The 57,671-nt window shown below is 53.9% G+C and carries 59 protein-coding genes, 3 tRNA genes and 2 riboswitches (1 of these 64 running past the window's edge); of the genes, 59 read left to right on the top strand and 3 right to left on the bottom strand.

The window, feature by feature from the left end; translation table 11 throughout:
• From serS to map, 6 genes are all read left to right on the top strand, one after another.
• On the top strand, window positions 1-172 hold the end of the coding sequence (gene serS, locus NLX71_RS18895) for a serine--tRNA ligase (protein ID WP_254365346.1). The gene continues 1,109 nt to the left of window position 1, outside the view; 172 of the gene's 1,281 nt are visible here — the last part of the coding sequence; its start codon lies off the left edge, out of view; the stop codon is at window positions 170-172.
• A 47-nt stretch (window positions 173-219) separates the two neighbouring features.
• Window positions 220-309 (top strand) — tRNA-Ser (locus NLX71_RS18890).
• A gap of 276 nt (window positions 310-585) precedes the next feature.
• On the top strand, window positions 586-933 hold the full coding sequence (locus NLX71_RS18885) for a hypothetical protein (RefSeq protein WP_254365345.1): 348 nt from the start codon (window positions 586-588) through the stop codon (window positions 931-933).
• An 18-nt stretch (window positions 934-951) separates the two neighbouring features.
• The gene (locus NLX71_RS18880) at window positions 952-1,131 is read left to right on the top strand and encodes a hypothetical protein (protein ID WP_010500478.1); all 180 of its coding nucleotides are present in this window, start codon (window positions 952-954) and stop codon (window positions 1,129-1,131) included.
• A gap of 17 nt (window positions 1,132-1,148) precedes the next feature.
• Window positions 1,149-1,292 carry a small acid-soluble spore protein P gene (locus NLX71_RS18875; RefSeq protein WP_254365344.1) on the top strand — a complete coding sequence of 48 codons (144 nt, stop codon included), beginning with the start codon at window positions 1,149-1,151 and terminating at the stop codon, window positions 1,290-1,292.
• 514 nt (window positions 1,293-1,806) lie between these two features.
• The gene (map, locus tag NLX71_RS18870) at window positions 1,807-2,550 is read left to right on the top strand and encodes a type I methionyl aminopeptidase (RefSeq protein ID WP_254365343.1); all 744 of its coding nucleotides are present in this window, start codon (window positions 1,807-1,809) and stop codon (window positions 2,548-2,550) included.
• 332 nt (window positions 2,551-2,882) lie between these two features.
• Here the strand turns inward: map and NLX71_RS18865 are convergent.
• Window positions 2,883-2,955, bottom strand: a tRNA-Arg gene (locus tag NLX71_RS18865).
• Between the two features lie 312 nt (window positions 2,956-3,267).
• On the opposite strand from NLX71_RS18865, the gene NLX71_RS18860 reads away from it, so the two are divergent.
• Window positions 3,268-4,050, top strand: coding sequence for a hypothetical protein (locus NLX71_RS18860; protein ID WP_254365342.1), 783 nt, complete (start codon window positions 3,268-3,270; stop codon window positions 4,048-4,050).
• A gap of 234 nt (window positions 4,051-4,284) precedes the next feature.
• On the opposite strand, the gene NLX71_RS18855 is transcribed toward NLX71_RS18860, so the two are convergent.
• Window positions 4,285-4,358, bottom strand: a tRNA-Pro gene (locus NLX71_RS18855).
• A 117-nt stretch (window positions 4,359-4,475) separates the two neighbouring features.
• Window positions 4,476-4,949, bottom strand: coding sequence for a tRNA adenosine(34) deaminase TadA (gene tadA / locus NLX71_RS18850; protein WP_302058328.1), 474 nt, complete (start codon window positions 4,947-4,949; stop codon window positions 4,476-4,478).
• Between the two features lie 337 nt (window positions 4,950-5,286).
• A riboswitch (cyclic di-GMP riboswitch) is annotated at window positions 5,287-5,374 on the top strand.
• A gap of 98 nt (window positions 5,375-5,472) precedes the next feature.
• On the opposite strand from tadA, the gene NLX71_RS18845 reads away from it, so the two are divergent.
• The 52 genes from NLX71_RS18845 (at window position 5,473) to NLX71_RS18595 (ending at window position 57,638) form a co-directional block, all read left to right on the top strand.
• Window positions 5,473-6,159: a flagellar brake protein gene (locus NLX71_RS18845; RefSeq protein WP_254365341.1), complete on the top strand. Its 687-nt coding sequence runs from the start codon at window positions 5,473-5,475 to the stop codon at window positions 6,157-6,159.
• Between the two features lie 91 nt (window positions 6,160-6,250).
• Window positions 6,251-6,970, top strand: coding sequence for a peptidoglycan recognition protein family protein (locus NLX71_RS18840; RefSeq protein ID WP_254365340.1), 720 nt, complete (start codon window positions 6,251-6,253; stop codon window positions 6,968-6,970).
• A gap of 165 nt (window positions 6,971-7,135) precedes the next feature.
• Complete coding sequence (gene ychF, locus NLX71_RS18835) at window positions 7,136-8,236, top strand: redox-regulated ATPase YchF (RefSeq protein ID WP_254365339.1); 1,101 nt, start codon at window positions 7,136-7,138, stop codon at window positions 8,234-8,236.
• A 176-nt stretch (window positions 8,237-8,412) separates the two neighbouring features.
• Window positions 8,413-9,492 carry a peptide chain release factor 1 gene (prfA, locus tag NLX71_RS18830; protein WP_254365338.1) on the top strand — a complete coding sequence of 360 codons (1,080 nt, stop codon included), beginning with the start codon at window positions 8,413-8,415 and terminating at the stop codon, window positions 9,490-9,492.
• On the top strand, window positions 9,485-10,402 hold the full coding sequence (prmC, locus tag NLX71_RS18825; RefSeq protein ID WP_254365337.1) for a peptide chain release factor N(5)-glutamine methyltransferase: 918 nt from the start codon (window positions 9,485-9,487) through the stop codon (window positions 10,400-10,402). Before prfA ends, prmC begins: the two co-directional genes overlap by 8 nt.
• Before the next feature lie 142 nt (window positions 10,403-10,544).
• A complete protein-coding gene (spoIIR, locus tag NLX71_RS18820) occupies window positions 10,545-11,378 on the top strand; it encodes a stage II sporulation protein R (RefSeq protein WP_254365336.1) in 834 nt (277 codons plus the stop codon).
• A 48-nt stretch (window positions 11,379-11,426) separates the two neighbouring features.
• On the top strand, window positions 11,427-12,488 hold the full coding sequence (locus tag NLX71_RS18815) for an L-threonylcarbamoyladenylate synthase (RefSeq protein WP_254365335.1): 1,062 nt from the start codon (window positions 11,427-11,429) through the stop codon (window positions 12,486-12,488).
• A 154-nt stretch (window positions 12,489-12,642) separates the two neighbouring features.
• On the top strand, window positions 12,643-13,206 hold the full coding sequence (locus tag NLX71_RS18810; protein WP_254365334.1) for a manganese efflux pump MntP: 564 nt from the start codon (window positions 12,643-12,645) through the stop codon (window positions 13,204-13,206).
• A 101-nt stretch (window positions 13,207-13,307) separates the two neighbouring features.
• Window positions 13,308-13,892, top strand: a complete 585-nt coding sequence (locus tag NLX71_RS18805) for a low molecular weight protein arginine phosphatase (RefSeq protein ID WP_254365333.1) — start codon at window positions 13,308-13,310, stop codon at window positions 13,890-13,892.
• An 81-nt stretch (window positions 13,893-13,973) separates the two neighbouring features.
• A riboswitch (ZMP/ZTP riboswitch) is annotated at window positions 13,974-14,054 on the top strand.
• Window positions 14,055-14,153: 99 nt separating this feature from the next.
• Window positions 14,154-14,612, top strand: coding sequence for a ribose 5-phosphate isomerase B (gene rpiB / locus NLX71_RS18800; RefSeq protein ID WP_254365332.1), 459 nt, complete (start codon window positions 14,154-14,156; stop codon window positions 14,610-14,612).
• 34 nt (window positions 14,613-14,646) lie between these two features.
• Complete coding sequence (locus tag NLX71_RS18795) at window positions 14,647-15,264, top strand: TIGR01440 family protein (protein WP_254365331.1); 618 nt, start codon at window positions 14,647-14,649, stop codon at window positions 15,262-15,264.
• 51 nt (window positions 15,265-15,315) lie between these two features.
• Window positions 15,316-16,563, top strand: coding sequence for a serine hydroxymethyltransferase (gene glyA, locus NLX71_RS18790; RefSeq protein ID WP_254365330.1), 1,248 nt, complete (start codon window positions 15,316-15,318; stop codon window positions 16,561-16,563).
• A gap of 270 nt (window positions 16,564-16,833) precedes the next feature.
• Complete coding sequence (gene upp / locus NLX71_RS18785; protein ID WP_254365329.1) at window positions 16,834-17,463, top strand: uracil phosphoribosyltransferase; 630 nt, start codon at window positions 16,834-16,836, stop codon at window positions 17,461-17,463.
• Between the two features lie 25 nt (window positions 17,464-17,488).
• On the top strand, window positions 17,489-18,631 hold the full coding sequence (wecB, locus tag NLX71_RS18780; protein WP_254365328.1) for a non-hydrolyzing UDP-N-acetylglucosamine 2-epimerase: 1,143 nt from the start codon (window positions 17,489-17,491) through the stop codon (window positions 18,629-18,631).
• 173 nt (window positions 18,632-18,804) lie between these two features.
• Window positions 18,805-19,041 (top strand): AtpZ/AtpI family protein, encoded by a 237-nt coding sequence (locus tag NLX71_RS18775; RefSeq protein WP_254365327.1) that lies wholly within the window; start codon window positions 18,805-18,807, stop codon window positions 19,039-19,041.
• Window positions 19,042-19,407 carry an ATP synthase subunit I gene (locus NLX71_RS18770; RefSeq protein WP_254365326.1) on the top strand — a complete coding sequence of 122 codons (366 nt, stop codon included), beginning with the start codon at window positions 19,042-19,044 and terminating at the stop codon, window positions 19,405-19,407.
• Between the two features lie 26 nt (window positions 19,408-19,433).
• Window positions 19,434-20,204 (top strand): F0F1 ATP synthase subunit A, encoded by a 771-nt coding sequence (gene atpB / locus NLX71_RS18765; protein ID WP_254365325.1) that lies wholly within the window; start codon window positions 19,434-19,436, stop codon window positions 20,202-20,204.
• A gap of 85 nt (window positions 20,205-20,289) precedes the next feature.
• Window positions 20,290-20,511 (top strand): F0F1 ATP synthase subunit C, encoded by a 222-nt coding sequence (gene atpE / locus NLX71_RS18760; protein ID WP_090672233.1) that lies wholly within the window; start codon window positions 20,290-20,292, stop codon window positions 20,509-20,511.
• Window positions 20,512-20,593: 82 nt separating this feature from the next.
• Complete coding sequence (atpF, locus tag NLX71_RS18755) at window positions 20,594-21,079, top strand: F0F1 ATP synthase subunit B (RefSeq protein WP_254365324.1); 486 nt, start codon at window positions 20,594-20,596, stop codon at window positions 21,077-21,079.
• On the top strand, window positions 21,076-21,627 hold the full coding sequence (locus tag NLX71_RS18750; protein ID WP_254365323.1) for a F0F1 ATP synthase subunit delta: 552 nt from the start codon (window positions 21,076-21,078) through the stop codon (window positions 21,625-21,627). Before atpF ends, NLX71_RS18750 begins: the two co-directional genes overlap by 4 nt.
• Before the next feature lie 16 nt (window positions 21,628-21,643).
• Complete coding sequence (atpA, locus tag NLX71_RS18745) at window positions 21,644-23,158, top strand: F0F1 ATP synthase subunit alpha (protein WP_254365322.1); 1,515 nt, start codon at window positions 21,644-21,646, stop codon at window positions 23,156-23,158.
• A gap of 153 nt (window positions 23,159-23,311) precedes the next feature.
• Window positions 23,312-24,169: an ATP synthase F1 subunit gamma gene (gene atpG / locus NLX71_RS18740; protein WP_254365321.1), complete on the top strand. Its 858-nt coding sequence runs from the start codon at window positions 23,312-23,314 to the stop codon at window positions 24,167-24,169.
• A gap of 140 nt (window positions 24,170-24,309) precedes the next feature.
• The gene (gene atpD, locus NLX71_RS18735; protein WP_254365320.1) at window positions 24,310-25,716 is read left to right on the top strand and encodes a F0F1 ATP synthase subunit beta; all 1,407 of its coding nucleotides are present in this window, start codon (window positions 24,310-24,312) and stop codon (window positions 25,714-25,716) included.
• A gap of 136 nt (window positions 25,717-25,852) precedes the next feature.
• Window positions 25,853-26,260, top strand: coding sequence for a F0F1 ATP synthase subunit epsilon (locus NLX71_RS18730; RefSeq protein WP_254365319.1), 408 nt, complete (start codon window positions 25,853-25,855; stop codon window positions 26,258-26,260).
• Between the two features lie 243 nt (window positions 26,261-26,503).
• Window positions 26,504-26,869, top strand: a complete 366-nt coding sequence (locus tag NLX71_RS18725) for an NADH-quinone oxidoreductase subunit A (RefSeq protein WP_254365318.1) — start codon at window positions 26,504-26,506, stop codon at window positions 26,867-26,869.
• Window positions 26,854-27,372, top strand: a complete 519-nt coding sequence (locus NLX71_RS18720) for a NuoB/complex I 20 kDa subunit family protein (protein ID WP_254365317.1) — start codon at window positions 26,854-26,856, stop codon at window positions 27,370-27,372. The genes NLX71_RS18725 and NLX71_RS18720 overlap by 16 nt, the downstream gene beginning before the upstream one ends.
• Window positions 27,369-28,538 (top strand): NADH-quinone oxidoreductase subunit C, encoded by a 1,170-nt coding sequence (locus NLX71_RS18715; RefSeq protein ID WP_254365316.1) that lies wholly within the window; start codon window positions 27,369-27,371, stop codon window positions 28,536-28,538. The genes NLX71_RS18720 and NLX71_RS18715 overlap by 4 nt, the downstream gene beginning before the upstream one ends.
• A gap of 6 nt (window positions 28,539-28,544) precedes the next feature.
• On the top strand, window positions 28,545-29,648 hold the full coding sequence (locus tag NLX71_RS18710; protein ID WP_254365315.1) for an NADH-quinone oxidoreductase subunit D: 1,104 nt from the start codon (window positions 28,545-28,547) through the stop codon (window positions 29,646-29,648).
• Window positions 29,648-30,655: an NADH-quinone oxidoreductase subunit NuoH gene (gene nuoH, locus NLX71_RS18705; RefSeq protein ID WP_302058326.1), complete on the top strand. Its 1,008-nt coding sequence runs from the start codon at window positions 29,648-29,650 to the stop codon at window positions 30,653-30,655. Before NLX71_RS18710 ends, nuoH begins: the two co-directional genes overlap by 1 nt.
• A gap of 45 nt (window positions 30,656-30,700) precedes the next feature.
• On the top strand, window positions 30,701-31,144 hold the full coding sequence (gene nuoI / locus NLX71_RS18700; RefSeq protein WP_090672266.1) for an NADH-quinone oxidoreductase subunit NuoI: 444 nt from the start codon (window positions 30,701-30,703) through the stop codon (window positions 31,142-31,144).
• On the top strand, window positions 31,144-31,671 hold the full coding sequence (locus NLX71_RS18695; protein WP_254365314.1) for an NADH-quinone oxidoreductase subunit J: 528 nt from the start codon (window positions 31,144-31,146) through the stop codon (window positions 31,669-31,671). The genes nuoI and NLX71_RS18695 overlap by 1 nt, the downstream gene beginning before the upstream one ends.
• A 3-nt stretch (window positions 31,672-31,674) precedes the next feature.
• Window positions 31,675-31,992, top strand: coding sequence for an NADH-quinone oxidoreductase subunit NuoK (gene nuoK, locus NLX71_RS18690; RefSeq protein WP_010499416.1), 318 nt, complete (start codon window positions 31,675-31,677; stop codon window positions 31,990-31,992).
• 118 nt (window positions 31,993-32,110) lie between these two features.
• Complete coding sequence (gene nuoL, locus NLX71_RS18685; RefSeq protein ID WP_254365313.1) at window positions 32,111-34,006, top strand: NADH-quinone oxidoreductase subunit L; 1,896 nt, start codon at window positions 32,111-32,113, stop codon at window positions 34,004-34,006.
• The gene (locus tag NLX71_RS18680) at window positions 33,996-35,627 is read left to right on the top strand and encodes a complex I subunit 4 family protein (RefSeq protein ID WP_254365312.1); all 1,632 of its coding nucleotides are present in this window, start codon (window positions 33,996-33,998) and stop codon (window positions 35,625-35,627) included. The genes nuoL and NLX71_RS18680 overlap by 11 nt, the downstream gene beginning before the upstream one ends.
• A gap of 4 nt (window positions 35,628-35,631) precedes the next feature.
• On the top strand, window positions 35,632-37,149 hold the full coding sequence (locus tag NLX71_RS18675; protein ID WP_254365311.1) for an NADH-quinone oxidoreductase subunit N: 1,518 nt from the start codon (window positions 35,632-35,634) through the stop codon (window positions 37,147-37,149).
• 203 nt (window positions 37,150-37,352) lie between these two features.
• The gene (locus NLX71_RS18670) at window positions 37,353-39,872 is read left to right on the top strand and encodes a S8 family serine peptidase (RefSeq protein WP_254365310.1); all 2,520 of its coding nucleotides are present in this window, start codon (window positions 37,353-37,355) and stop codon (window positions 39,870-39,872) included.
• A gap of 75 nt (window positions 39,873-39,947) precedes the next feature.
• Window positions 39,948-40,199 (top strand): DUF1146 family protein, encoded by a 252-nt coding sequence (locus NLX71_RS18665; RefSeq protein WP_254365309.1) that lies wholly within the window; start codon window positions 39,948-39,950, stop codon window positions 40,197-40,199.
• A gap of 145 nt (window positions 40,200-40,344) precedes the next feature.
• Window positions 40,345-41,670, top strand: coding sequence for a UDP-N-acetylglucosamine 1-carboxyvinyltransferase (gene murA, locus NLX71_RS18660; RefSeq protein ID WP_254365352.1), 1,326 nt, complete (start codon window positions 40,345-40,347; stop codon window positions 41,668-41,670).
• A gap of 170 nt (window positions 41,671-41,840) precedes the next feature.
• Window positions 41,841-42,920, top strand: a complete 1,080-nt coding sequence (gene spoIID / locus NLX71_RS18655; RefSeq protein WP_254365308.1) for a stage II sporulation protein D — start codon at window positions 41,841-41,843, stop codon at window positions 42,918-42,920.
• Window positions 42,921-42,963: 43 nt separating this feature from the next.
• Window positions 42,964-43,695, top strand: coding sequence for a M23 family metallopeptidase (locus NLX71_RS18650; RefSeq protein ID WP_254365307.1), 732 nt, complete (start codon window positions 42,964-42,966; stop codon window positions 43,693-43,695).
• Between the two features lie 172 nt (window positions 43,696-43,867).
• Window positions 43,868-44,155, top strand: a complete 288-nt coding sequence (gene spoIIID / locus NLX71_RS18645) for a sporulation transcriptional regulator SpoIIID (protein ID WP_254365306.1) — start codon at window positions 43,868-43,870, stop codon at window positions 44,153-44,155.
• Between the two features lie 280 nt (window positions 44,156-44,435).
• Window positions 44,436-45,434 carry a rod shape-determining protein gene (gene mreB, locus NLX71_RS18640; RefSeq protein ID WP_254365305.1) on the top strand — a complete coding sequence of 333 codons (999 nt, stop codon included), beginning with the start codon at window positions 44,436-44,438 and terminating at the stop codon, window positions 45,432-45,434.
• A gap of 15 nt (window positions 45,435-45,449) precedes the next feature.
• Complete coding sequence (locus tag NLX71_RS18635; RefSeq protein ID WP_254365304.1) at window positions 45,450-46,343, top strand: flagellar hook-basal body protein; 894 nt, start codon at window positions 45,450-45,452, stop codon at window positions 46,341-46,343.
• Between the two features lie 52 nt (window positions 46,344-46,395).
• Complete coding sequence (locus NLX71_RS18630) at window positions 46,396-47,271, top strand: flagellar hook-basal body protein (protein ID WP_254365303.1); 876 nt, start codon at window positions 46,396-46,398, stop codon at window positions 47,269-47,271.
• On the top strand, window positions 47,264-47,512 hold the full coding sequence (locus NLX71_RS26875) for a DNA-directed RNA polymerase subunit beta (protein ID WP_309248968.1): 249 nt from the start codon (window positions 47,264-47,266) through the stop codon (window positions 47,510-47,512). Before NLX71_RS18630 ends, NLX71_RS26875 begins: the two co-directional genes overlap by 8 nt.
• Window positions 47,513-47,641: 129 nt before the next feature.
• Window positions 47,642-48,163: a CDP-alcohol phosphatidyltransferase family protein gene (locus NLX71_RS18625; RefSeq protein ID WP_254365302.1), complete on the top strand. Its 522-nt coding sequence runs from the start codon at window positions 47,642-47,644 to the stop codon at window positions 48,161-48,163.
• 170 nt (window positions 48,164-48,333) lie between these two features.
• On the top strand, window positions 48,334-48,774 hold the full coding sequence (gene fabZ, locus NLX71_RS18620) for a 3-hydroxyacyl-ACP dehydratase FabZ (protein ID WP_254365301.1): 441 nt from the start codon (window positions 48,334-48,336) through the stop codon (window positions 48,772-48,774).
• A 35-nt stretch (window positions 48,775-48,809) separates the two neighbouring features.
• Window positions 48,810-50,522: a phospho-sugar mutase gene (locus tag NLX71_RS18615; RefSeq protein WP_375377942.1), complete on the top strand. Its 1,713-nt coding sequence runs from the start codon at window positions 48,810-48,812 to the stop codon at window positions 50,520-50,522.
• Window positions 50,523-50,555: 33 nt separating this feature from the next.
• On the top strand, window positions 50,556-52,601 hold the full coding sequence (locus NLX71_RS18610; protein WP_254365299.1) for a DUF5693 family protein: 2,046 nt from the start codon (window positions 50,556-50,558) through the stop codon (window positions 52,599-52,601).
• Window positions 52,577-53,707, top strand: a complete 1,131-nt coding sequence (gene csaB / locus NLX71_RS18605) for a polysaccharide pyruvyl transferase CsaB (protein WP_254365298.1) — start codon at window positions 52,577-52,579, stop codon at window positions 53,705-53,707. The genes NLX71_RS18610 and csaB overlap by 25 nt, the downstream gene beginning before the upstream one ends.
• Window positions 53,708-53,924: 217 nt before the next feature.
• Window positions 53,925-55,043: an MraY family glycosyltransferase gene (locus NLX71_RS18600; protein WP_254365297.1), complete on the top strand. Its 1,119-nt coding sequence runs from the start codon at window positions 53,925-53,927 to the stop codon at window positions 55,041-55,043.
• 234 nt (window positions 55,044-55,277) lie between these two features.
• The gene (locus NLX71_RS18595) at window positions 55,278-57,638 is read left to right on the top strand and encodes a hypothetical protein (protein ID WP_254365296.1); all 2,361 of its coding nucleotides are present in this window, start codon (window positions 55,278-55,280) and stop codon (window positions 57,636-57,638) included.
• Window positions 57,639-57,671 lie beyond the last annotated feature (33 nt).

The raw sequence follows: 57,671 nt of genomic DNA, 5'->3' as shown, positions 1-57,671 counted from the left end.
CGATGCGAAAGCGAAACCGGAATTCGTTCATACGCTGAACGGATCGGGTCTGGCGCTGGGCCGGACGGTCGCTGCGATTCTCGAAAATTACCAGCAGGAAGACGGCAGCGTGCTGATTCCGGAAGTGTTACAGCCTTATATGGGGAATATTACGCGGATCAGCAAGAAATAGAGCTTGAAAAAGCTTTTTGATTTATGATACAATGCTTGGTGTCACCCGGAGAGGTGGTCGAGTGGTTTAAGGCAGCGGTCTTGAAAACCGCCGTGTCCGTGAGGGCACCGTGGGTTCGAATCCCACCCTCTCCGCCATACATACAAGTATACGACCACGACCCCAAGGGTCGTTTTTTGTATGGGGGAGCAAGCAGGTGGGATGAGAACCGGAGGTTCGTCGGAGCATATGCTTCGATAGCGATACATCGCAGTCGGCCACGAAGTGGACGTATCCCACCCTCTCCGCCATATTTTTAAGATATGAAAACGACCTTGAGAGAGGTCGTTTTTTTGATGGCTTTTTTTGCTGCTTCATCCTTGGTATAAGAGGGTCGCGGACTCCGCATGTTAACAACCATGGAGGTGCGACTCATGAGCAAAAAGGATAGCTTGCAAGTGGACAATCAACGTTTGGCGGAAGCTTGGACGAGAACGCTGCCGACCGTCCTGAACGCCTCGGACCGTGCGGAAGTGAAGGCGGATGAAGCGGAAGCGAACGTTATTCGGGTTCATATCGCGACAGCCGGACGGAGCAATTACAGCTTCGATTTTAAATGTACGTATGTCGATTCCCGGGAAGTGCAGGTGGAACTGGTCGACGTTGAGAGGGAAGGGACGGCTGTCGACGAGCGGACCGACGTCATTCAAACGCTTGCGGACGATTATGTGAGACATATCCATGAATGTGCCCAGCAGCTTCATGCTTTTACGCATAGCTAAACGGAGGAAGGTTACGTCATGACTCAAAATAAAAGCAGTGTCGATAAAAATTTGCAAAATGTCGTGAAGGATTTGGACAAAACGACGGTAACCAGCCATCAAGCTCAACAAGTACAGCAGCAAACAAACGATCACCGGCACCAGGATGCCCTGAACCACGATAAACCGCCTCATGAGCCGATGTCCGATATCGACTGAAGGGAGAAGGTCTAACGATGCCTAAAGACATTCCACAGCCGGTCAACCCTCCAAGCGGCCGGCACAACCGGGAAGAAAGCCGTCAGCCGAGTGTCCCTTTGTCCGGTTCGAAAAAAGTAAAAAATCAAAACCATAGCCGTCAAAATAACGGCGAAGGGTAATACAAATAAGCCTCTTACTTATTGTAAGAGGCTGTCGTTTTTATATTACGTGGTTACAGATTGTTTTTTTCTCTCTCCACCCTAAGAAAACATTCGTTCAATAACAAGTGAGCCATTTCTTCGTTATCCGTATATCCGTATAACAAAGACCCGCCTGCCATCGCATCACATACATCGTCCAACATGGTACAAATGGAAATGGAGTATTCATCATAAATGATGTAATAGCAGCTATTTGCCGGCATCATGTCCACCTCGATTTTGTGATTGAAACCTTATTTTACCATAGAGCGCAACAAAAGAGAATGCATTTTTTGCGTGATATTAATCACTCTTTGCGTCATTATGCAAAAACTATTGCATACATTTGTAATCGGAAAAGAGCTTATCCCGAGCTGAGTGGCAGGACATGAGGAATCGTCGTAAAATAGTTGGAAACCGACTGTTGTCTGCCGTGCACCGGGTTTCCTCCACGTCGCACGCAATCATGATCGTCGGAGGGAGGAGTGGTCTGATGATTCATTTGAAAACGCCGCAAGAAATTGCTTTAATGGCCAAAGCCGGAGCTGTATTGGCCAAATGTCATCAAGAAATTGCCAAGATGGTTCGTCCCGGGCTGACGACGCTTGAAATCAACGATTTTGCCGAACGGTTCATAAATGAGCATGGTGCAAAACAAGTGACCAAGGGTTACAAAGGGTTTCCGTTCGCCACCTGCGCTTCCGTGAACGATGTCATTGCCCACGGCTTTCCTAACCAAGAGCCGCTGCAGGAGGGGGATATCCTAAAGATGGATATTGTATGCAGCTACGATGGGTGGATGGCCGACTCTTGCCGTACGTATGCCGTCGGAAAGATATCAGCGGAAGCGGAGCGGTTGGTTCGCGTCACGAAGGAGTGTCTGGATCTGTCCATCCCTAAGGCCATTGTCGGCAATCGAATCGGGGACGTCATGCACGTGGTCCAGCAGCACGCTCAGCAGGCCGGCTTTTCCATCGTTCGTGATTTGGTCGGACACGGCATCGGACGCGAGATGCATGAAGAACCTTCTTTTGCACATGTTGGCAAGCCGGGACGCGGATTTTTGCTGCAGGAGGGTATGGTGATCACGATCGAGCCGATGATCAACGCGGGGAAGCATGAGATGTTTATTGACTTCGACGGCTGGACCGCCAGAACGTACGACGGCAGCCTGTCGGCGCAATTCGAGCATACGATTGCCATTACCCGTGACGGCCCGCTCATTTTAACCGAATGAAGTACAAGAGCCTGCGGTACGAAACGAAATCGTACTGCGGGCTCTTGGCTGTGGTTAAACTTGCTCGTTTGGTTGGTTTTTTGACGCTTCTGATATATCCGCTGCCCCTTTGGAAGAGCTCCGCTCTCCGGTGGCGTCTGACTTGACATCGTTAATCGCTTCGTTGTTGAAAATGTAAATCTCTTCGTCCGAATCGTTCCTGTTGCCCATCGGCGTCACCTCAACGCTAGTGTGGTATGGGGAACGTTTTTTTATGCATATATGCACGGCCGGAAAAGCAAAAGAGGCCCTTCTTAGGGCCTCAGCGGTAGCGGATTACATAAGTGTGTAAACGTCCCCGAGAGGACTCGAACCTCTATCGGTCCTTTAGGAGAGGACTGCTCTATCCTGTTGAGCTACGGGGACTTGATTCAAGCAGTACTCATTATACCACACCGCGCAAAGGGAATAAAGTCGGTCTCCGTTGATCGGGATTTTTTTAAAGTTTTAAAAAAATCATGCAGGGTTTGGTTTGTCCGGGTTCGTCTATTTGCAGAGAAGGGAGGGGGAGAACGATTACAGAAGAAGCATGGATTGCGCGCCTCATATCGGGCGACGCGGATGCGTTCCGTGAACTGGTGGACAAATACGGACACTATTTGTTCCAAGCGGTCTACGGGGTGCTGCGTTCGACGAAAGATGCAGAGGACGTCACGCAGGAAGCGCTGCTGAAAATATATGCGTTACCGTTTTCGCACCATTGTGCTTTCTTTCGTTCCGGGGCTCGGCCATCTCCACCTGGGGCTTATACAGCGCGGGCTCGGCTTTATGGTCTTGTTCTTCGGGTTCACGGTGATGATCTTCTTCTTCAGAGTCATTACGCACCGAGACGTATTTCTGGTATTCCTCGGCGCCCTGCCGGTCATTTGGCTGTACTACATGTTCGACTGCGTGCAGCAATATGGACGGAAGGAGCGGGGAGAGGCTCTAACAAACCTGACGATCTTTGAAGAATTTCAAGAGAGCCGGGAGTCTGGCAAGAAGAATAAAACGCTGGCTACGCTGCTCTCGATTTTCCCCGGGGCGGGGCATATGTACTTGGGCTTGCAAAAGCGCGGCCTGCAGCTCATGGCAGCTTTTCTGTTCTGCATCTATATCATGGATGTGATGCGGCTGTCACTGTTCATGTTCCTGATTCCGATCCTGTGGTTTTTCAGCTTCTTCGACGCGCTGCAGATGGTATCCAAGAGCGGCCGCGAGGAATTGAGGGATGTACCGGTCGTTGACTGGCTCCTGCACCACCAGCGGTGGCTAGGTTACGGATTGCTTGCGCTTGGGGTGTACTATTTGCTCAATCGCGTGCTGCTGAATGAGCTGGATATATGGCTTTCCGCAGAACAGCAGCAGCAGGTCAGGCGATGGTTCGGCCAGTATTTCCAAACGTTCGTCATCTCGGTGCTGTTGATTGGCGGGGGCATCCGGCTTCTGTTCGGAAATAAAAAGGGCAAGAGGGGTCGCTAATGAACCCGTGGCGTGCAGGAATGCTCGTCGTGCAGACTTCGGGCCGCAGGTGGGATAGGTATCGCAACCCGATTGAGGTCAACGGGTAATCGAAAATGGACCGTGTATTCACGGTCCATTTCGCATTGATCCAGCGGCTGTTTTTTACAGGGCCGATCGGAAAATTTGAATGGGTTTCGTTGAAGAAAATAAAAAAATGCGGTCGATTTGACCGCAATTCTTGTCTTAAAAGTATCGAGACGACAGGATTTGAACCTGCGACCTCTTGGTCCCGAACCAAGCGCTCTACCAAGCTGAGCCACGTCTCGTTGGTGTGCCTTAGCACGAAGCCTTTTTATTCTACCACCGTCCTAAGAAAATGTAAAGAGGACGGTCTCTCTTTTTTGCCGCCACACATTGTGGCAGCTTGATGTAGAATCCGGCGTTTACTCTTTTCCTCGCAGCTTGCGGAAAAACTGCGTCAGCATCGTTCCGCATTCCTGCTGCATCACCCCGCCGATTACGTCGACCCGATGATTGAACCGGTCTTCTTGGAGCAGGTTCATCAGCGTGCCTGCGCAGCCGGCCTTCGGGTCCGGGGTACCGAAGACGACTTGGCTGATTCGGGCTTGTACGATCGCGCCCGCGCACATCGGACAAGGCTCCAATGTAACATACAGCCGGCAGTTCAGCAGACGCCAGGCATCCAGATGCTCGCTCGCCTGCTTAATCGCGATCAGCTCGGCATGCGCCAGAGGGTCTCGCGTCGTTTCGCGGACATTGTGGCCGCGGCCAATGATCTCGTCGCCGAGCACAATGACTGCCCCGATCGGCACTTCGCGTATCGCTTCCGCCTTATGAGCTTCTTCGATCGCGGCTTTCATAAAAGGCAAATGTTCTTCCCATAATGCTGCGGACAAGCTGGACACCTCGATTATCGTAATTGTACAATGTGTTCTCGAACAAATATTCGTTGTTAACACGCTGTGGATAATTTTGTGGATAATTTGCGTTATTTTCAATTCATTGTAGATAATCCAAGTCGAAATAGCAAGGAATAAAACGAATTTTGCAGTTATCCACAGATTGTTGAAATGTGAATAGCAAAGTTATCCCCATTGTGAATTATTAAGAAAATTGGCGATACCGTTGAACGATGATTGGGGAACGGTATACTAAATATAGTATCGATTAGGTAAATTGTCCTATAATTGATTGATTTGACATATACGATAATGATAATAAAGTATTGCAACCATTCGTTCATGGCAAACCTGCCGAAAGGCAGCGACGCAAAGCTTAGGGTCTAAGGTCCGCAGACGACTACGACAGCCTGGCCGCCGAAAAGATGCGGAATTCCCCGGCTGTTTCTTCCGTTACGGGGGGAGGTGGCCTTTTTGCGCCAAGGACATCACTTAAAAACCAAGGATGGTGACGTAGCGGATGAACACACCGGCTGTTTCCCGCAAGCATCTTGACAATTCCAAAGGAAGACACCGCAGCTCCGGCATGGTTAGCCTGAACAGCCGAATTGTAGTGGAGAAAGAGAAATTTGTATCCACCGGGATATTGACGTACGTCGAAGGGGATATTCTCGAAATCGAAATGTCGGAGTACAAAGCGTTCGAATTGGGCGATGCGGTCAAGCTGACGATTTATTCGCCGGGCGGCTTTTACCCGTTCGAGTCGACGGTCGTCGCCAAGGATCAGGGCGTGGTCATGGTCCTTATTCCGCCCCAGCATCAGAACCGGTTCTCGGAAAAGCGAGAGCATCCCCGGGTCCAGGTGAATCAAAAGGGCGCCCTCGTTTCGTATCGCAACGAGGACGGTTCCTGGCAGGTGCCGGAGGGGCAGATTCCGCTTACGGTTAAAAACATCAGCCTCAGCGGGGTAGGTTTGATCATAGAAGAGCCCGTTGAGCTGGACCGGGACGCGCTGGTGCAGCTGCATCTCGACCTTGGCTTCGCGATGCACTGCCGTGCGGAAATTATACGAACGGAGTCGGTGGAGTTCGGCTGTTATTACGGAGCCCATTTCGTCGAGCTGGCCGCGGATATGGCCAATTCACTTCGCGCATTCATTCTGAAAAAACAGGTGGAGACGCATTTTGCGCAGAAACGGGAAGAGTAAAAAAGGGCGCAGCCTTCATCGGCAAACGCGCCTGACCGGATAAGGACTTGGAGCATATCTTAAAGATAAAAGCTTCGAGGTGGTGATCAGCGTGGCGTTTACGATGAAATACGAGATCGTTTCCCGGTATTTGACGGGGCCAAGCCAACGCCGCCCGGTTCTTGCTCTGGACCCGTGCCGCTTTATGGTGGCGCACGATACGGGCAATCCCGGTGCGACGGCTGCATCCAACGTAGCGTATTACGAACAGACCCGAAACGACATGTCGGCTTCGGCGCATTTGTTTGTGGACGACCGGGAAATTATCGAGTGCATCCCATTTTTGACGGGGGCTCCGGAGAAGGCGTATCACGTTGTGTATAACGTAACGACGGACAACACCCGTTACGGTGCGGATGCCAACGATGCGGCCGGTGCGGTCGAGCTCTGCTACGGCGGAAGCATCGATCTGGGCGAAGCGTACAAAAGATACATTTGGGTATTGGCGTATGCCTGCTACCGGTATGGCCTGAATCCGGAGACGGACATTGCCGGCCATTACATGCTTGATCCGGCACGGCGCACGGACCCCAAGGAGCCGCTGAGGCTGCTTGGCAAGTCGTTTGACGATTTGCTGCATGACGTGGCGGACGAGTACGCTTCCAGCGTTACGCCGGACCCGCCGGATACGCTTCTTAGCGTGGAGGATGCGAATAACCTGATCCGTTTTTTGTCTGCGTCGTATTTGGCGATTGACGATGCCGAAGGTCAGGCGGAATTTCACCGGCTGGCGAACGAGCTCAGAAAGGCTTCCGGCCAACCGGAAGAGTAGGCTGCAAACGAGAGAAAGGAGACAATATGCGAATAGAGCCGGCCTTGCGGAACGCGAAGCCGGTATTTTTTGCTGTGCGGCATGAGGTGACACAAAGGCCGGTTTTGTAGTATAATTTTAAGTTAGGAATTTGCTTAGAAATACACTGAAGGAGTTGTCCTTTTCATGGCATTGAAAGCAGGGATCGTCGGACTGCCGAACGTTGGCAAATCTACGTTGTTTAACGCGATTACGCAAGCCGGTGCGGAGTCGGCGAACTACCCGTTTTGTACTATAGATCCGAACGTCGGTGTCGTCGAGGTGCCGGACGAGCGTCTTGACCGGTTGGCCGAGATCGTGAATCCGAACCGCATCGTGCCGACGGCATTCGAATTCGTCGATATTGCGGGCCTGGTCAAAGGCGCCAGCAAAGGCGAAGGACTGGGCAATAAATTTTTGGCGCATATCCGTGAGGTGGATGCGATCGTTCACGTCGTGCGTTGCTTCCAGGACGAGAACATTACCCACGTTTCGGGTACGGTCGATCCGATCAGCGATATCGAGACGATTAACCTCGAGCTGATTTTGGCGGACGTGGATTCCGTCGATAAGCGCATTGATCGCTCCCGTAAAAACATGAAGGGCGGCGACAAAAAGTACGCGCAAGAAGTCGAAACGCTCGAACGGATCAAAGAAGCGCTCTACAACGATAAACCGGCGCGCAGCGTGGAGCTTAGCGACGAAGAAAAGCTGTTGATCCGCGATCTGCATCTGCTGACGATGAAGCCGGTGCTGTACGCGGCCAATGTGAGCGAATCGGAAGTGGCTGATGCCGAGGGTAATCCGTACGTGCAGAAAGTACGCGAATACGCGGTGCAGGAAGGCGCGGAAGTCGTGCCGATCAGCGCGAAGGTCGAATCGGAGATCGCGGAGCTGGAAGGCGAAGATAAAGCGATGTTCCTTGAGGAGCTGGGGCTGCAGGAATCCGGCTTGAACCGGCTGATTAAAGGGGCTTACAAGCTGCTTGGCTTGTATACGTATTTTACGGCCGGCGTACAGGAGGTACGCGCTTGGACGATCCGCATGGGCACGAAAGCCCCGCAAGCGGCGGCGGTGATTCATACGGACTTCGAACGCGGCTTTATTCGGGCAGAGGTCGTTGGCTATGAAGATTTGATCGGGTCCGGCTCGATGAATGCGGCGAAGGAAAAAGGACAGCTGCGTCTGGAAGGCAAGGAATATGTCGTTCAGGACGGCGACGTCATGCACTTCCGTTTCAACGTATAGCGAGGCTGGGGTGAGGGACTTGGGGGACCGTCTTTCGCTTCAGCCGCGCGATTCGCGGGGAAACGGAGAGAGGAGCAGCAGCCGGGAGAGAAGGCTGTGGGCTTCACGGGAGCTGCAAAGGAACCGGAACGGGCAAACTTACGAAGAAAACGGAACAAAAGAAAGGGTGAATGACGATGCTGGACCGGCTTCAAGCATTGGCCGACCGTTATGAAAAGTTGAGTGAGCTGCTGTGCGACCCGGATGTTGCGGTGGACGCGAAGAAGCTGCGGGAATATTCCAAGGAGCAGTCCGACCTGCAGGAGACGTACGACGCCTATATGGAGTATAAAAGCGTCTCCGAGCAATACGAAGCGGCGCGGGCGATGCAGAACGAAAAGCTTGACGATGAAATGAAGGAGCTCGTAAAAATGGAGCTCGACGAGCTGTCGGAGCGCAAAACGGAGCTTGAGGAACGCATTAAGGTTCTCATGATGCCGAAGGACCCGAACGACGACAAGAACGTCATCGTGGAAATCCGCGGCGCGGCCGGCGGGGACGAGGCGGCTCTGTTTGCGGCCGACCTGTACCGGATGTACTCCAAGTTTGCCGATGCGCAGGGCTGGCGTACGGAAGTGATGGACATCAACATGAACGATCTTGGCGGCTTCAAAGAGATTATTTTCATGGTGAACGGCAAGGGCGCTTTTAGCAAGCTGAAGTTCGAGAGCGGGGCGCACCGCGTGCAGCGCATTCCGACGACGGAGTCGGGCGGGCGCATCCATACGTCGACGTCGACGGTAGCGGTTATGCCGGAGATGGAAGACTTTGACATCGAGATCAACGATTCGGACATTCGCGTCGACACGTTTTGTTCGAGCGGCGCAGGCGGACAGTCCGTCAATACGACCAAATCGGCCGTTCGGGTGACGCACGTTCCGACCGGAATTGTAGCGACCTGTCAGGACGGCAAGTCGCAAAACTCGAACAAAGAGAAGGCGCTGCAGGTGCTGCGCGCGCGGATTTACGACAAGATGCAGCAGGAAGAGATGGAAAAGTACGGTGCCGAGCGGAAGAGCAAGGTCGGCACGGGCGACCGCTCGGAGCGGATTCGCACGTACAACTTCCCGCAAAGCCGGGTGACCGATCACCGCATCGGCATGACGCTGCACCGGCTGGACGCTGTGCTGAACGGCGATATGGACGAGATCATTTCAGCGTTGACGATTGCCTCGCAAACCGAGCAGATGGAAAAAGGAGAATACGCCGGTGCGTGATGAGCGACGGATAACGATACGTGAAGCCTATGCCGAGGCTTCTTCTTTTTTGCGGCAGCGAAGGTTGCGGGAGCCGGAGGCCAATGCCGGCCGGCTGCTGGAGCACCTGCTGGGCGAGAGCCGCAGCGGGCTTCTGCTGCGCTGGCCGGAACCGTTCCCGCGGGAGCGGGAGGCGGACTGGCAGCGGCTGCTGGAGCGCAAGGCGAGCGGCGAGCCGGTGCAGTACATCATCGGGGAGCAGGAGTTCTATGGGCGCCCCTTTACGGTGACGCCGGCGGTGCTCATCCCGCGGCCGGAGACGGAGCTGCTGGTCGAGCAGGTGGTCCGGCTCGGGCGGCAGCTCTTCGGCGGGGCCGCGGGCGGGCCGGGAGCCACGGGTGTGGCTTCGCCGACGGTCGCAGACGTCGGCACAGGCAGCGGCGCGATCGCGGTGAGCCTCGCGGTGCAGTGCCCTTTGTGGCGCGTGACGGCGTCGGACATCGCGCCGGACGCGCTGGCGGTGGCGCGAGCGAACGCCGAGCGCAACGGCGTGGCCGAGCAGGTCGCCTTCGTGGAAGGGGACCTGCTCGGCCCTTGGATCGAGCGCGGCGAGCGGCTCGATCTGGTGGTGTCCAATCCGCCATACATTCCGGAGGCGGATGAAGCGGGGCTGCAGCCCGAGGTGCGGCTGTTCGAGCCGAGGACGGCGCTGTACGGCGGAGCGGACGGGCTGGAGCCGTACCGCCGCCTGACGGCGCAACTGGGCGAGCTGCCGACGCTGCCCGCGCTGGTTGGCTTCGAGGTCGGCCAAGGGCAGGCGGACGAGGTTCGCCGTTTGCTGGAGCGGGCGGCCGATTGGGACGAGGTGCGGATCGTACCGGATTTGGCCGGGATTGACCGGCATGTGATCGCCTATCGAAGCAAGGATTGAGCCTGAGGACAGGCAGCTTGGACCTGCAACCGCTATACAAACGGGGCACAAGGAACTTTATTTACCGGTCGAGTATAAACTCTCTCAAACCCGAGCATACTGACAACTAGAAATGCTAGAGTTCGAGAGGGGCTGTTCGGAGATGGTCAAACGGTTTGCGTGGAAACGATATGCGTACTTGGCTTTTGCTCTTATGGTGATGCTGGCCTGCTGGGAAACGAACCGTTCCAATGCGATGCTGGTCACCGCGGCGGAGCGAGAAACGGAAGCGGGAAGCTCGATTCCGAAGGAAGCGATCCGTCTGCGCATTCTGGCCAACTCCGACGCTCCGGCCGATCAGTGGGTAAAGCGCGAAGTGCGCGACGCCGTCATGGAGCAGATGCAAAGCTGGGCGACCGAGCCTCGAGGCATCGAAGCGGCCCGCCAAACCTTGCGCGACCATCTGCCCGAGCTCGATAAGCTCGTCGGCGAAACGCTGCGCAAGAACGGTTTTGACTATACGTATCGCGTGGAACTGGGGATGGTCCCGTTCCCGGCTAAAGTATACAACAACGAAGTGTATCCCGAAGGAGATTACGAAGCGCTGCGCATCGCCATCGGTGCCGCCGAAGGGCAAAACTGGTGGTGCGTGCTGTTCCCGCCTTTATGCTTTGCAGACACGGGTGTCGTGAAAAAGAACAACACGGCGTATGCCGCCGCTGCGGAAGAGTCTGCGGAAAATGGCGGATCGGCTCCAAGCGAAGATGCCCCAGCTTCGAAACAGGGCGTTGCTGAAACCGGAAAGAAAAGCAAGCCGGAGAGTAAAAGCGGAAACGCCGGAGGCGACGCCAAGGTCCGGAATGGAAAAGCGCCGGACAGCGGCAAAGCTTCCGGTCCATCGAAAGCTCAACCTGAGGCTCCGGTGGAAGCCCCGCAGCCGGAAGTGCGCTTCTTCTTATGGGACCTCATGAACAAAGTCGGCTCGTGGTTTGCCTGATGCGGCGGCCCGCCCGGGCCGGTCTGTCAGGAAAGGAAGATAACGAACATGACGACGGAAACAAAGGTGTGGAAAGTGAGCGTGGAAGCCGCTTCGCAGGAAGCATTGCTCGAAGCGGCAGCGCTGCTGCGGAACGGACGGACAGTCGCGTTTCCGACCGAAACGGTATACGGCCTTGGGGCGGACGCGCGGAACACGGAGGCTGTAGAGGACATTTTCGCAGCCAAGGGCAGGCCGTCGGATAACCCGCTGATCGTTCATATCGCGGACAGGTCTCAGCTGGAGGAGCTCGTCGCTCCGCCGGAGGAGGCCGTTTTGCGTTTACTGGACGCCTTCTGGCCGGGACCGCTGACCGTTGTGCTGCCGGTCAAGCCGGGGGCGCTGTCCCCGCTCGTCACGGCGGGACTTTCTACGGTCGGGCTGCGCATGCCGGGCCATCCTGTCGCGCTCGCGCTAATCGCAGCCTCCGGCTGTCCGGTCGCCGCTCCGAGCGCGAATCGTTCCGGCCGTCCGAGCCCGACGAACGCCTCGCACGTGCTGGGCGATCTTGCGGGTCGCATAGCGGGCGTCGTTGACGGAGGAGAAGCCGGGGTCGGCCTGGAATCGACCGTGGTGGAATTTGCGGGCGATGCGCTTTATATTTTGCGGCCCGGCGGGGTTACGGCGGGTCAGCTTCGCGAAGCGCTGCCGGGCGTTCCCGTGATCGAGCCGCAGGCGGAGCACTGCGAGCCCGACGCTCCGCGCGCACCGGGGATGAAATATGCGCACTACGCTCCACGGGGGACGATGGTGCTTGTGCAGGGCGCATCGAACGAGCTGGTGCATGCCTGTATGCAGCGCGAGCTGGACGAAGCCCGGGCGCGGGGCGAGCGCACCGGCGTATTGACCTACGCGGAGCACGCGGACCGCTTCCGCGCGGACCATGTCGTGCCGTCCGGTCGCTTGGACGCCCTGGAAACGGTCGCCCATGGGCTGTACGCGGCACTGCGCGAGTTCGACGAAGCCGGGATCGGCTTCATCGTGGCCGAGGCTTGCCCTGAAGAAGGCCTCGGGGCCGCCATTATGAACCGGCTGCGCAAAGCTGCCGGAGGCCGAATTTTAACGGTGTAATCATTTCACCAGCTTAGTACTTCCGGTCCGTGTGCCCTACAACGGGATTCGCTCACCTTCTACGCATTCCTCTGCCCATGCCGTATCATGGAATTCATGTTTACCCTCTTGTCCGCATATGTTGGTTAAGAAGAGGACAGGGGGTAGGGGAAGCATGGATTTGGCATCGCCGCTGCTGTGGGGACAATTTATTTCCATCGGACTTATGGCGCTGGCCCTCGGGTTGGATGCGTTATCACTGGGGCTCGGGATCGGCATGCGGGGCATCCGCAAGCTCGATATTGCCAAAATCAGCATCGTAACCGCCCTGTTCCACATCTTGATGCCGCTGGCGGGAATGTGGACGGGCGGCTATATCAGCGCGCTGATCGGCAAAGTCGCCACGATCTGCGGGGGCGTTCTGCTGCTGCTGCTTGGAGCGCATATGGTTTACAGCTCCTTGCGTGCGGGAGAGTCCCCGACGTACGATCACCGATCCTTTTGGGGCCTCATGCTGTTTTCGCTCAGCGTCAGTATCGATTCGTTCTCGGTCGGCGTCTCGCTCGGGATGTTCGCAGGGGATGTCCTCATGACCGTTCTCATGTTCGGTACAGCAGGCGGGCTCATGTCGGTCATCGGGCTGACGCTCGGCCGCAGGGTCAGCGAATGGGTGGGAGAGTATGGCGAAGCGCTGGGCGGCGTTATCCTGCTCGCGTTTGGCATTCGATTTTTGTTGTGACCGATCCGCATCCGCCTTTGGGCGATTTAGAGGTAAATCGGATGGTTTTGAGGTAATATATAGGGGAGAACCAATTTGGATATGAAAGAGGGGAGAATGCGATGAACCGGATCTTGTTCGTTTGTACCGGCAATACTTGCCGCAGTCCGATGGCGGAAGGATTGATGCGAAAAATACTGGCGGACGAGGGGCTGGCGGGGATTGAGGTACGTTCCGCCGGGGTGGCCGCCCAAGACGGGACTCCGATCTCCGAGCACGCAGCGACTGTGTTGAAATCTAACGGCGGCACAGGGCCCCAGCGTTCCGCTGCTCTTTCGCAATCGACAGTCGAGTGGGCGGAATTGATCTTGACGATGACTTCCGCGCACAAAAGATATACGATTCAACGGTTTCCGGACGCCGTGGACAAGATTCATACCTTGAAGGACTACGTGGAATCCGATTCGGCAGCCGCGGCAAAAATCGCCGAAGTCGAAAGGATGATGACCGATATCCAGCTGAAGCAAGCGTTGGCGAAGCCGGTGACGGACGAAGAGCGGTCCCGTATTGTAACGCTGCAGCGGCAGCTGCCCACTCCGGACATCGCCGATCCGTTCGGCGGCTCGCTGCAGCAGTACGAGAGCTGTGCGGTCGAAATTCACGCCTGTCTAATCAAGCTTGCGGTCAAGCTGAAAGAAGCCCGCTGAAGCTCCTTGCGTTACCGTTCAGCAGCAAGATAGGCTTTACACCGGGCGCAGAATCGGATATGATGGGACGTATACATGAAGGAATCCCGATGTAACTGGCGACGAGTGGGGGCAACCACAGTGGAGCATCGGGACATACGGCCGGTCGCCTGGGCAAAGAGCATCGCAAGCGAATACGCATGCGTCATGCTCTTTTTTCGTTTTCGTCGCGGTTTTGGGTTATAATGAAATCGACATTATCGAGGAGGCGAATTCACGAAAATGAAAATTGCAATGGGTGCGGATCATGCGGGGTACAGGCTGAAGGACGAGCTGAAGCTTCTGATCGAATCATTGGGGCACGAAGTACAGGATTACGGCTGCAGCTGCGGCGATTCCGTCGATTACCCGGATTATGCGCTGGCTGTGTGCGAGAAAGTAGCGGCCGGCGAAGCGGACAAAGGCATTCTGATCTGCGGGACGGGCATCGGTATGACCATCGCGGCCAACAAAGTGCCGGGTATCCGCTGCGCGCTCGTGCACGATTTGTTTTCCGCCAAAGCGACGCGGGAGCATAACGATTCGAACGTGCTCGCGCTGGGCGAGCGGGTCATCGGCCCGGGGATTGCGCAGGAAATCGTCAAGATTTGGCTCGAAACCGAATTTTCGGAAGGCGAACGCCACCGGAATCGGGTGAACAAGGTCAAGGCGCTCGAAGACAAGTTCGCCGTACATCCTTAAATTCGCCTTACGGCAGGAAAAGAGGGTGAAATCGATGACCGAACAGTTGAACGTTAACAGCAGAAAGGAAGCGGATTCGCCAGTCTCCGCCGTCCGTATGCAAGTCGAAACGATCGTCCGGGAGTTGGTTCAGGCCGGGAAAATCGAGCCGGGCCAGCTCATCGTGATCGGGACGAGCACGAGCGAAGTGCTTGGCCGCCATATCGGCACCGGGGGCAGCGAAGCGGTCGCCAGGGAGATCTACGAAGCGGTGGAAGCCGTGAGGGCAGAAGCCGGTTTCTTCCCGGTGTATCAATGCTGCGAGCATTTGAACCGGGCGCTTGTGATGGAGCGGGAAGCGATGCGGCGGTACGGCTTGGAGCAGGTAAGCGTCATCCCAATACCGAAAGCTGGCGGCTCTATGGCCTCTTATGCCTACCGGAAGCTGGCCGACGCCGTCGTCGTAGAGACCGTAGCGGCACATGCTGGCATCGATATTGGAGGTACCTTGATCGGGATGCACTTGAAGCGTGTAGCCGTACCGGTCCGGCCGTCAATCCGGCAGATCGGTGAGGCGCCTGTGCTGATGGCGGTTACCCGTCCGAAGCTGATCGGCGGAGCCCGTGCCGTCTATACGGTGGAGCCGCCGCGTGAAGAAGGAAGCTGCGATTAACAGTCATCATATACAAGCAATCATTTTAACTATGAGGAGGACTTATTCATTATGGAACATTTGCGCAAACAAGATCCGAAAATCGTCGAGGCCATGAACTTGGAGCTCGGTCGTCAACGCGACAAAATCGAGCTGATTGCCTCCGAAAACTTTGTCAGCCAAGCCGTGCTTGAAGCGATGGGTACGGTACTGACCAACAAATATGCCGAAGGCTATCCGCACAAGCGCTACTACGGCGGCTGCGAATACGTCGACATCGTGGAGGACATCGCCCGCGACCGCGCGAAAGAATTGTTCGGCGCCGAGCATGCGAACGTACAGCCGCACTCCGGAGCGCAGGCGAACTTGGCCGTCTATCTTGCGGCGGTGAAACCAGGCGATACGATTCTCGGCATGAACTTGTCCCACGGCGGTCACTTGACGCACGGCAGTCCGGTGAATGCGTCCGGCATTCTGTACAATTTCGTCGAGTACGGCGTAACCGAGAAAGATGCCCGCATCGATTACGACGACGTCCGCAAAGCGGCGTTCAAGCATAGACCCCGCCTGATCGTAGCCGGCGCAAGCGCGTACTCGCGCACGATCGACTTTGAAGCGCTTGGCAAAATCGCTGAAGACGTCGGCGCGCTCTTCATGGTGGACATGGCGCATATCGCGGGTCTGGTCGCAGCCGGTCTGCATCCGAATCCGGTGCCGCATGCGCACTTCGTCACGACGACGACGCACAAAACGCTTCGCGGTCCACGCGGCGGGTTGATTTTGTGCCGTAAGCCATGGGCGGCGGCAATCGATAAAGCGGTCTTCCCGGGCACGCAAGGCGGTCCGCTGATGCACATTATCGCAGCGAAAGCCGTAGCGTTCGGCGAAGCGCTTCAGCCGGAGTTCAAGACGTACGCGCAAGACGTCATTAACAACGCCAAGGCGTTGGCCGAAGCATTGTCGGCCGAAGGCATCAACATCGTGTCCGGCGGTACGGACAATCACTTGATGCTCATCGACCTTCGCAGCTTGAACATTACGGGTAAAGAAGCCGAGCATCTGCTTGATGAAGTCGGCATCACCGTCAACAAAAACGCGATCCCGTACGATCCGACCAGCCCGTTCGTAACGAGCGGCATCCGTCTGGGCACACCGGCGGCAACGTCCCGCGGCATGAACGAAGAAGCGATGAAAACGATCGCGAAGATCGTCTCTCTTACCCTGAAAAATCCGTCCGACGCGGCGGTCCATGACAAGGTTCGCGGGATGGTGAAAGACTTGACTGCACAGTTCCCGCTTTATTCGGGGCTTCAATACTAATTCGCTTTTTGCAAAAGAATCGGACCTTTTCTCGCGAAGGGACCGGTTCTTTTGTGTCTGTTCGCTTCGGCTGGTCTCGGTAAGCTCCGGACGGGCTCGGACCCCAGCTAGTGGCAGGCCTGCCGCCCTTACCGCGTGCTGATTTTATTTGTTCCACGTGGATCATTTTTGTCGAAGCTGCATATTTTTCACGCGATTTGGGATTACTTCTTAGAGTTGTGGTATAATAGACAAGGTTTGGCTTCATAGCGTTAGTAGGGGGAGCAATGCATGGGAAAAGTATTTGTTTGCGATCATCCGCTGATCCAACATAAGTTAACGTACATTCGGGACGAAAATACGACAACGAAAGATTTTCGCGAGCTTGTCGACGAGGTGGCCACGCTGATGGCCTATGAGATTACGAGAGATATTCCGCTGGAGAAGGTGGAGGTGCGCACGCCCGTGACCACGGCGGAAGCCCGGGTCATTTCCGGGCGGATGCTCGGGCTTATTCCGATTTTAAGAGCAGGGCTCGGCATGGTGGACGGCATTCTGAAGCTTGTCCCGGCGGCTAAAGTGGGTCACATCGGATTGTACCGGGACCCGGAAACGATGGAGCCGGTCGAATATTACGCCAAGCTGCCGACGGATGTCACGGAGCGCGAGCTGATCGTGATCGATCCGATGCTGGCCACCGGAGGCTCGGCGAATGCGGCGATTGAGGCGCTCAAGAAGCGCAACTGCACCCAGATCAAGCTGATGTGTCTGATCGCCGCTCCCGAAGGCGTACAAGCCGTTCAGCAGGCGCATCCGGACGTCGATATTTACGTAGCGGCCATCGATGATTATTTGGACGATCACGGCTATATCGTGCCTGGGCTTGGAGACGCGGGCGACCGGTTGTTCGGAACGAAATAAAGCTTCGGAAGGGGAAACCGCAAGCATGAAAAAAACTAAAGTCATTACGATTTTCGGGACAAGGCCGGAAGCCATCAAGATGGCTCCGCTTGTGAAAGAGCTGGAGAAGCATCCGGAGCACATCGAGTCGATCGTATGCGTTACGGCACAGCACCGCCAAATGCTCGATCAAGTGCTCGATATTTTCAAAATCAAGCCCGACTACGATCTGGACGTCATGAAGGACCGTCAGACGCTGAACGAAATCACCATTCGCGTGCTGCAGGGACTCGATCCCGTGTTCAAGGAAGAGAAGCCGGACATCATTCTCGTTCACGGGGACACGCTGACGACGTTTCTTGCCAGCTATGCGGCTTTCTTGCAGCAGATTCAAGTGGGTCACGTCGAAGCCGGACTGCGCACGTGGAACAAACTCTCGCCGTATCCGGAAGAGATGAACCGTCAGCTTACGGGCGTACTGGCTGATATGCATTTTGCGCCGACGAATTGGTCTGCCGGCAATCTGCGCAAAGAAAATAAGTCCGAGAACGCGATCTATGTCACTGGCAACAGCGTGACGGATGTGTTTCAATATACGGTACAGGAGCAGTTCACCCATCCGGTGCTGGATTGGGCGAAGGGCAAACGCCTTGTACTGATGACTGCTCACCGTCGGGAGTCGCAGGGCGAGCCGCACCGGCAAATTTTCCGCGCCGTGCGCAGGCTGGTGGACGAGTTTGAAGATATTGTCATCGTGTATCCGGTGCATCCGAGTCCGGCCGTCAAGGAACCGGCTCACGAGATGCTCGGCGGGCATGACCGGATCAAGCTGCTGGAGCCGTTTGACGTGTTGGAATTCCACAACTTTTATCAGCATGCACACCTGATCCTGACCGATTCGGGGGGGATGCAGGAAGAAGCTCCTTCGTTCGGCGTACCGGTGCTCGTGCTGCGCGAAACGACCGAGCGGCCGGAAGGCATTGACGCCGGGACGCTTGAGCTGGTGGGGACGGACGAACAGCATGTCTACGAACGGGCGAAAGCGCTGCTAAGCGACGAGGCGCTGTACGAAAGGATGAGCCGTTCGGCCAATCCTTACGGCGACGGAAAGGCGTCCGAACGGATCGTTCAAGCCATCCTTTACCATTTCGGGCATACGCCAGACAGGCCGGAGTCGTTCCAACCGTGACAATATATTGACAAACGCTACAGCGTACAGTTGCACTGTTTGGTTTGAGAGCCAAAAAAACCTTGATATACCAACGTTTTTGTGATTTTTGTCATAGAAAAAATGCTAAGTTGCACGATTGACAAAATTGACTTTGCTTCGATAAAATATACTAGGATTGTAGGGTGGCATCTATGAATGAAAAGGGTCCGTACAATCAGCCTTGGCGCGCGGCCGCATTGGTCAGCGCTTTGGGTATCGACATTGTCGTATGCACAACGATTGGGTATTTCATAGGGAGTTTGGCCGACAAACATTGGGGTAATGGCACAAAGACTTGGCTGATCGGCGGGGTATTGATCGGTTTTGCAATCGGTATCTTTACGGTCGTACTGGTACTAAAACGGTTTCTGGAGGACAAACGGGAATAAATGAAGAACCAGTTAAAGTCTATTGTTCGTGTTACGCTGTATTTTTTGTCTGCCCTGCTGCTGGTGTGGGCCTTCTTGCCGGCTTACCGGACATACGTGTACGGATTGATGCTCGGTCTGGCGGTCAGCCTGATCAACACCTGGCTTTTGGCCATGAAAATTGAATCGGTTTCCCGGAATGCAAACGAGTACATGGGCAAGCGAGTCAATTTAGGAACGGTCTCCAGGATGTGCATGGCGCTAATCGCGGTGATGATCGCCGTGAAGCTGCCGCAGTTCAATCTTGTTTTTACCATTATTGGATTATTTTTTGTCCAATTGGTAACACTCCTGATGGGTATATTTTTTAGAAGAAATCAATCATAGTGCATGGAAAGGAGGGAAATGTAAAAGTGCATAAATTTCCGGTATTGCAGCTCGGTGGATTGAACATCGATATCTCCACGTTTCTGGCGATTATCGTCACTTGCGTCATCGTGTTCACTCTGGCCAGGTTGTCCGTAAGGAACCTGTCCGTCACCAATCCTTCCAAAATTCAAAATTTTCTGGAGTGGGTTGTCGAGTTCGTACATGGCATCGTTGCCAGCACCATGCCTTTAAACAGAGTGAAGCCTTATGTTTCGCTAGGTATGACCTTGATTATGTTTATTTTCGTAGCTAACCTGTTGGGGCTTCCCTTCGGTATCGTTACGACGCATGATCAACCGCTGACGCTGTTCGGGTATACGGTCGTTTCCGAAGAGATGGTCAAAAGCGCCCACGGCGGTCACGGAGTCGAGGTGGCTTGGTGGAAATCGCCGACGGCCGATGTATCGGTCACTTTCGGGTTAGCTGTGATCGTATTTGTGCTGACGCATTATTTAGGTCTTAAACTCAATGCCAAGCATTATTTGAAGCATTACTTCGAACCGTTCTGGTTCTTCTTCCCTCTGAATGTAATCAAGGAAATTTCGAAGCCTCTAACGCTCGGTCTGCGTTTGTACGCGAACATTTTTGCGGGTGAGGTGCTGATCGCCACGATTCTGATGGCGGGTATTTTTGGAACTCCGCTGCTTGCAGCATGGCAAGGCTTCAGTCTTTTCGTCGGCGGCATTCAGGCGTTCTTGTTCACCATTCTTACCATGGTTTATATCTCGCAAGCTACTGTGCATGAGGAGCATTAATTTGATGCCCACCTTCGCGACAGTTTGCGAATTTTAAGGAAATCAAACAAAAAAATTTAGTTATTAGTTGAGGAGGATTTTAACAATGGGATTTTTGGCAGCAGCTTTGGCAATCGGTTTGGGCGCGCTTGGCGCGGGTATCGGTAACGGTTTGATCGTCAGCAAAACAGTAGAAGGTATCGCTCGTCAGCCTGAGCTCCGCGGTACTCTGCAAACGACAATGTTTATTGGTGTTGGTATCGTCGAGGTCGTGCCGATTATCGGTGTCGTACTTGGATTCCTGATCTTCTTCGGTGCTGGTGCTTAATTGAATGAAATCAGTTTGGCGCGGAAGGCCTGAGCCATCCACGCCTTCGTTTTGCCTGAAATGACTGAAAGGAGTGGCATGGATGGGTTGGCATTGGGAGTCATTTGTATTTGCGATTTTAGCCTTTCTGATCCTGTATTGGCTATTGAATAAATACGCTTTCGGACCTTTGATGGGAATCATGGAAGCGCGCAAGCGCATGCTTGCCGAGCAAATCGAATCTACTGACAAAAATCGCCGTGAAGCGGAGCAACTCCTTGCCGAGCAAAAGCAAGCGATGCAAGATGTTCGCAAGGAAGCTCACGAGATTATCGAGCAAGCCCGCAAATTAGGCGGCAAACAAGGCGAAGAAATCGTAGAGCAAGCGAAATCGGAGGCAGCTCGTTTGAAAAACGAAGCGCTTCAGGATATCGAGAGCGAGAAAAACAAAGCGATTGCGGCCGTTCGCGGTCAAGTCAGCGCTTTGTCCGTCATGATTGCTTCCAAAATTATCGAGAAGCAAGTTGACGAGAAGTCCCAGGAAGAGTTGGTTGAACACTACTTGAAAGAAGTAGGGGGCAACCGATGAGCCAGGATCTGATCGCAGCCAAAAGGTACGCCAAGGCATTATTCGATGTTGCTAGGGAGTCCGACCGGGTTGCTCAAGTCGAGCAAGAGCTCGAAAAGGTCATTGCGGTCTTGAACGAGAATCCGGACCTGTTCAAGCTCATCAAGCATCCGGGCATCGAGGCTGATGTAAAGATCGGGTTGCTCAAGCAAATCTTCGATGCGGATGTATCCGAAGTCGTTATTAACACGCTGAAGCTGCTCATCCAGCGCCGCCGGGAAGATTCTCTGGAAGCTTTCGTGGCAGCTTACAGCAAAATCGCCGGCGATGCGCTCGGTCAAGCGAACGCCACGGTGTACACGCCAGTGGAGCTTAGCGAAACGGAGCTCGGCACCATTGCCGAAACGTTCGGCAAATTAACCGGCAAACAAATCCGCGTGGAATCGGTTCTCGATAAAAGATTGCTCGGCGGCATTCAAGTCCGCATTGGCGACCGTCTGTATGATGGAAGCTTGGCGGGCAAGCTGGAGCGTCTGCACAAAACGTTGAATCAATCTCAAGCACTGTAGATAGGGGTGAGGGAATTTGAGTATCAGACCGGAAGAAATCAGCACGCTGATTAAGCAGCAGATTGAACAATATAAATCCGAGATTCAAGTGGTTGACGTAGGTACGGTTATTCAGGTCGGTGACGGTATCGCCCGTGCGCACGGCTTGGAGAACGTCATGGCAGGCGAACTGCTCGAGTTTCCCAACGGCGTATTGGGACATGCGTTTAACCTTGATGAAAGCAACGTAGGTATTGTTATTTTGGGACCTTACACCGACATCCGCGAAGGCGACCAAGTGAAGCGTACCGGCCGCATCATGGAAGTTCCCGTAGGCGAGGAACTGCTGGGCCGCGTCGTGAATCCGCTCGGTCAACCGGTTGACGGCAAAGGTCCTATCAACACGACGAATTTCCGTGCGATCGAATCCCCGGCTCCGGGCGTTATGGCCCGTAAATCGGTTCATGAACCGATGCAAACCGGGATTAAAGCGATCGACGCGATGATCCCTGTCGGCCGCGGTCAGCGCGAGCTTATCATCGGCGACCGTCAAACGGGTAAAACTGCCATCGCGATCGATACGATCATCAACCAAAAAGGCAACGGCGTAAAATGTATTTACGTAGCAATCGGACAAAAGCAATCCACCGTTGTCGGCGTAGTAGAGCAGCTGCGTAAAGCAGGCGCGCTCGAATACACGATCGTGGTTACCGCTTCGGCTTCCGAGCCGTCCCCGATGCTGTGGCTTGCTCCTTATGCGGGCTGCGCGATGGGCGAGTACTTCATGTACAAAGGCGAGCACGTCCTGATCGTTTACGACGACTTGTCCAAGCAAGCGGCCGCATACCGCGAGCTGTCCTTGCTGCTTCGCCGTCCTCCGGGCCGGGAAGCTTATCCGGGCGACGTCTTCTATCTGCACTCCCGTTTGCTGGAGCGCGCTGCAAAGTTGAACGACGAGTTGGGCGGAGGCTCGATCACCGCGCTGCCGTTTATCGAAACGCAAGCAGGCGACGTATCCGCATATATTCCGACTAACGTAATCTCGATTACGGACGGACAGATCTTCCTGGAGTCCGACTTGTTCTACTCCGGCCAACGTCCGGCGGTTAACGTCGGTATCTCGGTATCCCGGGTAGGCGGCTCCGCACAAACGAAAGCGATGAAAAAAGTTGCCGGTACGCTCCGTGTCGACTTGGCTCAATACCGGGAGCTTGCCGCATTCGCACAGTTCGGTTCCGACTTGGATAAAGCAACGCAAAGCCGTCTGAACCGCGGTGAGCGCACACTTGAAATTTTGAAACAAGGCGTTAACCAGCCGATGGGTCTGGACCGTCAAGTGGCTTCCCTCTTTACGGTTGTCAGAGGACATCTGGACGATATTCCGGTAAAAGACGTGCTTCGTTTCGAATCCGAATTCCTGGCGTACTTGGACTCCAGTCGTCCGGAAATTCTCCAAAGCATTCGCGACACGAAGGACTTGACTGCGGACAACGAGAAAGCATTGACGGACGCGATCGCGCAGTTCAAAAGAAGCTTCTCGGTTTCCGAGTAATATATAATTAACCCGGGAATCTGCTGAAGAAGCCCGGTGCTCTACGATAAGCCTGAAACAAGCGTTTCGATGAAGGTTCTCCCTTGCGGAAGCATCGGCCATTCAGGGCCTGCAGAAGCAAGCGGAGAAGCCTCGAAAGAGAGGTGAGCAGGTATGGCAAAAGGGATGCGCGAGATTAAGCGCGCGATCAGATCCAAGCAAAACATGAAACAAATAACCAAAGCCATGGAAATGGTTGCGGCTTCCAAGCTTAGAAGATCCCAAATAGCGGCGGAATCCGCCCGTCCTTACGCGGATAAGCTGAAGGAAGTGGTCGGCAGCATCGCTGCGGGAACGAAGGGTGTGAAGCACCCGATGCTCGAAACCCGCGAGGTGAAGAAGACCGGTTATTTGGTCATTACGTCCGACCGCGGTCTGGCCGGCGGTTACAACGCCAACGTGTTGCGGAAGGTGATGGCGGAAATTCGGGAAAAGCACAACTCTCCTGCCGAATATTCGATCTTCGTGATCGGACGCAAAGGCAGAGACTTTTTCAAGAAGCGAAACGTTCCGCTTCTGGAGGAAGTCACCGGGCTTTCCGATTCGCCGACGTTTGCGGATATTAAGTCGATTGCCGCTGCGGCGGTAGCTAATTTCGAAAACGGGTCGTACGACCAATTATTTTTGGTCTACAACCAGTTTAAAAATGCGATGACTCAAATCCCGACCATCAAACGCCTTCTCCCGATGGAAGACGTATCTGTCGAAACAACAGCAGCCTACGAGTACGAGCCGTCTGCTGAAGGCGTATTAGAAGTGCTCCTTCCCAAGTATGCCGAGACGCTCATATACAGTGCGGTACTGGACGGAAAGGCCAGCGAGTTCGGTGCGAGAATGACGGCGATGAGCAGCGCGACGAAGAACGCGACGAAGATGATCAACGAATTGACGTTGTCTTACAACCGTGCGCGTCAGGCTTCGATTACGCAGGAAATTTCCGAGATCGTCGCCGGTGCGAACGCTAACGCCTAGATCGAATTAGGGTATGTTAATGGCTTTGCCTCCGGCAAAGCTCGGATATATGTTTACATTGCAGTTTTGCCTACGGCAAAACTTAAGCGGATGCTTACGAAGACAGTTTTGCCATAGGCAAAACTTTGAGGAGGGAAAACATGAGCAAAGGGCGCGTTGTGAATATCACAGGGCCGGTCGTTGACATTGAGTTTGAACGTGGACACCTCCCTGAGATTTTGAATGCCATTAAGATTGAAAAGAAAGCCGAGAAACAAGGCGAGCAAGACATCAACCTGACGGTTGAAGCTGCGGTACACCTCGGCGACAACCTAGTTCGTTGTGTCGCGATGTCTTCCACGGACGGTCTGGTGCGCGGTACGGAAGTAGTTGACACCGGAGCTCCGATTTCCGTACCCGTAGGTCCGGCTACGCTGGGCCGCGTATTTAACGTGCTTGGCGATCCGATCGACGGAATGACGGAAGTCGACCGTACCAACATCAGCCCGATTCATAAAGCTGCACCTGCGTTCGACAACCTGTCGACGAAGGCGGAAATCCTTGAAACGGGAATTAAAGTTATCGACTTGATGGCTCCTTATGCGAAGGGCGGTAAGATCGGTCTCTTCGGCGGTGCGGGCGTAGGGAAAACCGTTACGATGCAGGAGCTTATCCACAACATCGCTCAAGAGCACGGCGGTATCTCCGTATTTGCGGGCGTAGGCGAAAGAACACGTGAAGGCAACGACCTTTATCATGAGATGAAGGACTCCGGCGTTATCTCGAAAACCGCGATGGTGTTCGGACAGATGAACGAGCCGCCGGGTGCGCGTCTTCGCGTGGCATTGTCCGGTTTGACGATGGCGGAATATTTCCGCGACGAAGAAGGCCGCGACGTGCTTCTGTTTATCGACAACATCTTCCGCTTTACCCAAGCGGGTTCCGAGGTTTCCGCATTGCTCGGCCGTATGCCTTCCGCGGTAGGTTACCAGCCGACGCTGGCTACCGAGATGGGTCAGCTGCAAGAGCGGATCACTTCGACGAAAAAAGGTTCCGTTACTTCCATCCAAGCGATTTACGTTCCGGCGGACGACTACACCGACCCGGCTCCGGCAACGGCATTTGCCCACTTGGACGCAACGACGAACCTTGAGCGCAGCATCGCTGCCGCCGGTATTTTCCCTGCGGTAGACCCGCTCGCTTCGTCCTCCCGGATTTTGACGCCGGAAATTCTCGGCGAAGAGCATTACAGTGTCGCTCAAGGCGTGAAGCGGATTCTTCAGCGCTATAAAGAGCTGCTCGATATTATCGCGATCTTGGGTATGGACGAGTTGTCCGACGAGGACAAACTGGTCGTACACCGCGCTCGCCGTCTCCGTTTGTTCCTGTCCCAGCCGCTTCACGTGGCCGAGGCGTTTAACGGGATTCCTGGCTTGTACGTGCCGGTTAAAGAAACCGTCCGCAGCTTCAAAGAAATCCTCGAAGGCAAGCACGACAACCTTCCGGAGCCTGCGTTCCATAACGTGGGTACGATTGAAGACGCGATCGAAAAGGCAAAAACGCTGTAATGAATTATAGAACGTTGCTGAAGCGCCGATTCCGCAAAAGAATCGGGCTTCGGCGGCAAACGGCTTTCTAGCGAAAGCCCAGCTTATGCTTACGAAGCAGTTTGCCCTTAGGCAAACTCTTAGGAGGGGAATCCAAGTGAGCACATTCCTGTTGGAAATCGTCACCCCCGAGCGTAAAGTGTACGCCGAACAGGCGAACATGATTGTCGTAAAGGGCGTTGAAGGGGAGCTTGGAATTCTGCCGAATCACATTCCGCTGGTCACTCCATTACGGATCGCTCCGATTACTGTGAAAAAACGCGGGTCGAAAGACGAGGTTATCGCAGTAAACGGCGGTTTTATGGAAGTGCGCAAGGATAAGGTGGTTATACTGGCGGAAAGCGCCGAGCTGCCGGAACAGATCGATGTCGATCGTGCACAAAAAGCGAAAGAACGGGCGCAAGGTCGTTTGTCTCCAGCCAAACAAGACCATGTCGACTTCAAGCGGGCCGAATTCGCTTTGCAGCGTGCATTGAATCGAATTGACGTTTCTGGGAAAAAATAATAAATGAACCAAAAAGACGGAGGGGCGCGGTTCCTTCGTCTTTTTTTCTAATCCTTCCTTGGCACCATACAAAAAGTACGGGATTCGGTTTCCCGACTTATGAAGGCATTGTGAAAGTGGATGAAAATGTTAGACACCCCAAAAGGCATTTGTTATAATTGGGAAGGCATAACATTAACAACAGTCCTGCAGAAGTAAGACGCAGGCGGGACCCAATATAATAAGGGAGGCGGTTCGTTCGCGATGTACATGAACAATTACGTGGTCGTAACGATTTTTCTCTTTTTAGCGGTATTGCTTCCAATTGCAGCGCTTACAATCGGTCGCTGGCTCCGTCCCTACAGACCGGTGGAGGAAAAGTACACGACTTATGAAAGCGGTAACGAGCCGGTAGGTACGGGCCATGTCCGATTCAACATCCGGTATTACCTCTTTGCGCTGATGTTTGTCATCTTCGATGTGGAAACCGTATTTTTGTACCCATGGGCCGTTGCTTATAAGCAATTAGGCTTGTTTGCGCTTGTAGAGATGTGCATATTTATAGGCCTGCTGATCATAGGCTTACTCTACGCTTGGAAGAAGAAGGTGCTGCAATGGACTTCAATTTAGAGAGCATTTCGCCGGAGGAACGGCAGGAGCTGGATCGCAATGTGTTTATGACGACGCTGGAGCAGGTGAAGGCGTGGGCCCGCAGCAATTCGCTATGGCCAATGACGTTCGGACTTGCTTGCTGTGCCATTGAAATGATGGGCACGGGCGCGTCCCATTATGATTTAGACCGTTTTGGCGTTATTTTCCGGACGTCCCCGCGCCAGTCGGATGTGATGATCGTCGCCGGTACGGTGACGAAGAAGATGGCCCCGCTCTTGAGGCGCTTGTACGAGCAGATGCCGGAGCCGAAATGGGTCATTGCCATGGGCTCCTGTGCCACGGCAGGCGGCCCCTATGTGAAATCGTACGCGGTAGTGAAGGGCGTTGACCAAGTCGTTCCGGTCGATGTATATATTCCCGGCTGTCCGCCGAATCCGGCCGCCCTGATTTACGGCATCAATAAGCTGCAGGAAAAAATCCGCTATGAAGCAAAATCCGGTAAGCAGGTGACCAATCGATGAGCGAGGAGCAAAAGCGAGAAAAAGCTGATGCGGCCGCTGCCGAAGAGCAGAAGCAAGCGAAAGCGGACGCCAGCACAAAGCCGTCGGGCGATCAAGCGGAAGCCGCTTCCAGCGAGCAGCCAGCGAGTGATAGTGTGAAAGCGGGTTCAGCCGGCGAGCAGGCAAGCGATACGGCGAAAGCTAGCGTAAGCCAAGCGCCCGTTAGGGAAGCGGTCGCAAGCGAAGACGCTCCCGCGAAGAGCGATGCAAGCGGCGCGGAGGCACGCAGCGGCGGCGCGAAGGCCGCTGGCGGCGAAGCGCCCGAGGCGAAGCCCGCCCCCGCGGCGGCGCCGATGAGCGGCGAGCCGACGGCAGCGCCGGGCGCCGACGTCGCCAAAGCGGGCGGCGCAGGCGAGCCGCCGGGCGGGTACGCCGCGGCGAAGACGGCAGCGCCGCAGGCAGGCGCCGAAGGCGCGCAGTCGCGCGAAGCGGCCGCCGGCGGCAGCGAGCCTGGCGCGGAGGCGCGGAAGCCGCGGGCCGCGAAGGCCGCCGCAGGCGAGCCCGGCGACGCGCCGGAGGCGGAGCGCGCAGCGCCGAGCGACGCCGAGAAGGAAGCGAAGGCGAAAGCCGCCGCCGAGGCGAGAGCCGCGCGGGCGAACGCGCGCGCCGCGAAAGCGGAAGGGGCGGAGCCCGAGGCGCCGAAGGAGCCGTCGCCGAACCAGCCGCTGCTGGACCGGCTCGTGGCGATATTGAAAGAGTTTCGCGCGGACGCGGTCGAAGAAGCTTTTATTAATGAAAAAGACGGGCATATTCCCTATGTTATTGTTAAAGCCGAGGCGTGGCCGGACGTGGCGGAGCTGCTGCGGACGCATGGGGAGCTGAAGCTGAACTACTTGCGCAATGTGTCCGGGGTCGATATGGAGACTCATATGGAAGTGGCATACCATATCATCTCATTGGAAACCAAGCGCAATTATTGCGTGAAAGTGAAGACAGACCGGGAATCGCCGTCCATTCCTTCCGTGACTCCCGTTTGGCCAACGGCCAATTGGAACGAAAGGGAAGTGTACGATTTGTTCGGCATCGAATTTCCGGGACATCCCGACCTGCGCCGGATTATGATGGCTGACGATTGGGTCGGTCACCCGCTGCGCAAAGATTATGAGCCGCTCGACCCGGAGGTGTGATGAAGGTTGGCCATTAGAACGGAAGAACTGCTGCTGAACGTAGGCCCGCAGCATCCGAGTACGCATGGAGTGTTTCGGATCGTCGTCAAGCTCGACGGCGAGATCATCACGGAAGCGATCCCGGTCATGGGATACCTGCACCGGGGAACGGAGAAGCTGGCCGAAAATTTAACCTACACCCAAATCATCCCCTATACCGACCGGCTGGACTATGTATCGGCGATGACGAACAATTACGTGCTTGTCAATGCCGTGGAGAAGCTCATGCAGCTGGAAATCCCGGAGCGCGCAGAGTTTTTGCGACTGATCGTGATGGAGCTCCAGCGCATTGCCAGCCATATGGTTTGGTGGGGGACGTACTTGCTCGATATTGGGGCGATGAGCCCGTTCTTGTACGCGTTCCGCGATCGGGAGATTATTATCGACCTGTTCAACGAGCTGTGCGGCGCCCGGCTGACGTACAACTACATGAGGGTCGGCGGAGTCAAGTGGGATGCGCCGGAAGGCTGGATTCAGAAGGTGCGAGAGTTTGTTCCTTACATGAGGGGCAAGCTGGAGCAATATAACGAGTTAGTGAGCGGAAACGAAATTTTTCTGGCCCGGATCAAGGGGGTCGGCAAGTACGACGCGGAGGAGGCTATCGCCTACGGGCTGAGTGGCGCGAATCTGCGCTGTACGGGGGTAAACTGGGACCTGCGGAAGGATCAGCCTTACAGCATCTATAATCGTTTCGATTTCGACGTCCCGGTAAGCACAGGCGGCGATTGCTACGCCAGATATTTGCTGCGGCTGGAGGAAATCCGCCAATCGCTGCGCATTCTGGAGCAGGCGGTCGAGCAGTTCCCGGCGGAAGGCGAGATCATGGGCAAGGTGCCCCGTGTGCTGCGTCCCGCCGAAGGGGAAGTATATGCCGGAATCGAATCGCCACGCGGCGAAATCGGCTGTCATATTATTTCCAAAGGAAAAGATAAGCCGTACCGCCTGAAGTTCCGCAGACCGTCATTCGTCAATCTGCAGATCCTGCCGAAGCTGCTGGTCGGCGAAACGATGACGAACCTGATCACCATTCTCGGAGGCATCGATATCGTTGTCGGGGAGGTGGATAGCTGATGCCGGATTTATTGCAAGAGCCGTTAACATGGACGAATACGGCCATTTTCTTCGCGTGGGGCGTCGTGCTGCTTTTGATCGTGCTTGGCTTTGTGACGTATGCGATCTACTTCGAGCGCAAGGTCATCGGCTGGATGCAGATGAGGATCGGTCCGAACCGTGTCGGCCCGTTCGGACTGCTGCAAACCGTCGCCGACGTATTCAAGCTCTTGATCAAAGAAGACACGATTCCGAAAAAAGCCGAGCGCGAGCTCTTCATCCTCGCTCCGATCATCACGTTTATACCTGCGTTTACGGTCATTGCGGCCATTCCGTTCACGGACCGGCTGATCAGCAGCGACCTGAACGTGGGAGTGCTATATTATATCGCGCTTTCCGGGATCTCGACCATCGGCATCGTGCTCGGCGGCTGGGCTTCGAATAACAAATACGCCCTGCTCGGCGGAATGCGTTCCGCTGCCCAGATGATCAGCTACGAAATTCCGCTGGTTATTTCCATCGTAGGCGTCGTGATGATGTCCGGTAGCATGAACCTTCGTACGATCGTAGAAGGTCAGGCGGGCGGGTTCTGGCACTGGAACTTTTTGCCGCAAATTATCGGCTTTGCCGTGTTTATCGTGGCTGCCGTTTCGGAGCTGAACCGGACGCCCTTCGACTTGCCTGAGGCCGAGTCGGAACTGGTTGCAGGCTACCACGTCGAGTACAGCGGTTTCCGCTTTGCCTTTTTCATGCTCGCCGAGTACGTCTACGTGTTCGCCATCGCCGGCTTGACGACAACCGTATTTTTAGGAGGGTGGCAGGCGCCGCTTCCGTTCCTCGATTTTATCCCGGGGATCATCTGGTTTTTGCTGAAGTTTGCGTTCATCGTATTTTTCCTGTTCTGGCTGCGCGCAACGATGCCCCGGATTCGGGTGGACCAGTTGATGGGACTCGGCTGGAAGGTGCTGCTGCCGCTGGCGCTGGTTAATATTTTTGTAACGGCTATCTATATGGCGATTGCGATGTAACAAGGACCCGGCAGCCGGATGCCGAGGATGAAAGGGTGATTGACTATGAAGGGCATCATGAAGGGACTGGGCGTGACTTTTAAATCCATGACCCAGAAAAAAGTGACCTATGCTTATCCCGACGTTCCGCTTCAAATGCCGGACCGGTTCCGGGGCATCCAGCATTTTGACCCCGAGAAATGCATCGTCTGCAATCAATGCGCGCGCATCTGCCCGACGGAGTGCATCAATCTGGTCGGTAAGCCGAACCCGGACCCCGAGAAAAAGGGAAAAGTGATCGATACGTACGATATTAACTTTGAAATATGCATTTTGTGCGATCTGTGTACGGAAGTATGTCCGACTGAAGCAATCGTGATGACCAACAACTTCGAGCTGAGCACGTACAGCCGCGACGATTTGTTCAAAAACCTGCAATGGCTGAACGAGAACAATCACAACGTGCGCAAGGAGAACAACTCCGCGCTTCCGAAAGGCGGGGCGAAATAATGTTCGGAAATATCGTCGACTTTTTGTCCCGCGGTGAAAATATCGCCTTTTTCATCTGTGCGCTGCTTGCCATCGGCGGGGCGATTTTCATGCTCAGCTTCACCAAAGTAGTCCACATGGTCGTGGCCGCGGCGCTGACGTTCATCAGCCTGGCCGGGCTGTATGTCGTCCTCGAAGCGGAATTTGTGGCCGTCGTTCAGATCTTGATCTATGCGGGCGCCATCTCCATTCTGATGATTTTCGGGATCATGATGACCAAGCATACGAAGGAAGAGGAAGAAAAGCCGAAGCGGCCTTGGCATAACGGACTGTTGTTCGTCGGGGCGGCGGGACTGTTCGGCATCATCTTTTACGCGATCCAGCAATCGCAGCTTCCTTCCGGCCAATACCCGTCGATGCAGGACAATACAATGGAGATCGGGAAGCTGCTGTTTACCAACCATGTGATCCCGTTCGAGTTGATGTCGGTGCTGCTGACGGTCGCTTTCATCGGTGCGATCATCGTGGCGAAGAGAGAGGAGGACTGAGGGATGGGAGCTACCGGACTGGCTACGCCTTACTTGACGCTGGCAGCGATTCTGTTCTGCATCGGATTGTATGGGGCGCTCTCGAAAAAGCACGCTGTTATCGTCTTGCTGTCTGTCGAGCTGATGCTCAACAGCGTCAACCTGAACCTCGTCGCTTTTTCCAAGCTGGGTGTCAACCCCGGGTTAACCGGGCAAATTTTCTCACTGTTTAACATTACGGTGGCCGCGGCGGAAGTGGCTGTCGGCATTGCGATACTGATTGCGCTGTACCGCAACAAAGGAACAACGGATGTCAACGAGATGGACTCGATGAAGCGATAGCGCAGCTTCCGCAAGCGCCTGTCCGGGGGCCGGGAAGGCTTATCCGATCCGGACAGGAAATTAGAGATCGTGTTCTTAGGCAAGCTTGCGGCAATCTCTTGGAGGAGGACTTAAGCCCATGGTATCGGCTTATTCGCAATACGCTTGGCTCATCCCGTTGTTCCCCTTGCTGTCGTTTCTCATTTTAACGGCGGTGGGGCGCAGTTTGCGGGAGACGGGCGCTTATATCAGCACAGTGGCCGTATTCGCTTCGTTCGCGCTGTCCGTCCTTATTTTCTGGGAACGGATCGGCGGGAACGTCGAAGATTTCACGTGGAACAAATTGCAATGGCTCCATCTTGGCAGCGTTACGCTGAACATGGGCTTCGAGGTTACGAATTTGAATGCGCTCATGCTGGTCATCGTGACCTTTGTCAGCTTGCTAGTTAATATTTATTCCAAAGGCTATATGCACGGGGACGAGCGAATAAATGTGTTTTTCGCTTATATCGCCCTGTTTACGTTTTCCATGCTCGGGCTTGTCATCTCGGAGAACCTAGTGCAATTCTACATATTCTGGGAGCTGGTTGGCGTTTGCTCGTTCCTGCTTGTAGGATTCTGGTATTTCAAGCCGGAAGCCCGAGCGGCCGCCAAGAAGGCGTTCATCGTCACCCGGATCGGCGACGTCGGGTTGTTTCTCGGCATTCTGCTGCTGTTCTGGGTTATGCCGAACCATGCGCTCGACTTCAGCTCGATTCATAATGCGCTGTCCGGCGGAAAAATTTCCGGCGATATGGCGACTTGGATCGCCATCTTGATTTTTGTCGGCGCCATCGGCAAATCCGGCCAATTCCCGCTGCACACGTGGCTTCCGGATGCGATGGAAGGTCCGACGCCGATCAGCGCGCTGATCCATGCCGCGACCATGGTTGCCGCCGGGGTATATCTCGTAGCGCGGACGTTCGACATTTTCACGGCATCGCCCGTTGCTTTGACGGTAGTAGCTGCGGTCGGGGCGTTTACGGCGATTTTCGCCGCCACGATCGGTACGGCGCAGAATGATATTAAGCGGATATTGGCCTATTCTACAGTCAGCCAGCTCGGCTACATGATGATGGCGCTGGGGATCGGCACGACGGTGGCGTATACGGCCGGCATTTTCCACTTATTCACGCACGCGTTCTTCAAGGCTCTGCTGTTCCTTGGCGCAGGTAGCGTCATTCATGCGGTGCATACGCAGAACATTCACGAGATGGGCGGCGTCGGCAGCAAAATGAAAGTTACGGCGTGGACGTTCGCCATCGGCGCGCTTGCGCTCAGCGGGATCGTGCCGCTGTCCGGCTTCTGGTCCAAGGATGCGATTCTTACCGAAGCGTATAACACCGGACATACCGGATTGTTCTGGGTCGGGTTGATCGCAGCGTTTTTTACGGCATTTTATATGTCGCGTCTGTTCTTTCTGGTGTTCATGGGCAAGTCCCGGCAAAAGGAAAATCACGGTCCGGTTCACGAATCTCCCGGCTCCATGACCTTCCCGCTTATCGTGCTGGCGGTCCTTGCCGTGGTGGCCGGCTTCGTCTTCACGCCGTTCAATCCGTGGCTGGGCTCGTGGCTGACCGGTCATGCAGAAGAAGAGCATGCTTCCTGGTTCGTCATGGTGATGTCTAACGTCGTCGGTTTGCTCGGGATCGGACTAGGGTATCTTGTCTATCTCAAACGCGTCATTTCGGCGGATGCCGTCTCGGCTGGCGCGCCTTGGCTGTACCGGCTGCTTAACCGCAAGTATTACATTGATGAGCTGTATCAGACGATCATCGTCCGTCCGCTTCAGGGAATCGGGTCTTTGCTGCACCTATTCGACGTCTATGTGGTCGACGGTGTCGTGCGCTTGGCCAGCTATACCGTAACCGGCCTCGGACGTCTCGGGTCCCGGATGCAGAACGGACAGGTACAATCGTACGGGCTGATCACGCTGCTCGGGCTGTTGATTTTGATACTGGCCATTGCGGGAAGGAGGTTCATCGATGTCGGATAGTATTCCTATTTTATCGCTCATCGCTTTTTCGCCGCTCATCGGTGTGCTGATCCTGATGTTTATGCCCAAGACGCAGGGCCAGTGGATCAAAGCGACGGCGATTGTCGCGACGCTTATTCCGCTGGTGCTGTCCGCCTGGCTTTACGGGCAGTTTAACCATAATCTTGAAGGCATGCAGTTCAGAGAAGAGGTACCGTGGATTCTCGTCCCGCTGAACAAAGAGACGCAGGGACTCAGTCAATTGACGGCCTACTTCTTCGAATTTAAGTATACGATGGCCATTGACGGCCTTTCGCTGCCGCTCGTCTTCTTGACCGCGATTGTCGCAACGATGGCTGCGCTGGCGTCGGTGTACATCAAGAAGCGCTGGAAATCGTATTTTATTTTGTTCCTGCTGCTTGAAACCGGCATGTTCGGCGTCTTTATGGCGCAGGATCTGTTCTTGTTCTTCGTCTTCTTCGAGGTGACGCTGATCCCGATGTTCTTCCTGATCGGCATTTGGGGGTATATGGACCGGGAGCGTGCGGCGAACAAGTTCTTGATCTATAACGGAATCGGTTCGGCGATTATGCTGATCGCTTTTCTCATCCTCGTCAGTACGGCGGGCTTCGGCCAAACGATGGGGAATAACGGCATTTCGATTTATTATTCAGGGGACATCAATGTGATTATGGAGCATCTGTTCCAGAGCGCGGATTCGTATGTGAATCAAGGCGATCCGGAGGGCAACCCGTTCTATTTAAGCGAAACGATGAAATGGGTGCTGTTCCTGATGATGCTCGTGGCCTTCGGCATCAAGCTGCCGATCTTCCCGTTCCATACGTGGATGCTGAAAGTACATACGGAAGCGCCGCCGTCAATCGTTATGATTCACTCCGGCATTTTGCTGAAAATGGGCGCTTATGGTCTGATCCGCTTCGGGATTTTGCTGTTCCCGCAGCAGGCGGTGCAGTGGGCTGCCGTACTGGCGATTCTCGGAGTGATCAACATCGTGTACGGTGCGATTCTGGCTTTTGTGCAAAAGGAGTTCAAGCTGGTGCTGGCTTACTCCAGTATTAGCCATATGGGCATCGTGCTGGTCGGCATTGCCGCGTTTAACCCGACCGGTCTGGAAGGAGCCGTATTCCAGCTCGTCTCTCACGGTCTCATCTCGGCGCTATTGTTCCTCCTTGTTGGGAGCATCTATGAGCGTACGCAGACAACGGAGCTCGACCAGCTTGGCGGCTTGGCCAAGTCGGTGCCGTTCATTTCCGGCATTCTGCTCGTAGCCGGGATGGCCTCGCTCGGTCTGCCCGGGTTGTCCGGCTTCATCGGCGAGTTCCTGGCCTTCCTGGGCTTGTTCGAGAAGTATAAGATCATTACGGCCGTCGGGGCGCTTGGGATCATTCTGGCTGCGGTCTACGTGCTTCGCGGGGTGCTCGGTATCACGTACGGACCACAGAAGACGGAGCTGCCGAAGATGCGGGACGCACGGCTGATCGAAGCGATTCCGATGATTGCCCTTGTCGCTTTCATCGTAGTGCTCGGGATTTACCCGGGCGTGCTGAGCAATCCGCTGCATCAAACCGTCAGCAGCTTCGATCAATTCATTCACAGCGTTTCTGGGAAGATAGGGGGTTAGACCGGTGGAACCGATACGTCTTGAGCTAAGTGATCTGGGTGTGCTGGCTCCGGAGCTGACACTTGTCGCCGCCGCTGTGGTGTTGTCGCTGCTCGATCTGCTGCTGCCGCGTCAAATGAACCGGAACTGGCTGGGCTGGCTATCGCTGGCAGGTATTATTATTGCCGCTGTATTTGCAGCAGGGCAGCTCAATCCTGCAGAACCGAAGCAGCTGCTGAACTTCAGCTACCGGGTCGACGATTTTGCGGCCATCCTGAAGCTGGTGCTGCTGGCGGGAGCCGGGCTGATTACGCTAATGAGCATCGGCTCGGTGAAAGAAGATGAAATTCCGCATGTCGGCGAATTTTATTATTTGCTTCTACCGGCAACGCTCGGCGGCATGATTATGGCTTCGTCCGGCGATCTGATCACCATCTTCGTCGGCTTGGAACTGCTCAGTATCACTTCGTATATTTTGGTAGCCATGCGTAAAAAAGACAAGCGCTCGAACGAGGGGGCTTTCAAATACCTTGTGCTGGGCGGTGTATCGTCAGCCGTCATTCTGTACGGAATGTCCTTCTTGTATGGCATGACGGGCTCGACGGTGATCAGGGAGATTAACGCGGGACTCGGGCAGGCTTCCCATGGAATGCTCCCGCTCGTGTATTTAAGCTTTTTCCTGCTGCTTGCGGGCTTCGGCTTCAAAGTGGCGGCGGCGCCGTTCCATATGTGGGCGCCGGACGTATATCAAGGAGCCCCAACGCCGGTTACCGCTTTTCTTGCGGTCGTGTCGAAGGCGGCGGCATTTGCGATTCTGTTCCGGTTCATGTACAACGTCTATGCGATCGGGGATGTGATGAATCTTCCGTTCCACGATGATGTCTTGCTATCGCTGATGGTCGTGGCGGCGGCTGCGATGATCGTCGGTAACTTCATTGCTCTGCGGCAAACGAACATGAAGCGTCTGCTCGCCTATTCGGGTATCGCCAACTCCGGCTATTTGATGGTGCCGATCGCGATTCAGTTCTCGATGATGCATTACTCGAATTTCGCCGAGTTCGCTTTTTACCTGATCGCCTATCTGTTCATGAACATCGGGATTTTCGCGGTGCTGATGATCGTCGAACGCTCGACAGGCGACGATGAGATCAAAGGGTTGGCCGGGTTGTATTACCGTGCGCCGGGAACGGCTGTTGCCACCGTGCTGCTAGTGCTGTCCTTGGCGGGGCTGCCGGTGTCGGGAGGCTTCTTCGGGAAGCTGTACATTTTGCTCGGCACGCTGCAAACGCAGCATTACTGGCTTGCGGCGGTCATGATCGGAACGAGCGTCGTTTCGTACTACTTCTACTTCGGCTTGATCCGCCAAATGTTCATGCGCAGCGAAGACGGAGGAGCGCAGCCGATCCGCACGAGCGTTCCGCTTGGCGTAACGATGTGGCTGTGCGTAGCGGCGAGCGTAGTGCTCGGATTGTTCCCGCACTGGGTGATCGGCTACTTGGAGCGCATCTTCTCGCTTACGCAGGATTTGTTCATGTTCAGCTAGTCCGGGTGGACATATGGTCGCGCTCGTCCATGCGAAAACCCGCTTTTCCTTGACCGGAAAGGCGGGTTTTTTCGGCGTATGTGTCCGAATGGTGAAACTTTTCGTTCAGGTTTTCAATTCCAGTTGCAGGGCGTCGGCTTAAAGCTTAGAATGAGATAATGGGGTTAGGCTGAAGAAAATCATGATAAAGGATTCTGAATGCGATGAACGGCTTAAATCTTAAACATACCATATACTCATCATTCTTAGGCCTCACGATTCTCCTCATCAGCAACGGTACGGTTTATGCCTTGGAGGCGGACGATCCGTTCTATGCCAAGCAAACTTACCTAAAGCAAATTCATATGAATGAAGCCTGGAATGTGGCGCAGAGCAACAGCGGCATGATTATCGCGGTCGTCGATACCGGAGTGGATTTGGCGCACCCCGATCTGAAGCCTAATTTGGTGCCGGGCGTCAACCTGATTCATCCGAAACAGCCGCCGGAGGACAACAACGGCCACGGCACCAACGTAGCGGGTGTCATAGGCGCTGTGGGAAATAACGACCGGGGCGTTGCCGGCATGCTGTGGAATGCCCGGATCATGCCGATCAAAGCGCTTGAAGCGGACGGGACCGGCGGCGAGCAGAAGCTCGGCGAAGGGATTCGTTATGCCGTCGATCATGGCGCCAAGATTGTTGTTCTCTCGCTCGGCCTCAATAAATACTCCGCTTACATGAACGATATCGTACGGTACGCGGAGGAAAGAGACGTGCTGCTGGTAGCCGCTACGGGCAACGAAGGCAACCGCGTCAAATATCCGGCGGCGTATCCTACCGTCCTCGCGGTTGGCGGGGTGAATGCCAACGGTACGGTGAATGAAATGTCCAACACGGGGCCGGAGGTCGACGTCGTCGCGCCTTGGGATGTGTTCACGACAGCGGCAGGCGGTTCGTATAAAGCGAACGGCGGGACGTCAATGGCAGCGCCGCAAGTCGCGGCAGCGGCCGCGTTACTGTGGGGGCGGAATCCGCAGATGAAAGCGTATCAGATTCGTCAATGGATCCGCCAAACCGCAGAGGATTTATCCGGAAAAGGTTGGAATCCGCGAACCGGCTACGGCTTGCTTCGGGTAGACCGATTGCTCAATGAGCCTTATTTGACTGACATGTACGAGCCGAACAACCGTAAGGATCAGGCCAAAGCGATCTCCGTCAGTAAAAAAATTACCGCATCCTTCTCGGACGGTACGGACAACGACTGGTTTGCCACGGATGCTTCCTACGACGGAACCGTAAATGTTACGCTGGAGCTCGACAGCAGCTTGTCAGTGAACGTGCAGCATACGGACGCTTCCGGCGCGCTGACGACCAAAACCGTGCAAGGGGGTCAGACGGTTCCGTTCAAGGTAACGAAAGGGCGCAGCTATTTTCAACTGCAGCTTAGCGACCGCAACCGTAAAGTGGAAACGCCTTACGGGCTGACGACTTCCTTTGACATTTACCGCGATCTGTACGAAGACAACGACCGCCAGTTCAAAGCGTTCGTGCTGCCTTCCCGGAGCGTGAAGGTCAAGGGGACGTTTCACCAATACAACGATGTGGACTGGTACGAATTCCCGGTTCAGCAAACCGGTTCGTTGCGTATTCATGTGACGACCGATACGGCGCGAATTGACCCGGTGCTTCTCGTTCAAAAGCAAGGAGAGAAGTCGGTGACGATCGACGAAGGAGACGACGGCGCAACGGAGTCGTACACCTTGCCCGAAGTGTTTCCCGGCACCTACTACATTCGGGTGACCAACGTGAAGGATTATTCGAACCCGGTTGTTGGCGAATATACGCTCGCGATCGAGTACGACGCGAAGCTGATCGATCCGAACGAACCGAACAACCGCTCTTATCAGGCGACGGTTATCTCGATGGATACTCCGTATAACGGCCTGCTCGATAAGTCGGACGACGTGGACTGGTTCCAGTTCAAGGTAGAAGAGGAAAGCTTCGTTCGGGTCGGACTTAGCGACATCCCTTCCGACGTGAGCATGTACATGCATTTATACGACGGGTCGATGAATTCGATGGCGACCTCGATGAACAGCGGCTCAGCTGATTCCCAGGAGTTGTCCGGCCGCTTCAAGCCGGGGACGTACTATCTGAAGCTGACTGCAAACCGTCCGTTCAATAACCGCATGTATCAACTGCTCGTTAACGCCAAGCCGCTGGCCGGCGGCTATACCGATATTCGAGGGCATTGGGCGCAGAATGCGATCTTGAATTTAACCGGCAAACAGATCATCGACGGATACGACAACTATACGTTCCAGCCCAACCGCCCGATTACTCGCGCCGAAGCGACGGCGGTTATCTCGCGGGCGTTTCGGCTGTCGAAGCAAAAAGCGGTCAGCTTCTCCGATTTGCCGGAGACGCATTGGTCCTACGATCATGTGGCCCGGGCGACGCAGGCGGGTATTATCGAAGGTTATCCAGATCGGACGTTTGCGCCGGACCAGCCGGTCACTCGCATGGAGATGACGGCGATGCTGGCACGCAGCATGAGCATGACGGGCAAACGAAGTGGCGCCCTTCCGTTCACCGACGTGGATGAAGAGTATTGGGGCACCGGTTTGCTCAAGCAGATGAAAGCCGAAGGATTGGTCGGCGGCTATGCGGACGGCTCGTTCCGGCCTGAGCAGCAGGCGACCCGGGCCGAATTCGTCCAACTGCTGATGGGGATTCTGAAATAACCGATCCCGGAAGCGGCTAATACGGCTTTTTCCGGATCGGCGGGACACTTCCGTGAAAGCGGGGAATGTTTTTCTATGGATTATTTGGATCAAATGAGCGCGTCGATGGGACTCAAGGGGATGATCAACATTGTGGTCGTCTTGGTATTCATCGGTATCTCTTGGTGGGCGCTGCAGGAGCTGAAGCTGGAGATGATGCTGAGACGCCCCAAAAGCGCCCAGGCCAAAATGCTGCAAATCCTGCTCTCGATCGCGCTGGGGTATCAAATCGCCCGCTTCGTGATCGACTATTTGGAGTGGTCGACTTGGTTCTCCGGAATGTTCTGAAAAAACGTTTTTTCGAATAACCGAGGAGAATGTTGTCAACAATGGTTAGTACAACCGTTAAAAAATCCGCTCGGGCTACGAATGGTATCGTGACCGGCTAAAGACTATGAAACCGCAAGCAGAAATTACGCGGAAGGGGATCATGATGAACAAAATAATCGTCCGCGGCGGCAAAAAGCTATCCGGCAGGGTAAAAATACATGGCGCGAAAAACGCTGTCCTGCCGATCATCGCAGCCTCGATCTTAGGAACCGACGGAGTCAGCGTCATTCACGACGCGCCTCCCCTGGACGACGTCCTTGTCATTAACAAGGTGCTTGAAAGTCTGGGAATCAAGATTGAATATAAACATGAAACGGTCCGCATCGATGCATCCAAAATCGTTACGTGCGAGGCCTCCTATGATCTGGTAAGAAAAATGCGGGCGTCGTTTCTGGTTATGGGTCCGCTGTTAGCCCGTGTCGGCAAAGCGCGCATATCGCTGCCTGGAGGGTGCGCTATCGGTACGCGTCCGATCGACCAGCATCTGAAAGGCTTCGAAGCGATGGGTGCAGAGATCGAGCTCGGCCAAGGGTATATCGAAGCGAGGGTGAGCGGACGATTAAAGGGCGCCAAGGTGTACCTCGATGTCGCCAGTGTGGGAGCGACGGAGAACATTATGATGGCCGCGGCGCTTGCCGAAGGCACAACCTTAATTGAGAACGCCGCCAAGGAGCCGGAGATCGTCGATCTGGCGAACTATCTTAACGCGATGGGCGCCAAAATCCGCGGAGCGGGTACGGGCATGATCCGCATCGACGGCGTATCGAAGCTCACCGGTGCAGTACATACGGTCATTCCCGACCGCATTGAAGCGGGTACATATATGATTGCCGCCGCCATCACGAACAGCGACTTGTACATCGAAGGAGCGATCGGCGACCATTTGCGTCCGGTCATCTCCAAGATGCAGGAGATGGGCGTGCAAATTCAAGAAGATGAGAACGGCCTCCGGGTGTATACGGATCGTCCTCTCCGTGCGGTGGATCTTAAAACGTTGCCTTACCCCGGTTTCCCTACCGACATGCAGTCGCAGATGATGGCGCTGCTGCTGCTGGCAGATGGGACCAGCCTGGTTACCGAAACGGTGTTTGAGAACCGTTTTATGCATGTGGAGCAAATGTTGAACATGAACGCGCAGATTAAGGTGGAAGGTCGTACGGCGGTCGTCAGCGGCGGCAGCAAGCTCCAAGGGGCCAAGGTGTGCGCGACTGACCTGCGTGCTGGAGCGGCGCTTGTTTTGGCCGCGCTTGCGTGCGATGGCGATACGGAGATTACCGGCCTTCATCACATTGACCGGGGCTATGTGAATATTGCCGAGAAGCTCAGTGCACTGGGGGCAAACATCCGCCGGATTCCTGTCGAGATCATCGATACGGAAGAAGAGGAACAAACGCTCCCGCTGTTTTCCGTGCAGCCAAGCCTCGCTTAACGTTTATGGCTTCTATTCTCTTGGAACGGGAACCGACTCTTTCATTCGGAAAGGGCCGGTTCTCTTTCTTTTTGAGGTTCTATTCTATCTTTTCGGTTCATAAGATGGTGTTACCTGCAGCCGCAGTGCCTGATTTTTGAGAGCCGACAAAATGATGGAGGAACCCGTTGATGAAGTACAAGCTGACCCGGACGCAACAATCTTGGATTCGCTGGTTGGCCGTTTGGCTGGCTAGCTTCACAGCTATCGTCGTGCTGGTACCCGGCCTGCTCGTACGCACGGGGCCCGGAAAGGAGCCGGAACCTGCGCCGCCCGCTGCAGAGCAGCCGTCCGCAGCGCGGCAGCAGGACGAACTGCTTATTCCCGTTTACCGGGCAAAGGAGAAGAGAACGGAGAAAATGGCCCTTGAGCAGTATGTGCGGGGAGTCGTTGCGGCGGAGATGCCCATCGAATTCGAGCCGGAAGCGCTCAAAGCCCAAGCGATGGCCGCACGCACCTATATCGTCCGAAGACTGCTCGACGGTGACCAGAGCAATGTCCCGGATGTCCATGCGCTCGTAACGGATACGACCAGCCATCAGGCTTACGTCACCGACGAAGAGCTAAGGCAGCGTTGGGGCGATGAGGCGTTCCTTTCCCGCATAGACAAGCTGAAACGGGCGGTAGAGGAAACGAGGGATCTCGTGCTAACCTATCAAGGTAAGCCGATTGAAGCGAGCTTTTTTTCTACCAGCAACGGGTATACGGAAAATTCGGAAGACTACTGGAATTTCACCGTTCCGTATTTGCGAAGCGTACCGAGTCCTTGGGATGCTAAGCTGTCGCCTCGCTATAAAGAGACGGTAGCTTTTACGTCCAAGGAGCTGCAGCGCAAGCTAGGTTTGCCCGGCGCCGTGCCGGTATCGGCCGGAAGCCCTCTCGGCATTAAGGTGATCGAGAAGAGCCAAGGAAACCGTATCAAGAAGCTGTCTATAGGCGGAAAGCTATTGACCGGAAGAGAGGTTCGAGAGAAGCTCGGACTGAATTCCAGCCAGTTTCAATGGTCATGGAGCGGCGGAGAGTGGAGGTTTACGACATTTGGCTACGGGCATGGCGTAGGGATGAGCCAATGGGGCGCCAACGGGATGGCGATGGAAGGACGCAAAGCGGAGGATATCGTCAAATACTATTATGCCGGCATAGCCATCGACCGGGCTTCCAATCTATTGGTGGGAAAAACTTTCCAACAAAATAGGTTTTCCCGCGTATAAATCTCGCGAACCTGGCAAGAATGGTTAGCGAGGTGATATACAAATGAGTGAACAAAAAAGAGATTTGGTCCGAGAAGAAGCTCCTAAATCTACCGAAGGAGCCCAAAGCGGCACATCGTCAACCTGGAAAAGATTGCTCGCCAAGAAGTGGGTATTTCCGGCAACGTACATGGCAGCAGCGGCAATCATCTTAACGTTAATGTGGTGGTACCAAGGGTCGAGCATCACGAAGCCTGACAAAAACGTCAGTCTTGATGCTGCGAAATCCGGTACGGTCACAGGAAACGTCTCGGGTACCGATGTGGTAGCTACCAACGCGAAACAGGAAACGATGCAATGGCCGGTCAAAGAACGCAGCGAACTGGATATCGTGCTTCCTTTCTTCGATAACAAAGCGTCGAACGAAGTACGGCAAGCCGCGATGGTTGAATACGGCGATACCTTCACCCCGCATATGGGTATGGACTTCGCAAGACACGACAATCAAGTATTTGACGTATTGGCCGTTATGGGCGGTAAGGTCACGGCGGTACACAAAGATCCGGTCGTCGGCAACTTGGTGGAAATTACGCACAGCAACGGGCTTGTCTCGGTCTATCAAAGCTTGGCCGAAGTCAAGGTCGCCAAAGACGCCGAAGTGAAGAAGGGGGACGTTATCGCCAAGGCGGGACGCAACGAGCTGGAAAAAGATCAAGGCACCCATTTGCATTTCGAATTGCGTCAAGGCCAAGGCGGTCCGGCGGTTAATCCGGACCAATACCTCGGAGATCATTAATATCGGCAGAGCGGCAGGCAGGGGAACATTTCCTCTGCCTTTTTGTTTTCGCGGAACGCATGTCCTTGAAATAATTGTTCGCCGCGGGCTTGTCAGCCTTCCGAAACAAAGAATATAAGCGTGGGCCCCTCATATAATGTACCAAACTAACTCGAGTAGGGAGGCGAGGGGAGTGCACGATTACATCAAAGAGCGAACCATTAAGATAGGCCGCTGCCTGGTGGAGACCAAGCATACGGTTCGCACTATAGCCAAGGAATTCGGCGTTTCCAAAAGCACGGTGCACAAGGACTTGACGGAACGTCTGCCGGAGATTAATCCGGAGCTTGCCAATCAGGTGAAGCATATTTTGGAATATCATAAGTCAATCCGTCACCTGCGCGGGGGAGAAGCCACCAAGATTAAATACCGGAAAACCCGCATCCCGAAGGCGCAAGAGAAGCTCGTTACCGTTAAGTAAGACCGGCCCCGTTGCCGGCGCGTTCCCAGCCGTACCGTGAGCTGTATTTCCCAACGCGGAGGTAGGCCTATTGCCCTTGGAAGCAAACGGGCCTCCGCGCCGCTGACGGTACGCCCCTTCTCCCGAACCGGCCGGAAACGAAGCGATATTTGTCGAAAAATCGTTGAAGAAAAAGAGGAATTTTGAAATACATGGCGAATTTACCTAAGTAACGTATATAATAGAAGTGCCGCTTCTTTTACAATAAGAATGGACGGTTGGTTAGGGAGGATCAATAGGAATGTTAAGCAAGGATATCGGTATAGATCTCGGGACTGCGAACGTCCTCATTCATGTGAAAGGTCGGGGCGTAGTTCTGGATGAGCCGTCCGTCGTCGCCATCGAAAGCGACATAAAGCGAGTGCTGGCCGTGGGCGAAGAAGCTCGCCGCATGGTTGGCCGGACGCCCGGTAATATTGTGGCGATCCGTCCGCTGAGGGACGGTGTTATAGCCGACTTTGAAATAACGGAAATGATGCTGAAGTATTTTATCAATAAAGTCGGCGGGAAGAACTGGTACAGTCATCCCCGTATTTTAATCTGTGCTCCGACGAACATCACGTCGGTAGAGCAGAAGGCCATTCGGGAAGCGGCCGAACGGAGCGGGGCGCGCGAAGTGTTTTTGGAAGAAGAGCCTAAGGCTGCGGCCATCGGCGCTGGAATGGATATTTTCCAACCGAGCGGCAACATGGTCGTAGATATCGGCGGAGGTACGACAGATGTGGCCGTATTGTCCATGGGTGACATCGTGACCTCCTCTTCTATTAAAATCGCAGGGGACAAGTTCGACTCTGCCATTATGAAATATATTAAAAGCAAGTATAAGCTCTTGATCGGCGAACGAACGAGTGAGGATATTAAAGTCCGCATCGGGACGGTGCATCCGGACGGAAAACGCGAGACGATGGATATCCGCGGCAGAGATATGGTGAGCGGACTGCCGTTAACGGTGACCATCAATTCGCAGGAAATTCAAGAAGCGCTGTGGGAGTCGGTATCGTCCATCGTGACAGCGGCCAAGAGTGTGTTGGAGCGCACGCCTCCGGAGCTGTCGGCCGATATTATCGACCGCGGCGTTATTTTGACCGGTGGCGGTGCGATGCTGCACGGCATCGATCAATTGCTGGCGGACGAGCTTAAGGTGCCCATCCTGATTGCAGAAGATCCGATGCACTGCGTTGTGAAAGGAACCGGTATTATGTTGGACAACCTGGATAAAGTAACCAAGCGCAAATTTTAGGAGGGTAACCATTCGATGTTAAGAGGCCTGTATACCGCCGCTTCCGGCATGATCGCACAGCAGCGCAAGCACGACATCGTTACCAATAATATTGCCAACCTCAACACCCCCGGCTTTAAAAGCGGCAACGGAATTAACCGGTCGTTCCCGGAAGTTCTGATTTCCCGTGTACGCAGCGGCAAGGACGAACCGGGCTCGGTGCCTGTCGGCCGGATTAATACGGGGGTTATGGCGGAGGAGAACGTTTTTCTGCATGTGCAAGGCGATATTCAGGAAACGAAGAACCCTTTTAACTTCGCCTTAATTTCGAATATTCAGGTGCCGGGCGCCCGCTTTGACAGTTCAGGCAAGTACGTGGATCAGAACGGACAGCGGGTGATTCAGCCCCAAGCTTTCTTTACGATCCTGAACGCAGCCGGCGAACAGCGCTATTCCTTGAACGGCAATTTTTCGCTGGATGCGAACGGACGGTTGATCGATTCCGAAGGCCATTCGGTGCTAGGTCGCGATGGACAACCTATCGTGCTGATGGAGGGGGGGGCACCCGTCACAAATTTCCGTATGACCCAGACAGGACAGTTCACAAATGCGGACGGTCAGCCGATATTAAATGGGAACGGACAAGCTTCGAATCTGCTCATTACCCGGGTGGAGGATCCCAACCAGTTGGTTCGCGAGGGCAACGGACTATACCGCTTAAATACACAGGACCAAGGCGCGTTCCGGCCGATTGACGCTCAAGACCAGATTGAGGTGAGGCAAGGTTATATCGAACGCTCCAATGTCGATCCCGGCCAGTCCATGGTCGATATGATGTCGGCTGCACGGGCTTATGAAGCCAACCAGAAGATGATTCAGTACTACGATAAAAGCATGGAGAAAGCAGCCAACGAAATCGGGCGCGTCTAATCCCCCGTTATAGCTCGTCCAGCTGAGATTCACCCTTACAGGAGGAGTTTACGTGAATCATTCGATGATCAATTCATCCGTTTCGATGCATGCGCTTCAGCAAAAGCTCGATCTGCTAGCGAATAATATGGCCAACGTCAACAATACGGGCTATAAGCGCCGGGAAGCCTCGTTTCAAGACGTGTTGACCAATGTGAAGCAGCAGCCCCGCGGTTTTCAAAAGGAAGGCCGGCTCACGCCGCTCGGCTACAATCAAGGGTGGGGCGCCAAGCTTGTTGCACCCCAATTGAATATGACTCAAGGCTCACTGCAGCCAACGAACAACCCGCTTGACGTGGCAATTGAAGGAGCCGGCCTGTTCGAAATAACAACCCCTTCTCTGGATGCAGCGGGTAATCCGGTTAGAGAGACCCGCTGGACGCGAGACGGTTCATTCCAGCTGTCGCCTTCGGGCGATCCTCAGAACCCTAACGGCTTAATTTTGACTACGAAAGACGGTCATTACGTCATGAGTGCCGATAACACCCCGCTTCGCGTACCGAACAATCATCAGGTACAAGTTCAGGCGGATGGGACGATTCTCGCCTATGATGAAGCGGACCCTAATGAGGAGGCGGTTACGGTCGGGCAAATCAAAATGGTGCGCGTGGTTCGCCCTCAGCTCCTGCAGCAGCTAGGCGATAATGTGTTCGGATTGCCTTCCGATATTACGGCACAGCAGCGGGACGATATTTTGGAGCCCGTAACAGCGGGGAACAACAACGTAGACCCGATTACGGTGCATCAGGGCTTTTTGGAACAGTCGAACGTCAGTCTTGCAGACGAAATGACCGAACTCATCATGGTTCAGAGGGCGTTTCAATTGAACTCCCGCGCAGTCGCATCGTCCGATCAAATGATGAACTTGGCCAACAACTTGCGTGGCTAACGGCATTACGCAAAGCGAGGTAGGGAACTTGAGCGATAACCGAAAGAAGGCGCCCGCAGAATCGAAAAGATGGAAAAAAGCGGTTTTTACGTTGTGGACGTGGATTCCGTTCACTTGCATAGTGGCGCTTTTAGTAGGGCTTGCGATCGGGTACGTTTATATAGGAAAACAAGATTTCCAAGAGGTTTTCAATTTAAATACGTGGCGCCATGCGTACGATTTGATCTTTGCCGATACGTAGTGATAAACTCCCGGGTAAGGGAGTTTTATTTTTTTCCCCGTAAAGGTATAATGTATGGATGGGAAGCGTTATAGAGAGAGAATCGAGCTGCGACGATAACTTAAGCGGCTCAGAGGGGGACGCTATTTCGTGTGGAACTTGCCCAATGTACTGACCGCATGCCGCTTTGTTCTGATTCCCGTCTACCTCGTGGTATTTGGAGCAGGATATACTAAAAGCGCCTTTTTCGTCCTGCTTATTGCAGGGCTTACCGACGTACTGGACGGCTACATCGCACGGAAACGAAATATGGTCACCGAGCTCGGCAGCATGTTAGACCCGCTCGCGGACAAGCTGATGATGATCACCGTCATCTTGTCGCTGGTTTTCTCCCAGATGATTTCATGGCAGGCTGCAGGAGCCATGTTTTTACGGGATGTGGGCATGATCGTAGGATCAGCTATTTTTCACTTACGGGGCAAAAAGACCGTTCCGGCGAATGCGATGGGTAAATTGACGACCGTCTTGTATTATGTTGCCATTCTGTTGATTGTTTTCGAACTCCCGTACGCTCATGCGTATTTATGGTTTGTTATCGCCGTATCGTTTGTCACCTCTATTATTTATATTCTTCAGTTCAAGCTGCTGAACAAACGTGGCCTACATTCATAAGGGACCCCTTTTCGAAATAAAAAGAGCTCATGCCCGGATTCACCTTATCGGCAAATCCCGAACATAAGCCCCCTTATATCAACCTTCACTGCTGCAGCTCATGAAGGGACATTTGTATTGTAAGTTGAACCGCGCGTTTTTATACTCACACCAGGAAAGGAGCATCTGCCTTGTTAGATGCCGCTCAAATTCAAAAGATTATTCCGCACCGTTACCCGTTTTTGTTGGTAGACCGCATCGTAGAAGTTGAAACGGGCGTGAAAGCCGTAGGTATTAAAAACGTAACGATCAACGAACCATTTTTCCAGGGACATTTTCCAGGGTTTCCTGTTATGCCGGGAGTGTTAATTGTCGAAGCTCTTGCGCAGGTCGGTGCTGTAGCCCTATTGCAACTGGAAGCAAACCGTGGGAAAATCGGGTTGCTTGTAGGAGTCGACAATTTTCGGTTCCGCGGCCAAGTGAAGCCGGGAGATACGTTAAGGCTAGAGGTCATGATTACGCGATCGAAAGGTATCATCGGCAAAGGGCAGGCAACGGCCAAAGTCGAAGATAAAGTCGTCGCGGAAGGCGAAATCATGTTCGCGATTCAGGAGAACACCGATCATAATTGACATAAATATATAAAAATCCGGGTAGAGGAGATGGGATGATGAATACGGGGAAGCATGTACAGGAGCAATATGAGCTTTGGTTGAAGGATCCGGCAATTGACGAGGGCACCAAAGAAGAGCTTCGACAAATTGCAGGGGACCCCAATGAAATCGAGGATCGATTTTACCGCGATCTGGAATTTGGAACCGGGGGCCTGCGCGGCGTCATTGGGGCCGGCACGAACCGGATCAATGCTTATACCGTAGCCCGTGCCACCCAAGGGCTCGCGCAGTTCATGCTTGCTTCCGGCAAAACATCGCTTTCCGCGGTCATTGCCTATGATTCCCGGAACCAGTCGCCCGAATTTGCGCTTGAAGCCGCTAAGGTGCTGGCAGGCAACGGAATTAAAACGCATGTGTTCGAATCGCTTCGTCCGACGCCGGAGCTCTCGTTTGCCGTCCGGTATTTGAAGGCCGACGCCGGCATTGTTATCACGGCGAGCCACAATCCGCCCGAATATAATGGATACAAAGTATACGGAAACGATGGCGGACAGCTTGTTCCGGAGCAAGCCGAGCAAGTCATCGCTGAGATCCGCAAAGTGCAGTCGTTTGCCGACGTAAAAAGAAAGTCGCGTGCAAAGGCCGAAAGCGCCGGATTGCTGCAATGGATCGGCGAGGCGGTGGATGCCGAATACATTCGCGCGGTCACGGCCATCAGCCGCAACCCGGAGCTGGTGAAGCGGACGAGCGATAACTTCCGCATCGTGTTCACACCGCTGCATGGAGCGGGCAATTTATCCGTTCGCGCAGCATTAGCCGGCATCGGCTTCGATCAGGTGCAGGTGGTTGCCGAGCAGGAGCAGCCGGACGCCAACTTCTCCACAGTCAAGTCGCCGAACCCGGAGGAACGGGAAGCATTCGCTTTGGCGATTAACGAAGCCAAGAAAACGAACGCCGACATCATTATCGGAACAGACCCGGATTGCGACCGGATGGGTGCGGTCGTAAAAGATGCCAACGGCGAATATTTCGTGCTGACGGGCAATCAGTCTGGCGCGATTATGGTCGATTATCTGCTCAGCAGCCGCAAAGAGCGCGGCGAGCTTCCGGCCAACGGAGTCGTGATCAAAACAATCGTCACTAGCGAGATGGGTGCGGTCATTGCCAAGCATTATGGGGCTAAAGTATTGAACACGCTGACGGGCTTCAAATATATCGGCGAAAAAATGACACAGTTCGAGCGGACCGGCGAAGCCGAGTTTTTGTTCGGCTACGAAGAAAGCTACGGATATCTCGCCGGCAACTATGCGCGCGACAAGGATGCGGTGATCGCATCGATGCTGATTTGCGAAGCCGCAGCTTATTACAAAAGCCAAGGCAAAACCTTGTACGATGTCCTGCAGGAGCTGTATGCGCGTCACGGCTACTTTCTGGAAAAGCTCGAATCGCGCACGCTCAAAGGTAAGGATGGCGTCGAGAAGATTCAAAGCATCATGAGCGATTGGCGCAGCGCCCCGCCGGAAAAGCTTAACGGATTGCGGGTCGTTAAGGTTGAGGACTTCTCTCAAGGATTGTACGGACTTCCGTCGGAAAACGTCCTTAAATATACGCTTGAAGACGATTCTTGGTTTTGCCTCCGCCCATCAGGCACGGAGCCGAAGATCAAAGTATACTTTGCCGTTCGAGGCATCTCCGCGCAGGCCGCTTCCGAAGCGATCGAACAACTGGTGCAGACTATTATGTCCCGCGTGGACAATCACAACTAACTTTGGGAGTGGGCCGTGTTGAAGGGAACGTACATGAAATGGAACCAACGATCGCTTAAATGGTTGTGGTGGCTGGTTATCCTTGGGATGCTGGCTTCCATCCCCGTAGCGTTTGAGCGGAATGAGACGGAGCAGAAAACGGGACGAAAGGTCGAGTTCGTCTTCGATTACCGCAATTTGCTGGAAATATCCGATTTGCAAACGGACCCCCGCCAATTCGTACTGGGGCAGTTGGACGAGATGAAGCAGCATGGCATTCAGTCCATGGCTGTCTATGAAGCGACTCTTAACGAGCTGAAGCTGGGCCGTCGTATCGAGCTGTTTAAATCGTATGAAGCGTCCGCTTTGACCCAGACGCCCATTTCGCCTAATGAAAACTTTACGTATCTTTTGTTTGCTGAAAAAGAATCCGAGCAGCAACTTCAGCCGATAATTCAAAAAGCGTTTGCCGAGTTGAATGTCAAAACAAGAGCGTGGAGCTACAAAAATCAGCCGGGCATGATCATTGAGATGGCGATGGAAGATGCGCTTTTGAAAACGATGGACCCGGACCCGATCACCTTGCAGCTGCTTAAGGAAAAAGGGTATACGATTGTTATCCGGCTATCCAACCGCCGAGCCTTCAATGAGGCCCGCATAGATGAGCTGCTGGGAAGACTGCACAATCTTGGGGTTAAGCGAATGATTATCGATGGCGAAACCGTGCCCGGTTTCGTAAGTGATAAAGATTTGCACAATCTCGACTTGATGGCTGGGCTTATGAAAAAGCACCAAATTGGTTTGGCTTCGACCGAAGCCTTATACCAGAAGACGCCGCCGCGCGGCTTCAACAACATCGCGAAGAAGATCGATTACAACGTGGTTCGTCTTCACCCGCTTACGGAATCCGACTCCCAGAAGCTGATGGAGAACATTACTCCCGAGGAGCTGAAGGGCCGTATTCAAGATTATGCCGACCGGTTTTTGCTGGCGGTGAAGGACCGCAACATCCGGATGATTTTCCTGCATGCCAAAGCGGTTAAGAGTACCGAAAAAGGGAAAATATTACACCCGCTCGATTCGATCTATTTGACGGTGAAGGGGCCGGACGGGGCCATTTCTCAGATTCATAAGGTAGGCTATCAAAGCGGGCCGGCCACGGCGTTTGTGCCGGTGCATTCAGGCTGGCAGCCGGTCGCCAAGGCACTGTTGTCGATTGGAGCCATCGCTTTGATTGCGCTGACGATCGCTTATTTCGTGCCTGAGCTTGCGCTAGCTGTCTTTTTGTTCGGTTTGGTTGGCTCTGCGGGGCTGTTTGTCTTGAGCAACAGCTTATTTTCACAAGCGCTGGCGCTTGGCGCAGGTACCTGCGCGCCGACTCTCGCCATCATGATTGCGATCCGGTCGGCGCGGAATAAGCTAAACCGCGGGGATGACAACAAATGGTTGTTTACGATCGCTCTGCTTCTGCGGACAACCCTTCTTTCCTTAATGGGTGCTTTGTTTATCGTAGGCTTGCTGAACCAAATCACATATTCTCTGGTTCTAGAACAATTCCGCGGCGTTGGCATCCTGCATGCCGCTCCGATCGTACTAACGGTTCTGTACTGGCTGTTGTTCAGCGATGATACTTCGTCCCGGGATAAAATGTCGCGAATTCAAGGCTTCCTTCACGCGAATATTCGTGTTATATGGGTCATTGTTGCCGTAGTCATTGCGGCAGCAGGCGTTTTCTACATTTCGCGTACCGGCAACGAGGGACAGGCATCGTCATTAGAGCGCTATTTCCGATCCTTCCTGGAAAATACGCTCGGTGTTCGGCCGCGGACGAAGGAGTTTTTGATCTCCCATCCTTTGTTCCTGCTGGGAGCGTACTTGTGCTATAAGTACCGCAAAGCGCTTTTGCTTGTTCTGATCGGCGTAATTGGTCAAGCTTCGGTCGTAGATACGTTCGCGCATCTTCATACCCCGCTCGTCATTTCGTCGATTCGCGTCGTCTACGGTTTGGCTTTCGGCCTGTTGATTGGAGCCGTATTGATTGTGGTCTGGGAATTTATTGCAAGGAGTTGGAAGCGTTGGGTACCCCGGTTAAGCGAATAGTATTGTCCGGTTACTACGGATTCCATAATAGCGGCGACGAGGCCGTGCTGCAATCGATTCTGCTGGCTTTGAAAGAACAAGGAGAACGACAGGGCGTAACATTCGTCCCTGTCGTTCTGTCCATAAACCCGGAGGAGACGGCTCGAACCTACGGCGTTGAAGCCGCTCACCGGATGCGCCCTGCCGAAGTATGGCGGACGCTGCGCGGAGCCGACGGACTTATAAGCGGAGGCGGCAGTCTGCTGCAGGATGAAACGGGGACGAAGACGATCCCGTACTACATTGCCATTATCCGGATGGCTCAATGGCTTCGAAGGCCCGTATTTATTTATTCGCAAGGCATCGGTCCGGTACATCGACCGTTTTTCTACGGATGGATTCGCTCTGCCTTCAATCGATGCGCTTTTATTTCGGTCAGAGATGACGAATCGAAAGCACTGCTGGGACGAATGGGTGTTCCTGCAGACCGGGTTGAAGTGGTGCCGGACCCGGTAATGGGGTTATCGCTTCGCGAACAACGCTCCCCCCAAAGCAATACGCTTAATACGAAGGCTGTTATTGGCGTTTCCGTTCGATTCTGGAACGAAGACCGCTCGGAGTTAAAGGCTGTTGCCGATGCGCTTAAGCTAGTATTGGAGAAATCCGATGCGCACATTCGTTTCCTGCCGTTTCATTTGCCATCGGACGAACAAGCTTCCTTGTATGTGATGGAACTTATGGGGGAACTCTACAAAGAGCGGATGAGCATAACGCCTCCGATTGACCATCCGCAGGAAATGCTGGCAGAGGTTGCTTCTTGCCAAGTGTTGGTTGGAATGCGTCTTCACTCCTTGATTTATGCGGCTGGTCAATTCGTTCCTATGGTTGGATTATCGTACGATCCGAAGATCGATCAATTTTTGAACCGGCTCGGGATCAAAGCCGCTTGCAGTACCCAGAAGCCTGATGCGAACGTGCTGGCCGAAGAGACCTTGCGGATGTGGAACGGCGTGGAAGCATGGAAATTGGAGAAAAAGCCGACCATTGAGCGGCTGAAAGTCGAAGCCGGGCGCCCAGCGGAACGAATCGCTTTTTATTTTGCTAGTCAACATAAAGGGAATGAATAAGGCTACGCTATGCAATAAAAATGTGCTTGTTTTGCCGCAATTCGCAGTGAAAGTGAATCGTAAAGAGGAAAATGCGCGGAAACCTGAAAATATCTATGAAAACAACCTGAAAGCCGCCCAAATTGCCTAAATTCATGATGGTATTTCAGAAGCCGTCAAGGTATAATTTGAAGTGTTTGGGGTTTTGTCATAGAAAAAAGGGGCTGTGAACACACACATGAACTTGTTATATGGTATCGGCTTTGTTGCTGCTTTACTGATCGCATTGCTGATGACACCGCTCGTAAAACGCTTTGCTTTTTGGGTTGGTGCCGTGGATGCGCCGAATCATCGCAAAGTACATAGCCGGGTCATGCCGCGACTCGGTGGGTTGGCAATTTTTATTGCATTCATCGCAGCTTATTTCGTTGTTTCGCCTGCTAGAAATACATTAAATACGGACGTTGTTTTCGGACTTCTGGTAGGTGGGGCGATCGTTGTATTGATCGGTGCACTGGACGATCGGTTCGACTTATCACCCAAAATCAAATTGCTCGGTCAAATTTTGGCTGCTAGTGTGGTGGTCTATTCCGGGGCTGTGATCGATCTGGTTAACCTGCCCTTTGGCGACGGGGCCGTTTCCTTAACCTGGCTTGCCGTTCCGCTAACGATCTTCTGGATCGTAGGTGTGACCAACGCCATTAACCTGATTGACGGATTGGACGGTTTGTCCGCCGGGGTATCGGGGATTGCAACGACGACGATTCTGGTATTGGCCCTGATGATGGGGAACGTTACCGTTGCACTGCTGTGTGTCTTACTGCTTGGCTCGATCGCCGGATTTTTGTTCTACAATTTTCATCCGGCCAAAATTTTTATGGGCGACTCAGGAGCTCTGTTCCTCGGGTTTTGTCTGGCTACGCTATCCGTGCTCGGATTTAAGCAGGCGACCGTCATATCCTTGCTGGTACCCGTCATGATCTTAGGGGTCCCGTTGTCCGATACGTTCTTCGCCATTATTCGCCGGTGGGTTAATAACTTGCCGATCTCGGTTGCAGATAAAAGCCACTTGCATCACTGCTTGCTTCAACTTGGCTTCAGCCACCGGACAACGGTGCTTATTATATACGGTATCGCCGTGTTTTTCGGCTCTTCCGCCGTGTTGCTTTCCTTCATGTCGGGGCAGGACGCGCTATGGGGCGCCGTGCTTTTGATTGCCATTCTGCTCTTTGTGCTGGTACTAGGCGCGGAAGCGATCGGCATCGTCAGCAAAACGAAAAAGCCAGTGCTTCGGTTTTTAAATAAAATCCGTGTGAAAACGATGCGGCTTAGTGCCCGTTCCCGGATGTCAAAATGATGATTTTGTATCGCTGGAAAATCCCAGACCTTAATCGGTTTGGGATTTTTTGTTGCGCCTCTTGCAAATTTCTCTAAAAAAACGATGCCATTCGGCCGATATGTAAAGTACAACTATTTTTTTGGCGAATGGTGTCAAATCTTTGCCGGTTTCAGGCGGGGGAGCTTGGTTTTAACCGGATTGCTTTGAATCGTTAATTTGCCTACATTTCTATTTCATAAGGAGGAACTTCTCTTGAAACGACTCACCAATCGTGCCATCAGCTTCGCGATCATCGTTGCCCTGCTGGTGTCGATGATCGTACCGTTCTCCGCGATGGCGGCGGGCGGTTCGCTGATGAAAGTCAAAGGATACAGTACGACAGCGGCAAGCCCGACTCCGGTCACCAGCGAGACGGTTAATATTTCCGTCGAAATCGATAATATCGACGATGCTCAGATCTCTTCTATTTATTATGAGATTGAAAACGTGACGACTAGCCCCGGAAGTCCGGTGGAAAACAAATCCAACAAGGGCATGAAGACTGGCCCGTATGAAGTGACTTTCAACAGCGTCAAGCTGTCCGCAGGTACGAACAAAATTACGTTTACGATGGGAGACGTCTCCAAGATTTCTTCCCAGCCTGCCTACCTGACGTTTACGCCGACAACGAACATTACGGACCTGAAGTTTAACGACATGCTGATCGATGACGGTCAAATGTATCCGAAGGACCCGATGCAAACGGCGTACGTGATTACTGGTAAATCGCCGAACGCGACGACGATTCAAGGTTACTTGCTCGGCCAAGCCAATCCGATCACAGCGTTCCGTAGCAATAATGGCGACTTTACGTTTATTCCGAACCGTAATACGGATTTCAACATGCAAGCCGGGGACAACATTTTTAAAATTGTCGCCAGCAACAACACGAATACGTACAACACGACTAAAAAATTCATTTTCAACAACGGTAAACCGTTTTTGTTTGATGGCGCACTAAATACGGGAACCAGTCCACAGAAACTGATTAATGATCCGTTTCCGCAATTGAATCAAACGACGGCTAACCTTACGGGTAAAATGAAGGTCGATCTGGCCCCGGGCTCTTCTACGGTTACGCAGTATGTGTACGCAGATATCACCGTAGTAGGCGGGAGCCCGGCAACCCAACGGGTATATTTCTCGGGAACCACACCGGCGCCGCTTGCCGAAATCCCGGCAGAGTCGACCTCGACTTATAAAGTATTTAACTTGGGTTCTATTCCGTTGACTTTTCCGACGAATCGGAATCAGACGCTTATCGTGACGTTCTATACAGGCAGCGGCTTGGTAGGTCAAGCCCCGCAACAGACGTTTACGTTCAATTATTTCGATCCGGCTGCACCTTATGTAACTAAAGTAACCAGGGATCTTGGCACAGACCCGGCAACGAATCAACCGGTTGAAGTGGCCCTCAATGAAAATGGCGATAACGAAATTAGCGAATTGCCATCCACGTTCTATATTTATACGACCGGTGTAGCTCCGGCGGGTAGCGTTAAGGCTCACATCGGTGGAGACGCTACTGGTATTGCTGCCACTTATGTTGGGCCTGATGGCGCTCAACAAAAATGGAAAGTGCAAGTTACCAGCATTCGTGATGGAAGAGCCGTGATGTCTGTAATACCAAGCGGTATGACGAACGGCAAGCTGGACTTCCCATTAGTTATCACAAGTACGCCGTATATCATTCCGGTTAACTTCTATAACAATATGGTTATCAAAAACGCTGCATTGGAGACGCCTTATTGTACTCCAGGTACAGGCGGTACCCCTTGCTTACAGGCTAAAATCATGAACCTACCGGCATCCGAGTATGCCAATGTAGAAGTGTCGGTGAATGGCCATGTGACCAAGCTGGTTGCTGGCGACTTCCGTGATCCAAAGGCTACATCCACCTTTATGTTAGATGTAAACACGGCCAGCAGCAGATGGACACCGACAGACGATAAAAAGGTTCTGCTCAACGAAGGACGCAACACGGTAAAGATCAACCTGCGCTTGAACGGTACGGTTGTAACGACCGTACAGTATGAAATCTTTAAATTTACTTTGCCGACTCCCGGCTTTGTAGGAGATATCTTGCCAAGTCCGCTGGAGAAGTTCACCAAGGCACAAACGCCGGATAAATACGCGACAAATGCAAACAGCGTATCTTTCGTAGGCAACTTCGTGAATGCGGATAGTATTAAAATGACTGTTCGCAAAAAAGACGCTCAGGGCAACCCGGCTGTTACTTTCGATGCCCGGAACAGCACGAATACATGGAATTATCCTGCTACTCCGGCCAACGGCCAGCAAAACTATCTGAATAGCGTCGGGACGGGAGCCATTAATACGGCTAGCATTCCTCTTCCATTTACCGGAGATGTCATCTTCGAATTTATGATTTCCAACAAAACGGGAATCACCGAAACGCGGAGCATCACGATTTCCCGGGAACCGGTACCTTACCGTGTTATCGAGCCGGTTCTTATCAAGAGCGGCAAAGATGACGTGGCTACAATCAACGGCAACTTTGTAGACATCAAAATAGACATCCATGCCGCTGGCGCGGCACCATCAGAAGGATGAAAATGGTGCCGCGTCGAACTTAGTCTTTACGGC

The sequence above is a fragment of the Paenibacillus sp. MZ04-78.2 genome, from assembly GCF_024213375.1.
GTDB lineage: Bacteria > Bacillota > Bacilli > Paenibacillales > NBRC-103111 > Paenibacillus_G.
This window is presented reverse-complemented; position numbering and strand designations above follow the sequence as displayed.

Coding starts and splice junctions, on each gene's coding strand:
- NLX71_RS18885 (WP_254365345.1), top strand. CDS start 586: ATGAGCAAAAAGGATAGCTTGCAAGTGGACAATCAACGTTTGGCGGAA.
- NLX71_RS18880 (WP_010500478.1), top strand. CDS start 952: ATGACTCAAAATAAAAGCAGTGTCGATAAAAATTTGCAAAATGTCGTG.
- NLX71_RS18875 (WP_254365344.1), top strand. CDS start 1,149: ATGCCTAAAGACATTCCACAGCCGGTCAACCCTCCAAGCGGCCGGCAC.
- map (WP_254365343.1), top strand. CDS start 1,807: ATGATTCATTTGAAAACGCCGCAAGAAATTGCTTTAATGGCCAAAGCC.
- NLX71_RS18860 (WP_254365342.1), top strand. CDS start 3,268: ATGCGTTACCGTTTTCGCACCATTGTGCTTTCTTTCGTTCCGGGGCTC.
- NLX71_RS18845 (WP_254365341.1), top strand. CDS start 5,473: ATGAACACACCGGCTGTTTCCCGCAAGCATCTTGACAATTCCAAAGGA.
- ychF (WP_254365339.1), top strand. CDS start 7,136: ATGGCATTGAAAGCAGGGATCGTCGGACTGCCGAACGTTGGCAAATCT.
- prfA (WP_254365338.1), top strand. CDS start 8,413: ATGCTGGACCGGCTTCAAGCATTGGCCGACCGTTATGAAAAGTTGAGT.
- spoIIR (WP_254365336.1), top strand. CDS start 10,545: ATGGTCAAACGGTTTGCGTGGAAACGATATGCGTACTTGGCTTTTGCT.
- NLX71_RS18815 (WP_254365335.1), top strand. CDS start 11,427: ATGACGACGGAAACAAAGGTGTGGAAAGTGAGCGTGGAAGCCGCTTCG.
- NLX71_RS18810 (WP_254365334.1), top strand. CDS start 12,643: ATGGATTTGGCATCGCCGCTGCTGTGGGGACAATTTATTTCCATCGGA.
- NLX71_RS18805 (WP_254365333.1), top strand. CDS start 13,308: ATGAACCGGATCTTGTTCGTTTGTACCGGCAATACTTGCCGCAGTCCG.
- rpiB (WP_254365332.1), top strand. CDS start 14,154: ATGAAAATTGCAATGGGTGCGGATCATGCGGGGTACAGGCTGAAGGAC.
- NLX71_RS18795 (WP_254365331.1), top strand. CDS start 14,647: ATGACCGAACAGTTGAACGTTAACAGCAGAAAGGAAGCGGATTCGCCA.
- glyA (WP_254365330.1), top strand. CDS start 15,316: ATGGAACATTTGCGCAAACAAGATCCGAAAATCGTCGAGGCCATGAAC.
- upp (WP_254365329.1), top strand. CDS start 16,834: ATGGGAAAAGTATTTGTTTGCGATCATCCGCTGATCCAACATAAGTTA.
- wecB (WP_254365328.1), top strand. CDS start 17,489: ATGAAAAAAACTAAAGTCATTACGATTTTCGGGACAAGGCCGGAAGCC.
- NLX71_RS18775 (WP_254365327.1), top strand. CDS start 18,805: ATGAATGAAAAGGGTCCGTACAATCAGCCTTGGCGCGCGGCCGCATTG.
- NLX71_RS18770 (WP_254365326.1), top strand. CDS start 19,042: ATGAAGAACCAGTTAAAGTCTATTGTTCGTGTTACGCTGTATTTTTTG.
- atpE (WP_090672233.1), top strand. CDS start 20,290: ATGGGATTTTTGGCAGCAGCTTTGGCAATCGGTTTGGGCGCGCTTGGC.
- atpF (WP_254365324.1), top strand. CDS start 20,594: ATGGGTTGGCATTGGGAGTCATTTGTATTTGCGATTTTAGCCTTTCTG.
- NLX71_RS18750 (WP_254365323.1), top strand. CDS start 21,076: ATGAGCCAGGATCTGATCGCAGCCAAAAGGTACGCCAAGGCATTATTC.
- atpG (WP_254365321.1), top strand. CDS start 23,312: ATGGCAAAAGGGATGCGCGAGATTAAGCGCGCGATCAGATCCAAGCAA.
- atpD (WP_254365320.1), top strand. CDS start 24,310: ATGAGCAAAGGGCGCGTTGTGAATATCACAGGGCCGGTCGTTGACATT.
- NLX71_RS18725 (WP_254365318.1), top strand. CDS start 26,504: ATGTACATGAACAATTACGTGGTCGTAACGATTTTTCTCTTTTTAGCG.
- NLX71_RS18720 (WP_254365317.1), top strand. CDS start 26,854: ATGGACTTCAATTTAGAGAGCATTTCGCCGGAGGAACGGCAGGAGCTG.
- NLX71_RS18715 (WP_254365316.1), top strand. CDS start 27,369: ATGAGCGAGGAGCAAAAGCGAGAAAAAGCTGATGCGGCCGCTGCCGAA.
- nuoH (WP_302058326.1), top strand. CDS start 29,648: ATGCCGGATTTATTGCAAGAGCCGTTAACATGGACGAATACGGCCATT.
- nuoI (WP_090672266.1), top strand. CDS start 30,701: ATGAAGGGCATCATGAAGGGACTGGGCGTGACTTTTAAATCCATGACC.
- NLX71_RS18695 (WP_254365314.1), top strand. CDS start 31,144: ATGTTCGGAAATATCGTCGACTTTTTGTCCCGCGGTGAAAATATCGCC.
- nuoK (WP_010499416.1), top strand. CDS start 31,675: ATGGGAGCTACCGGACTGGCTACGCCTTACTTGACGCTGGCAGCGATT.
- nuoL (WP_254365313.1), top strand. CDS start 32,111: ATGGTATCGGCTTATTCGCAATACGCTTGGCTCATCCCGTTGTTCCCC.
- NLX71_RS18680 (WP_254365312.1), top strand. CDS start 33,996: ATGTCGGATAGTATTCCTATTTTATCGCTCATCGCTTTTTCGCCGCTC.
- NLX71_RS18670 (WP_254365310.1), top strand. CDS start 37,353: ATGAACGGCTTAAATCTTAAACATACCATATACTCATCATTCTTAGGC.
- NLX71_RS18665 (WP_254365309.1), top strand. CDS start 39,948: ATGGATTATTTGGATCAAATGAGCGCGTCGATGGGACTCAAGGGGATG.
- murA (WP_254365352.1), top strand. CDS start 40,345: ATGAACAAAATAATCGTCCGCGGCGGCAAAAAGCTATCCGGCAGGGTA.
- spoIID (WP_254365308.1), top strand. CDS start 41,841: ATGAAGTACAAGCTGACCCGGACGCAACAATCTTGGATTCGCTGGTTG.
- NLX71_RS18650 (WP_254365307.1), top strand. CDS start 42,964: ATGAGTGAACAAAAAAGAGATTTGGTCCGAGAAGAAGCTCCTAAATCT.
- mreB (WP_254365305.1), top strand. CDS start 44,436: ATGTTAAGCAAGGATATCGGTATAGATCTCGGGACTGCGAACGTCCTC.
- NLX71_RS18635 (WP_254365304.1), top strand. CDS start 45,450: ATGTTAAGAGGCCTGTATACCGCCGCTTCCGGCATGATCGCACAGCAG.
- NLX71_RS18615 (WP_375377942.1), top strand. CDS start 48,810: ATGATGAATACGGGGAAGCATGTACAGGAGCAATATGAGCTTTGGTTG.
- NLX71_RS18610 (WP_254365299.1), top strand. CDS start 50,556: ATGAAATGGAACCAACGATCGCTTAAATGGTTGTGGTGGCTGGTTATC.
- NLX71_RS18600 (WP_254365297.1), top strand. CDS start 53,925: ATGAACTTGTTATATGGTATCGGCTTTGTTGCTGCTTTACTGATCGCA.